This window comes from Bacillus sp. YC2, assembly GCF_019891195.1.
In the GTDB taxonomy this organism is placed as follows: domain Bacteria; phylum Bacillota; class Bacilli; order Bacillales; family Bacillaceae; genus Bacillus.
This window is the reverse complement of record NZ_JAHXDO010000001.1, coordinates 229,681-287,351: the sequence shown is the minus strand read 5'-3', so window position 1 is coordinate 287,351 and position 57,671 is coordinate 229,681. Positions and strand designations below refer to the sequence as shown.

Genomic DNA, 57,671 nt, shown 5'->3' with positions numbered 1-57,671 from the left:
CAGATTAATGGAAAGTCCATCCATAAAGACCCATTCAAATCGGTCACATACGGGCCGCTTTTGACTGACGGTTCGATGACCGCCGTTGTGGAAGCGGATTTTCCTTGGGGGAAAACAAAAACAGCCGATGTTCCGATCAACAGCACTGATATGGAATTAACGCTTATTCCGGATCAAGATACACAAAAAACAATCATGGACACGATTGTCAAAACAACGAAACAGTATACGAAAGCTATGGCAGACGGCAATACTGACCAGATGACCGAGGCTGGCTCAGCGTGGAAAGAGCAGACGAAAGAAGTGGTTTCCGGCATGAAGAGCTCCGGCACTTTTCTGAAGGATCAGTATAAAGAGACAGACTTTGATCTTGATTCATTTGCGATTTCTCAAGAGAATGGCAATTGGCAAGTAACGGTTACGGGTAAAGAGCTTCATCAGTCGGCTTATTTCGACGAGAATACGAAACCTGATATGGGAGAGTCGGAGCCGAGCTTTCATTATGTGCTCTCATATGATACAAAACATAAAAAATGGGTTTTTGAAAAAGCTGATCCGGCCTCAGATTCTTCAGGGACTAATGTGAAAAAGATAAAAAATGACCAGCCGGAAACCTGCACATCCGCATGGGCATCATCCAAAGGAAACACAGCTTCCGGCAGCGTCACAAGAGATCAAGTCACATCCTTTATGTCTGATTACCTGACAAATCAATCAAGCGCCGTCGATCTTAACGAATTCGCCATTATGGCGGGCAATTTGGAAGAAGGAAGCCCTTTGTATGCCGATCAGCAAAAACTGGTCAAAAAATTACATAGCGAGGGAACAACAGAAGTGTTTAACGATGTTACTGTGAAAAGCTTCAGTCAAGACGGCTCGCATATCACGATTAAAACATACGAAGAGTTTTATATTACAAAAGCCGGCGGCAGCCCGAAGCTGAGAACCTATTACTGGACGTATAGCGGCGTTGTCAAAAATGGAAGAATTTATTTAACATCCATTCAATAAAAAGAATCCCCGGCACCGATTTAGGCGGCGGGGATTTCTTTTTCAGAATAGGAAATAGCTGATGAGTTCTTTTACATAATGCTTGACGCTATACTGGAACGTAACGCAAATGATCAAATAAATAACGATGACAGAATAGACAATATCCGCTTTTGACGTAAGCAAATGCTGATAACTCGCCAGCATGAGAGGGGGAACGGCGAACGCCGCACCGATCAGGCCGACAGCGAGAATGGTAAAACAAACGGTCGTGTGCAGTAATAACAAAATGAGTGCGAGAAGCAAAATGGCTGTAAACGGGATCAAAAACGCGCCGAACCTTGAGATCGAATCTTTAAATGAGACCTGTGCTCCGCCGGCTTTCAAAGCGATAAAAATCAGGAGATGCAGACAGAAAATAAACAAAGCAAAGGTAAGCGCCGGTTTCAGCACAGTGCCTGCAAAACTGATGTCGCGAAAGCCGTCTGATAAAAGGATATACAGCATAACCGGTGTCACAAGGCAGAAAAGTACCATTGTGATGATGCTGCTGACAAGCTGTTCGCCGCCTGTCATTTTGCAAGTCTGATAAGGTCTTTTTAAAACATCCAAGCCGAATAAAGCAAATTGCTTTGAGGCTTTCTTTGCGGCAGCCCCGGCTTGTGCTGCCTGGCCTTGCACATGGCCTGCGCCTGCTTGGCCGGGCTGAGGCGCTCCGCATTTTTCACAAAACTTTCCGCCATCTGTTTGATGGCCGCATTGAGGACAATACATGCTAAAACTCCTTTTACATGAAATATAGGGATTTTGTTCTAATATTTACATTATAAAAGAAAATAGAATAGATGTAACTGATATATCCAAAAATACAAGAGTTCTCTTTTTCTGATGCTTCACTACTAAAAATTCATATTTGAAAATGAGGCATATGGCATTTTGATATTAGTGAAAAAGTACACATTATGGTAAAATCTTAATGATGACGTGAGGAAAATAGTTTCCTCCCGCTTAGACTGATTCAGGGTGACAAGGAATTTAGAGATGCTTAAAAAGTTAAAAATGCTTTATCGGCTGTTGAAATTCGGCAAAAGATTATGGAAATAGCAATTGGAAAAAACCGCTCAATACTCGGGCGGTTTTTTTCTGTTTCATCATGTGCCGAGTCTGCCGGCTGATGTTACAAAAAGGCGCCGCCGGGGTAAAACCATGCATAAGAAACAGCCGGTAACAAAAAATAAATCAATAACGGTACGACACGACATAAGGAGGTACTCATGTTTTCACTTATCATCCATGTCTTTATTTCTCTATTTGCGGTGTCCAACCCGATTGGCAACGTGCCGATTTTTATTACATTGACAGAAGGGTGCACGCGGGAAGAAAGAACAGCGATCGCGCGCAAGGCTGCCGTGCTGTCGTTTATCATTTTGGCGGCCTTTTTAATCTTCGGCCATCTCATATTTAAGCTGTTTGATATTAATATTCACGCGCTCCGTGTGGCCGGCGGTATTTTCATTTTCGGCATCGCTTATAATCTTTTGAACGCGAAGGAATCTCATGTGCAGTCCCTTCATCATGATGAGCATAAAGAAAGCAAGGAAAAGGCGGATATCTCTGTAACGCCTTTATCCATTCCGATCATTGCCGGGCCGGGTACGATTGCCACGGTAATGAGCCTGTCAGCGGGCCACGGGGGAATCACTCATTATATCAGTGTGCTTATCGGCATTGCCGCCGTCATTTTGATGACATTTGTTTTCTTTCACTATTCCTCCTTTATCAGCAATAAGCTCGGCAAAACCGAAATGAACGTTATTACACGGCTGATGGGGCTGATATTGGCGGTGGTGGCGATCGGCATGATCGGCGCCGGCTTGAAAGGCATGTTTCCTGTATTGGTCTCCTGACAGAAAAAAGCAGGTCCCGGTTACTTCTGGGAGCTGCTTTTTATTGTTTTCGGCACATATTGAAACACTTCTTCACTCTCAAAAAATTCAATCAAGCGGCTCAGCCAATCATAATAATTGAGCCATTCCTTCAATTCATCCAAAAGCTGACAGACCTTGTCTTCGATTTCGGGACTGAGGTTTTCTGACTCGAGAAGATCCGTCAGCTCACGGTTCAGCTTTTTATAAAGCGTTTTATTTCTGCTGACCGCCTTTGTCCAATTTGCCGTAAACAGGGAGATGAACGTCTGGTAGTAATCCTGCTCCACGTCGTAAAGGTCTTTTCGAACGCCTTTTTCAAATACCTTTTCAGCCAGGTTGGCATCCGTCATCTCGCGGACGACCTGGCTCATTCTCGTTTTGCTCATCCCGGTCGCTTCCGACAGCTCATTTAACGTCATCGGCTTTCGATTCATATAAATAATACCGAGCACGCGCCCGAGTGTAGACGGCATTCCGAATGTATGCATGTTTTCAGCGATTCTCTCAATGAGATGCTCTTCAGCATGTTCGATAATATCAAGAGCGTTTTTTTCCAAGCTGATCATCCCTTCACTGGCTTTTAATGCTGTCAATATATCATATTTTTTACAGTTGTTGAAAAAGGTGATGTTGCAGGATGTGCGAGCTATTGCGAGCGATTGTAAGAACTTCGGCATTGTCAGCGGGATAACATGAAATAATACGTATATTTTATATAATTTCGACACATTGTAAACTTTTTATTTTACAAATTTTATCTTATAATAAAGATTATACTTTTCAGAAAAATAACGGAAACCTTACGGAGGTGCACGGATTGCTGAGATTAGAAAATGTATCAAAAACGTATAAAGGCGGAAAAAAAGCTGTTAACAGCATCAATTTAGATATCGCCAAAGGCGAGTTTATTTGTTTTATCGGGCCGAGCGGCTGCGGAAAAACGACGACGATGAAAATGATTAACAGATTAATAGAGCCGTCATCGGGAAAGATCTTTATCGACGGCGACAATATTATGGAGCAGGACCCGGTCGAGCTGAGAAGAAAAATCGGCTATGTTATCCAGCAGATCGGACTTTTCCCCCATATGACCATTCAGCAGAATATTTCCCTCGTGCCGAAGCTGCTGAAATGGCCGGAAGAAAAGCGGAAAGAACGGGCGCGTGAGCTGTTAAAGCTTGTCGATATGGGCCCTGAATATTTAGACCGCTATCCTCACGAGCTGAGCGGCGGACAGCAGCAGAGAATCGGCGTGTTGCGCGCGCTGGCGGCGGAACCCCCGCTTATTCTCATGGATGAACCCTTCGGAGCGCTTGACCCCATTACGCGTGATTCGCTTCAGGAAGAATTCAAAAAATTGCAAAGAACGTTAAACAAAACGATAGTGTTTGTCACACACGATATGGATGAAGCGATTAAGCTTGCCGATCGGATCGTGATTTTAAAAGCGGGAGAGATCGTCCAAGCCGGCACTCCTGATGACATTCTCCGAAATCCGGCCAATGAATTTGTCGAAGAGTTTATCGGCAAAGAACGATTATTGCAATCAAGACCAGACATTGAGCGCGTCGAGCAAATGATGAACAAAAAGCCTGTAACCGTCACACCGGACAAAACGCTTTCACATGCAATTCAGCTGATGAGAGAGCACCGTGTCGATTCCTTGCTTGTCGTGGATGACCTGAATGTGCTGCAAGGTTATGTCGATGTGGAAATCATTGATCAGAATCGTAAAAAAGCGAGCCTTGTCGGCGATGTGCTCTGTCCTGACCTGTATACGGTCGAGCGCGGAACACTGCTTCGCGATACGGTCCGCAAAATTTTAAAGCGCGGAATTAAATATGTTCCGGTCGTAGATGAACAGCATCATTTAGTCGGGATTGTCACAAGAGCCAGTCTTGTCGACATCGTTTACGATTCAATCTGGGGCGAGGAAGACCAGCAGGTGACGGGCTGACAAGAGGAGGAACTCTTACAATGAATGAGATAATGAAGTTTTTGCAGACGAACGGCGGAGAGCTGTTATATAAAACATGGGAGCATTTATATATTTCCATTATCGCCGTAATTTTAGGCATTATCGTCGCCGTTCCGCTGGGAGTCGCGCTGACAAGAATGAAAAAAGGCGCAGGTGCGGTGATCGGTGTCGTCAACATCGTGCAAACCCTGCCGAGCCTTGCGATTCTGGCTTTCTTTATCCCGCTTTTAGGTGTGGGAAAAGTGCCTGCGATCGTCGCGCTGTTTTTCTATTCGGTGCTGCCGATTCTCAGAAACACTTATACCGGCATTCAAGGCGTCAACAAAAATCTGTTGGAATCAGGAAAGGGCATCGGCATGACAGTCTGGGAGCAAATCCGGCTTGTCGAGCTGCCGCTTGCGATTCCGATCATCATGGCCGGAATCCGCACGTCAACCATCTATCTGATCGGCTGGGCGACGCTCGCTTCTTTTATCGGCGGCGGAGGGCTGGGCGACTATATTTTCATCGGCTTGAATCTGTATCAGCCTGAATACATTATCGGCGGCGCCGTGCCTGTCACCATTTTGGCCATTATGATTGATTATTTGCTTGCGTTTACAGAGCGGAAGGTGACGCCGAAAGGGCTGAAGGGATTGAAGGAAGTATCATAAGGAGTTGGCTGTTTTGAAAACTAAACAAAAAAGATGGGTGTGCGCGCTTGCGCTGTCATTTGCTTTGCTCTTAGGCGGCTGTTCTCTGCCGGGGCTTAGCGGAGCCTCCGATGATACGATCAAAATCGGGGCGCAAAGCATAACAGAATCAGAAATTTTAGCCAATATGCTCGCACAGCTGATCGAACACAATACAGACTTGAATACGGCATTAATTAAAAATCTCGGATCAAATTATGTGCAGCAGCAGGCGATGCTCGGCGGAGAAATCGATATTGCCGCCACACGATACTCCGGTACTGATTTAACGAGCACGCTCGGCATGGAAGCGGAAAAAGATCCGAAAAAGGCGTTATCCATCGTCCAAAAAGAGTTTGAGAAACGGTTTCATTATAAATGGTTTGATTCTTACGGATTTGAAAACACATACGCTTTTACCGTAACAAAAGAGCTTGCGGAAAAAGACCATTTAGATAAAGTGTCTGATATTAAGAAGCATGCGGATCAATTTAAGCTCGGTGTAGACAATGCATGGCTGAAAAGAAAAGGTGACGGCTATAAGGGCTTTACCGACACGTACGGTTTTGAATTCGGCACAACCTATCCGATGCAGATCGGGCTTGTATACGATGCCGTGAAAAACGGGAAAATGGACGCCGTCCTCGCCTATTCAACAGACGGACGGATTAAAGCGTACGATCTGAAGATTTTAAAAGACGACAAGCAGTTTTTCCCGCCGTATGACTGTTCGCCGGTCATTCCCGATAGTGTGTTGAAACAGCATCCGGAGCTTAAGGGCATTGTCAATAAACTGATCGGGCAAATTGATACGGAAACGATGCAGGAATTGAATTATGAAGTGGACGGCAAGCTGAAAGAACCGTCTGTCGTGGCGAAAGAATTTTTGGAGAAACATCATTATTTTGAATAAGGAATGAGGTGGGGCAAATGGAAGTGCTGCAGCAGCTTGGCACTTATTATTCTCAAAACGGCGGCTATGTGCTCCAGGAGTTTTACCGGCATTTTCTCATGTCGGTGTACGGAGTTTTATTCGCGGCGCTTGCCGGCATTCCGCTCGGCATCTTCATTGCGAGATACAGAAAATTAAGCGGCTGGATTTTTGCCGTCACAAACGTCATTCAGACCGTGCCTGCGCTGGCGATGCTGGCGGTGCTGATGCTTGTGATGGGGCTTGGCGCAAATACGGTCATTTTATCATTGTTTTTATATTCGCTTCTTCCGATCATCCGGAATACGTACACGGGTATCGTCAGTATTGAACACGCTTATCTTGAATCGGGAAAAGCGATGGGCATGACCAAATTTCAAGTGCTTCGCATGGTAGAGCTGCCGCTTGCGCTCTCCGTCATTATGGCCGGTCTGCGGACGGCCCTTGTCATCGCGATCGGCATTACGGCAATCGGAACGTTTGTCGGCGCGGGCGGACTCGGTGACATCATTGTCAGGGGATCAAACGCAACGAACGGAACCGCGATTATTTTAGCCGGCGCGATTCCGACTGCGCTGATGGCAGTCATCGCCGACCTTGTCATGGGCTGGCTGGAGCGGTCGTTAAGTCCGGTGAAAAAGAAAAAAAGAAACAAACTGCCGAATGCGGCATAAGAAAAACGCCTTGGATTCCAGGGCGTTTTCTTTATGGCTTCGGGACATGCTTGAAAATTTCTTCACTTTCGAAAAACTCAATCAGGCGGCTGATCCAGTTGTAGTAGTCAAGCCAGTCCTTTAATTCCTTCAGCAGTTCATTAATTTTTTCCTCCGCCTCTTCCGGCACGCCGTTTTCCAGCGCGTTTGTCAATTCACGGTTCAGCTTTTTGTGCATCATTTTATTTTTGCTGACGACCTTGCTCCACGTGGCCGTAAATAACGTAATGAAGGTTTGGTAATAATCCTGCTCAACGTCATATAAATCCTTGCGTACTCCTTTTTCAAACACCTTTTCCGCTAAATTGACGTCAAGCATTTCCCTGACGGCCTGGCTCATTCTCGTTTTGCTCATACCGGTTGCTTCTGATAATTCAGTTAAGGTCATCGGCTTGCGGTTCATATAAATAATGCCTAGAATGCGCCCTACCGTAGCGGGCATTCCGAATGTATGCATGTTTTCAGCGATTCGTTCTATCAAATGGTCTTCAGCTTGTTTGATTACGTGCAACGGATCTTTCTCCAACAGTTTCAATCCTTTCAGTCAGCAATTCCGATGTCAATATACCATATTTTTAAACCGGCGAAAATGCTATTACCAGAGAATTCGGCAGGAATTCAGAGCAATAAGAAGAACATCGCCGGTCAATACGGGTAAATCAGCGCTTACACATACTTTATATATAATATGGACAAATTGTAAACTTTTTATTTTATAAAGTTTAATTTATAATGGAAAACGTTCAATTGTCTGAAAAGTTAAATATGATTTTAACAAATTGAATAAATTTAATGATGGAGGTGTGAATGTTTGCTGACATTAGAAAATGTCTCGAAAACGTACAAAGGCGGAAAAAAAGCCGTCAACAGCATCAATTTGAACATCGCTAAAGGCGAATTTATTTGTTTTATCGGGCCGAGCGGCTGCGGGAAAACGACGACAATGAAGATGATCAACCGATTGATTGAGCCGTCAGAAGGCAAGATTTGCATAGAAGGCAAAAACATTATGGAACAGGACCCGGTGGCGCTCCGAAGAAGCATCGGCTATGTCATCCAGCAGATCGGGCTGTTTCCGCATATGACCATTCAGCAAAACATTTCTCTCGTGCCGAAGCTTTTAAAGCAGCCTGATGAAAAACGGAAAGAACGGGCGCGGGAGCTTTTAAAGCTGGTGGATATGGGGCCTGAATATTTAGACCGTTACCCTCATGAATTAAGCGGAGGACAGCAGCAGCGAATAGGTGTATTACGGGCACTTGCCGCGGAGCCGCCGCTTATCTTAATGGATGAACCGTTCGGGGCGCTTGACCCGATTACGAGAGATTCCCTTCAGGAAGAATTTAAAAAACTGCAGAAAACCTTACATAAAACCATCGTATTTGTTACCCATGATATGGACGAAGCGATCAAGCTGGCGGATCGGATCGTCATTTTAAAAGCGGGAGAAATCGTCCAAGTCGGAACGCCCGAAGAGATCCTCAGGTATCCGGCGAACGAGTTTGTCGAGGAATTTATCGGGAAGGAACGGCTGATCCAGTCATCCAGCCCTGATGTAGAGCGGGTGGATCAGATCATGAACACCCAGCCTGTCACGATAACGGCTGAGAAAACGCTGTCCGAAGCCATCCAGGTGATGCGCGCCGAGCGTGTGGATTCGCTGCTCGTCGTTGATCAGCAGAACGTCCTGCAAGGTTACGTCGATGTGGAAATGATCGACCGTGAACGTAAAAAAGCGACGCTCGTTGCCGAAGTGCTTGAGCGGGACATTTATACAGTATTAAGCAGCACCCTGCTGCGCGATGCCGTTCATAAAATTTTAAAACGGGGCATGAAATATGTGCCTGTCATCGATGAAGCCGGCTGTTTAACGGGAATTGTGACAAGGGCGAGCCTTGTTGACATCGTTTACGATTCCATCTGGGGAGAAGAAAACCAGCTTGCGGTGATGTCATGAGGAGGCGGAATTGACATATGAATCAGACCTTTCAATTTTTACAGGCAAACGGCGGAGAACTGCTTTATAAAACATGGGAGCATCTGTACATCTCATTAATCGCCGTGGTGCTGGGCATAATGGTCGCCGTACCGCTCGGCGTCGTGCTGACAAGGATGAAAAAAGGCGCCGGCACCGTCATTGGCGTCGTCAATGTCATTCAAACCTTGCCGAGCCTCGCCATTCTCGCGTTTTTCATTCCGCTTTTAGGCGTAGGAAAGGTTCCGGCGATTGCTGCGCTGTTTTTCTATTCGGTGCTGCCAATTCTGAGAAATACATATACAGGCATTCTCGGCGTGAATCAAAATCTGCTGGAGTCGGGAAAAGGGATCGGCATGACAGCGGGGGAGCAAATCAGGCTTGTGGAGCTTCCGCTTGCCGCCCCCGTCATCATGGCGGGCATCAGAACGTCCTCCATATATTTAATCGGCTGGGCGACGCTCGCTTCCTTTATCGGCGGCGGAGGGCTTGGCGATTATATTTTCATCGGGCTGAACCTTTATCAGCCGGAGTATATAATCGGCGGAGCCGTCCCGGTGACGATAATGGCGATCGCCGTCGATTATTTGCTGGGGATGACGGAGCGGAAGGTTACGCCTGACGGACTGAAGGACTTGAAGGATGCTTCATAAGGAGGGGGTCTCACATGAGTAAAAGATACAAAAAGCGGCTGCTCGGGTTTGCCTGTATCGGCATGCTGCTCCTTGGAGGCTGCTCGCTCCCGGGTCTGAGCGCGGCTTCAGAGGATACGATTAAAATCGGCGCGCAAAGCATGACCGAATCAGAAATCATCGCGAGCATGCTCGGCCAGCTCATTGAACACAATACCGATTTAAAAACGACGACGATTAAAAATCTCGGCTCCAACGCTGTCCAGCAGCAGTCGCTGATAAACGGAGAAATTGATATCGCCGCAACGCGTTATACCGGAGACGCGCTGACGGGCACGCTTCGCATGGAGCCTGAAAAAGACCCGGACAAAGCGCTGCGGCTCGTTCAGCGTGAATTTCAAAACAGATACCATATGAAATGGTTCGACTCCTATGGATTTGACAATACATACGTATTTACCGTTTCCAAACAGCTTGCCGACAAATATCATTTAGAAACGGTATCCGATGTAAAAAAAGAAGCGCCCCATCTGAAATTCGGTGTTGATAACTATTGGATGAAGCTGAGGGGCAACGGATATGAGGATTTCATGAAAACATATGGAATGACGTTTGAAGGCACGTATCCGATGCAGATCGGCCTCGTGTATGATGCGCTGAAAAGCAATAAGATGGATATCGTGCTCGCCTATTCCACTGACGGAAGAATCGTCTCCTACGGACTAAAAATGCTAAAGGATGATAAGCGGTTCTTTCCTCCGTACGATTGTTCACCCGTCGTCCCGGAACATGTCTTAAAGGAGCACCCTGAGCTGGAAGGCGTGATTAATAAAATGATCGGCTCAATCGGCACGAAAACGATGCAGAAGATGAACTATGAAGTCGACGGTCATTTAAAAGAACCGTCCGTCGTCGCAAAGGAATATCTAGAGAAGCACCATTACTTTGAATAACGGAAAGGGGGATGCCGGATGGACACGCTGAAAGAACTTTTCACGTATTATTCTCAAAACGGCAGCTATGTCCTGTATGAGTGCTGGCGCCATTTTCTTATGTCGGCGTACGGTGTTATATTTGCCGCAGCTGCCGCCATTCCGGCCGGAATTGTCATCGCCCGGTATCGGCGTCTTTCCGGCTGGGTGTTTGCGGTGACGAATGTCATTCAAACCGTGCCGGCGCTTGCGATGCTCGCCGTCCTGATGCTTGTGATGGGACTCGGCGCCAATACAGTCATTACGGCCTTGTTTTTATACTCACTCCTGCCGATTCTCCGGAACACGTACACGGGGATCGTCAGCATCGAACACGCCTATTTGGAGTCGGGAAAAGCAATGGGGATGACGAAATATCAAGTGCTGCGCATGGTGGAGCTGCCGCTCGCACTTTCTGTCATCATGGCGGGCCTCCGAACGGCGCTCGTTATTGCCATCGGCATCACGGCGATCGGCACATTCGTCGGCGCCGGCGGGCTTGGCGACATGATTGTCAGAGGCTCAAACGCCACAAACGGAACCGCTATCATTTTAGCGGGCGCCATCCCGACCGCGCTGATGGCAGTGGCGGCAGATCTGTTCATGGCTTGGCTTGAACGGACTCTCAGTCCGGTGAAGAAAAAGAAAAGAAAACCGTTCAGACTTGTACGGTCTGCATCTTAAGCAATCAGCATTCTTCCTGCGGAAGAATGCTTTTTTCATTTCTTGATTAAATTTTGATAACTCTGCCGTAAAGTCATTTATATCAAAAACAAAGCAGAGGGGTAATCATATGAGCAACATCATAGAAACCAGACAGTTACAAAAAACATTCGGAAAACACCAAGCTGTGGCTGATGTATCGCTGCAGGTCAAACGAAACAGCATATACGGGCTTCTCGGTCCGAACGGCGCAGGAAAATCAACGACGCTTAAAATTTTGACGGGCATGCTGAAGCAAACATCCGGCGATATCTTATTCGACGGCCATAAATGGAAGCGGGAAGATTTGAAAAACATCGGTTCACTGATTGAATCCCCGCCGCTTTACAACAACTTAACGGCAGTCGAGAATTTGAAAGTCCGCTGTACAATGCTGGGGCTTCCTGATTCAAGGATGACTGAAGTGTTGGAAATTACGGATTTAACGGGAACCGGAAAGAAGCGCGCCGGGCAATTTTCCATGGGGATGAAACAGCGGCTCGGCATCGCTTTGGCTTTATTAAACCGCCCGTCGCTGTTAATTCTTGACGAGCCGACCAACGGATTAGACCCGATGGGCATCCAGGATTTGCGGGAGTTTATCCGGTCCCTTCCGAAGCAGGGAATGACAGTTATTTTATCAAGCCACCTTTTATCAGAGGTCGAGCAGATCGCCGACCATATCGGAATCATCAGTGACGGCATTTTAGGTTATCAAGGAGAAATCAGCCGGGAAGACGATTTGGAGCAGCTGTTTTTGGATGTTGTGAAGTCAGGCAGGGAGAAAGCGGGGGCAGTGAAATGATTCAGTACATGCAGGCGGAGCACCTCACATCAAAAAGAACGTTTATCAGAAAGCTGGTTGTACTTATCCCGCTTCTGAACACAGCTTTTTCGTTCCTTCCGGATGCGGCTTATTTTATGACAGGCACATTCAACTGGTGGTCGGTTATTTTCATGCCGTTGATGATCGCTTTACTATGCGGGTTATCTATTAAAAAAGAGAAAAAATCCGCGAACGACCGAGCGGTGTATTCATTGCCTGCGAGCCTCAGAAACATATGGCTGGCGAAAATAGGCGTCATCGCGCTGTATTCACTTGCGTCGCAAATTGTTTTTTTAGCCCTCATGTTTCTGTTGGGGCTTGTCATGCCGGGTTTTGCGGCAGTTCAGCTAAAGGGTGTTGAAGCGAGCGCTTTGCTTTGGCTGACGACGCTTTGGGAAATCCCGCTCTGCTTATTAATTGCCAGACAGTTTGGCTTTACTGCTGCTATTCTTGTAAATATGTTAGCAACCTTTATTTTCGGCATTGCGCCGGCATCCGGTTCGCTGTGGTGGCTGAGTCCTTGGAGCTGGTCAATCCGGGTGATGTCTCCTGTTCTCGGAATTCATCCGAACGGCTTGCCGCTTCCGGAAAACAGCGCCTTATTAAGCGGGGATGTAATGATCCCGGCAATCCTTCTGTCTATCATTCTATTTCTGGCTGTCAGCATCTTATCTGCTTTGCCTTTTTCAAAAGGAGGGAGCCGATAATGGCCGTGCTGCTCCGATATATACGGGCTGATGTATTAAAAACAAAACGCACGCCGCTCATATGGATGCATGCTGCGGCGCCGCTTTTGGGCTCAGTATTTTTCCTTCTTTATATGTATGGAAGGGTGCATGAACCTTTTGCGCTCTATCACGTTTTTATCAGTACGATTGCTGTGATATACCCGCTCTTGATCGGGATTGTCTGCGGGATGGCTGCCTCTGTTGAGGAACAGGCGGGCCATTTTCAAATGATGCTGGCGGCGCCGCATTCTAAAATCGTCAGTTTCGCCAGTAAGCTTGTAATGCTGCTTTTGATGAATGTCTTATCAGTATGTCTCGCAGTCGGTCTTTATCTGATCGGATTGAAATTTGTTCTTCATGTACATGACCTTCCTTATCTGGTCTTTTTAAAGGGAGGAGCCTGGCTCATCGCCGGGAGCGTTCCTCTATATATGCTTTCCTTTTTTGTCAGTATCAAGTACGGAATAGGGCCGTCCAGCCTCTTGGGAGGAGCGGGCTTGTTAATGGCCGCGCTGATGAACACGGGATTGGGCGATCTCATGTGGCGGTATGTCCCCTGGGCGTGGAGTGTGCGATTGGCCGGGCTTGAAGGGCTGCTGCATTTTGAAAAGGTAAAAAAAGAGTTTCTCCCTTATGTAAGGCATGATATGAGAATCGGCGAAATGATGTTATATTTTGCTATAATCATATTATTCCTTGCCGGCCTCTTTTGGTGTAAAAGATGGGAAGGCAGGCGTTCTTATGAATAAAGACAAAGGGTGATCGACCGGTGGCAAACATTTTGGCAGTAGATGATGAAAGAGATATTCTCGTCCTCATCAAAAACATTTTACAGCGGGATAAGCACAAGGTAACAGTGCTGGAAAAGGCAGACAATGAGCCTTTAGCATTTTTTCAGGGATATGATTTAATTTTGCTTGATGTCATGATGCCCGGTACAGACGGCATCGAGCTCTGCCGGCGGATTCGGCCGCTGGTAGACAGCCCGATCCTGTTTTTAACAGCCAAGTCGGATGAAGAATCAATCGTAAAAGGACTCATGACAGGCGCTGACGACTATATCACAAAGCCGTTCGGCGTTCACGAACTAATGGCAAGGGTGAACGCGCACGTCAGAAGGGAGCAGCGTGAGAAACATCAGACAAAACGGCTGATATCAGGGTTTATGTTTGATTTCGATAATAAAGAAGTATTTATCGGCGAGCATCAGCTGTCTCTTACGAAAAATGAATATAAAATCGTTGAATTTTTGGCCCAGCATAAAAACAGAACGTTTTCACGTGAACAGATTTACGATGAAGTGTATGGATTGGACGGCGATGCGCTCTACTCAACCATCACGGAGTTTATCAGAACGATACGGAAAAAATGCAAAGAGCATGGGGCTGATCCCATAAAAACGGTTTGGGGTGTAGGATACAAGTGGGAATAACGAAGGGAAAATCAAGCATCCGAAAAGAGCTTGTCAAGTTCACAATCACTCTGTGTCTGAGCACGATGGGAGTGGCCGCTTTATGTGTCACGCTCAATGCCATTGCATTGAATGCCGGCGCAATACTGCCGGCAAACTACAGCGAGCATGCAGCGGAAAACGTCAAGCCCCGCCTTCAATCAGCAAAAAGCATCAAAAAAGACATGATTCCGGAAGGCATTTCGTATGCTGTTTTTGATAAAAAGAGCAGACGCATGACAGAGGGAACGATGACTGAAAAAGACGCGTCCAATGCCAGAAAAAAAATTCAGCATCAGCCGTACTTTCATTATTCTCAAAAAGGATACATGGTGATTGAACGGAAAAACGAGTATTGCGTCCTGCAATATTCGCTCAGGTCGGAATTCCATTCACCGCTTTTAAGGCACTATCTGCCGAATTATGAACTGACGGGGCTTTCCATTCTGATTATTATGCTGCTTCTGACTGTTTTTATCGTGACGACACGTTTTGCCAATCAGCTGAGACGGCATTTCCATACGCTCAGTTCCATAACGGGAAGCATTCAAAAGCAAAATTTAAATGTAAATCCGCAGCGCTCCCGTATTAAGGAATTTGACGATGTCATTGACTCGCTGATGAGAATGAAAGATGCGCTCCAAGCTTCTCTCGCGGCGCAATGGGAATCAGAAAGAACAAAAAAAGAACAAATCGGCGCGCTTGCGCATGATATTAAAATTCCGGTAACCATTATTAAAGGCAATGCGGAACTGCTGAGTTTAACAGAGCCTGATGAGGAACAATCGGAATATACACGCTATATTCTGGATGCCGGAATGAAGATTGAGCAGTATGTCGGGCAATTAATCCAACTGTCAAAAACGGAGGAAGCCGTCTCTGTTCATTTGGAATATACAGACGTTAAAGAGTGGATCAAACATGTTCATCGTGATGCAGCGGCGCTGATGGGGCCGAAACGGATTAATCTCGTTTTCAGCGAACGGGACACTGACGGAATAGCAGCGGCAATGGACAAGCATCTGCTTCACAGGGCAATCATGAACATCGTTTCAAATGCTGTTGACTATACGCCCGAAGGCGGAGAAATCTGTGTGGAAACAGTGTGCGCCGATACGTTTCTCAGCATTGCTGTATCAGACAGCGGCAGGGGTTTTTCACCCGAAGCGCTGAAAAAAGCAACACAGCTTTTTTACACAGAGGACAAAAGCAGACATTCAGCGGGGCATCACGGCATGGGGCTTACTTTTGCCCATAATGTCGTCAACCTTCATCACGGTGAATTGAAACTTGAAAATAAAGAGACGGGAGGCGCCCGGGCAGAAATCTGTATTCCGCTGGAAACCGTCAAACAAAAACAAGCCCTTCAAATATGAGGGCTTGTTTTTTAGCTTAAATCGTAAATTGCGCCAACCGTTCGTTCAGCTGGTTTGCCAAGTCTTCCAGCTCCTCGGCTTTTGATAATACTTGATCCATGGAATGGGCTGACTGTTCTGTGATCGAGAATGTTTCTTCAATGCCTGCCGCTGATTCTTCGGACACAGAGGCGATATTTTCGATCGATTGGCTGATTGTGGCCGATTGTTCAGTTAACCTCTTCAAACCGCCCGTGACCTCTTCGATGCTTGCAGCCATGTCCGTCATTGACCGTTTAATATGCTGCATCGTGCTGCCGGTGTCTGTGAGGTTCGCTTTTCCTTTTTCTACTTCTGTAAAGCTGCTTTCTAAATAGTAAATGACGGCGCTGATTTCCTGCTGGGTGCCGCCGACAATTCTCGTAATATCCTGGACGGAGCCTCTGACGCCGTCGGCGAGCTTTCTGACTTCTTCAGCTACGACTGCGAAGCCTTTGCCGCTTTCTCCGGCACGCGCAGCTTCAATTGCGGCATTTAAAGACAGCAGATTCGTCTGTTCGGCAATGCCGTTAATCACGAGGACGAGTTTGTTAATGTCTTTGGAGTGCTGTTCAAGCGTCCGTACTTTTTGAACGGATTGCTCCACGATGCTGTGGATGGATTCCATCTGCTTTAACGAAGAATCCATATTTTCATTTCCGCTTACGGCCAGATCCAGCACGTTCTGTGATGTGCCGCTGATGGCCATGCCATGGGAATACGTTTTATCTATCCGGTCTGTGAAATCGTTCATCGTTTCGGAAATCGTGACGGCGTCTTGCGCCTGCTGTTCTGATCCTTCCGCCATTTCGTTCATCGTTTCGGTAATGGCCTGGCTGCCGGACCTTGTTTCGTTCGTCGCTGACGTTAACATTTGTGAAGAAGAAAGAACATGCTGAGAAATCCCTTTCGAATAGCCGACAATGTCTCTTAAATTTCTGACCATCTGCTGAAGCGCGCCGTTCAGATCGCCGAGTTCATCTTTCGCATTGAGCGCTTCAAGATCATTTGAGAGATTTCCTCCCGCAATCTCGTCGGCAGATTCCTTCATGCGGATGATCGGTTTGACGATTTTCCGATTGATATAGATCCAGATGAAGGCGCTGATAAGGACAGCGGCGATGAGCAGCAGAATCGTAAACGTGATGCCTTTGCGGTAAATCTGTTCGGATTCATCAACCGCTTTATTGCTGCCTTCTTTGTTTAAATCGACCAGCTCGTTAATATGATCTTTCATGGCGTCAAACTTTGTTTCGGATTGGATGAGCAGCCCTCTTGCCAGATCTGTATTATCGCTTTTTCCGCTTTCCACAATTTGCGAGTGGACGTTTTTATAATCCGCGATCTCGCTTGAGAGCATCTCATAAATTTTTTGTTCTTTCGCGCTTGAGATTGTTTTTTTATAATCGGTGAGTCTTTTGTCAATCTCATTCAAGCTCTGATCCATTGCCTCGCGGATCGTCTCCAATTTCGTTTTATCTTTGTTAATTAAATACTCTTTTTCTTGAGAGGAGAGGTGCTCCGTAAAATAATCTACCGTTGTAATCTGTTTAATGCCATCAATCCATTTTGTGTTCATGTCATTTGTCTGCCGGATCAAAAACTGCATATTAAGCGCCCCGAGTCCTGCGGTAAGCATCATAATAACAATCAGTGTGGCAAAGACAAGGGTGAATTTTCGTGAAATCGTCAGCCGCATATCAAATCTCCTTTAAAGTGGTGTCAATATTGTTTATATCGGCTTTTGATTTGAATTTTCTTTAAAAAAAGCAAAATAAAAAACGGCTGCCCGTTTTGAGATCAGCCGTTTTATGGGGGAGAGTTTATTAGGAAGGATCTATCCATTCTGAAGACCATTTGGAAATCTCCTCTAAAATGGGAGCTAACGCACAGCCTTTATCCGTTAAAGAGTACTCAATGCGGACAGGCGTTTCCGGAATGACTTCCCGTTTGATCACACCTTCTGTTTCAAGTTCTTTCAGCCGTTCTGACAGAACTCTGCCGCTTAAATTCGGAAGCGCCGCTTCAATTTCGCTGAATCGCTGCTGCCCGTTCAATAGCTGAAAGACGATAAGAGCGACCCAGCGTTTACTCAAGATGTCGACTGCCTTTTCAAATCTGGGACACATTTCTGATTGCTTCATGCTTTTTCACCTCGTCTTTTGCTATTATACCGCAAAATCAGAGGGAACGTACGTCTGCCGCTTGTTATGTTGGGGAGTGGATCAGGAAGATGATGAGGAAATGGAGGAACGTTTTTTCGCTTCAGCTGCGATAAAATCAAAGTATTTACTGACGCTTTCAATATCTTCTTTTGTGAAGTGCTGCCATTTTTTGCTGTCAAACAGCGGAAGATGCTCCGCGCCTTTGGCAACGGCTGTCTGGTAGATGGTGTAAATGGATTGATAGCTTTCAGAGGCTTCACGGATTTCCTCCTGAAATGCCTTAATGTGTCCGGCTCTTGCCATCAAATCCTCATACGGGATTTTCAATGTGTCCGCCAATTTTTTGATGGTGGCGGGCTTGGGAATGCCGCGTTGCCCATTTTCAATTCTGGAAATGGTAGCCGAGCTGACGCCGGAATAAACGGCAAGCTGATTGACCGTTAGTTTTCGGGCGCGGCGCAGCTCTCTTAATTGCTTTCCGAATGTGCTCAATATGATCGCCTCGCAAGTGCAGATTCATTATTCTTCATTCGTTCTTTTTTTGGCTTCAGCCGATAAGAACGAGAAATATTTATCAAGCAGGACTAAATCTTCCTTCGACAGATACTGCCAGTTCTCGTGCTCCAAAAGGGATAAATCATTCAGCTGATATGTTTCCGCTTTTTCAATTAATTTGCAGTTCGTGCCGTATGAAGCTCTCGTTTCCTGAACGGTCTCAATGTACCCGGCTTTTTTCATCAGTTCCTCGTAAGGGATTTTTAACGCTTCTGCAAGCTTTTTGATGGTTGCAGGTTTCGGCACCCCGCGTTTGCCGTTTTCAATCCGTGAGATTCCGGCTGCACTGACGCCTGAATACGTTGCCAGCTGGTTCACTGTCATTTTTCGTTTTTCCCGCAGTGTCCGTAATTGTTTACCGAAGCTTTCCACAGTCTCTCCCCCTCCCGAACGCTACCTCTATTCTAGTATGTTCGTTGACTAAAGGGAATAGCTAGACTGGAAAAGTATTGACAAAAGTTAACAAAACCCGTATCTTATGTAGTAAGACAGAAAGTACTTTACAGAACGGAAGGTGAAGAAAGTGGTCGAAAAGATACAGATCAGAAGAGATTATGTGCTGCAATATATGGTCAATAACGACTACTCGTTAAACCAGCTCGCCCTGGAGATCGGAATATCCCCCGCCACACTGAGCCGCGTACTGAATGGAGAGAGAAGGCCGGGCCAGCTGGTCATCGGAAAGATGCTGTATTATTTTGATATGAAATTTGAGGACCTTTTTTACTACGACTTTGTTGACAAAAGTCAATAACAACAAAAGAATCCATTTTCAGTTCTGTTTTTCTGATGTGCTCTGTATTGATACGGCGTGACATGCCAATGCTTTTCATGTAAAATAGAAGTAATGTAGGCCAGTCAGTCTGGAGGTGTATGGGATGCACACATTTTTGATTACCTTATTGGTTATCGTCAGTATTGCACTTATTATTGTCGTATTGCTTCAGTCCAGCAAAAGCGCCGGTTTATCGGGTGCGATTTCAGGCGGGGCGGAGCAGCTTTTCGGAAAACAAAAAGCAAGAGGCCTTGACCTGATTCTTCACCGCACAACCGTTGTGCTGGCAGTCTTGTTTTTCGTTTTAACGATTTCGCTAGCGTATGTCGTATAAGGCAATGTTTGTATAAGGTCTGATTTAATATCAGGCCTTTTTCTTGTTGAGGGATGGTGTTTGTTTCTCGGCAAACTGTGGAAAACTAAATTGAATGTGCAAAAAAAGGGGTTATAAGCATGAAAATCGTAACACCAAAACCATTTACATTTAAAGGCGGAGACAAAGCGGTTCTTCTGCTGCACGGATTTACCGGAAATACGGCCGATGTCAGAATGCTCGGACGTTACTTAAATGAGCGCGGTTATACTTGCCACGCGCCTCAATATAAAGGGCACGGCGTTCCGCCGGAAGAGCTGGTCCATACAGGGCCTCACGATTGGTGGAAAGACGTTATGGACGGTTATGAGTATTTAAAATCTGAAGGCTATGAAAACATCGCGGCCTGCGGACTGTCACTCGGCGGGGTTTTTTCATTGAAATTGGGTTACACTGTACCCATAAAGGGAATTGTTCCTATGTGTGCGCCGATGCACATAAAAAGCGAAGAGGTTATGTACGAGGGAGTTCTTTCCTACGCGCGCAATTATAAAAAATTCGAAGGAAAACAGCCGGAGCAGATTGAAAAGGAAATGAAGGAGTTTGAAAAAACGCCGATGAATACCCTGAAATCACTGCAAAAGCTGATTGCCGATGTGCGCCAAAACGTCGACATGATCTATTCCCCGACATTTGTGGTTCAGGCCCGGCATGACCATATGATTAATACAGAAAGTGCAAACATCATTTATAACGAGGTAGAAACGGACGATAAACAGCTGAAATGGTACGAAGAATCCGGACATGTCATTACGCTGGATAAAGAACGTGATCTCGTTCATCAGGATGTGTACGAATTTTTAGAGAAACTCGATTGGTAACAAACAGGAGGTCGGATAATGGAAAAAGAAGCGTTTATGGACCGCCTTCTCTCGTTCATGAAGGAAGAGGCGTACAAGCCACTTACCGTTCAAGAGCTTGAGGAGATGATGAATATTACGGAAGCGGAGGAATTTAAAGAGCTGGTGAAAGCTTTAGTGGCGCTCGAGGAGACAGGCCAAATCGTGCGCACGCGGAGCAACCGCTACGGGCTTCCGGAAAAAATGAATTTAATAAAAGGAAAAATTTCGGCGCATGCGAAGGGCTTTGCTTTTCTGCTGCCGGAGGATACCGCGTTAAGCGACGTATTTATTCCGCCGACTGAGCTGAATACGGCCATGAACGGCGATATTGTCATGGTGCGGCTGAATTCTCAGTCAAGCGGTTCGAGACAGGAAGGAACGGTCATCCGCATTTTAGAAAGAAGCATTGACCGTGTCGTCGGCACATACACAGAAACAAAAAGCTTCGGCTTTGTCATCCCGGATGATAAGAAAATCACGAGTGATATTTTTATTCCGAAACACGCCAAAAACGGCGCGGCAGAAGGCCATAAAGTCGTGGTGAAGCTGACAAGCTATCCGGAAGGCCGCATGAACGCCGAGGGAGAAATCATTGAGATTCTCGGACATAAAAATGATCCGGGCATTGATATTTTATCAATTATCCATAAGCACGGCCTGCCGGGAGATTTTCCGGCTGAAGCGATGGAGCAGGCAACAAATACGCCGGATACCATTGATGAAAAGGACATAAAAGACCGCCGTGATTTGCGTGATCAAGTGATCGTCACCATCGACGGCGCGGATGCGAAGGACTTGGATGACGCCGTCACCGTGACAAAACTTGATAACGGCAGCTACAAACTCGGTGTCCATATTGCCGACGTCAGCCATTACGTCACAGAGAATTCGCCGATTGATCAAGAAGCGCTGGAAAGAGGCACAAGCGTATATTTAGTCGACAGGGTTATTCCGATGATTCCGCACAGACTGTCAAACGGCATCTGCTCTTTAAACCCTAAAGTCGACCGCCTGACGCTTTCCTGCGAAATGACCATCAATCAGCAGGGGCAAGTGACAGAGCATGAGATTTTCCAAAGCGTGATCAAAACGACGGAAAGAATGACATATTCAGATGTCAATCAGATTCTCACGGAAGACGATGCCGAGCTGAAAGAAAGATACGAGCCGCTCGTTCCGATGTTTAAAGACATGGAGCGTCTGGCTGAAATTCTCCGGGCTAAGCGGATGAACCGCGGAGCCGTTGACTTCGATTTTAAAGAAGCGAAAGTGCTCGTCGATGATGAAGGCGCCGTAAAAGACGTTGTGATCAGAGAGCGTTCCGTTGCTGAAAAGCTGATTGAAGAATTTATGCTTGTCGCAAACGAAACGGTGGCCGAGCATTTCCATTGGATGAACGTGCCGTTTATTTACCGGATTCACGAAGAGCCGAATGCCGAAAAGCTCCAAAAGTTTTTGGAATTTGTGACGACATTCGGTTACATCGTAAAGGGAAAAGCCGGAGATATTCATCCGCGGGCGCTGCAAAGCATTCTTGACGAGGTGCGGGACCGCCCGGAAGAAACCGTCATTTCAACGGTTATGCTCCGTTCGATGAAGCAGGCGAAATATGATCCGCAAAGTCTGGGGCATTTCGGGCTGGCAACGGAATTCTACACTCACTTCACATCGCCGATCCGCCGCTACCCTGACTTAATCGTTCACAGACTGATCAGAACGTATTTAATCAACGGGAAGACGGATGAGGCAACGCGGGAAAAGTGGGCTGAGCGCCTTCCGGAAATCGCTGGCCATACATCAACGATGGAACGCCGCGCCGTAGATGCCGAACGGGAAACGGACGATCTGAAAAAAGCGGAATATATGCTTGATAAGATCGGAGAAGAGTTTGACGGCATGATCAGCTCCGTCACCAACTTCGGGATGTTCGTCGAGCTGCCGAATACAATTGAAGGTCTTGTGCATGTCAGCTTCATGACGGATGATTATTACCGTTTTGACGAGCAGCACTTCGCCATGATCGGCGAGCGCACGGGCAATGTTTACCGCATCGGAGACGAAATTACGGTTAAGGTCGTTGACGTCAATAAAGACGAGCGAAACATTGACTTTGAAATCGTCGGCATGAAAGGCACCCCGCGCCGTCCGAGAGAAACAGGAGATCGCAGAAAACGCGGCAGACCGGCGCGAAAACGAGTATTAAACAGCAATACACCTGCTTCCCCGCCGCAATCAGAGGAAAAAGGGGAATGGTTTACAAAGCCGAAAAAGAAAAAGAAGAAACGCGGCTTTCAAAACGCGCCGAAGCAAAAGCGTAAAAAGAAGAAGTAACAGAGAAAGCAAATAGGGCATAGTGCTCTGTTTGCTTTCTTTCGCAAGCCGCATATTCATTGTCGTTACGCGCTCCTTTTGCTAAAATAGAGCGTATCGCATACACGAACGGTTTTTTGGAGAGAGGAGGGCAGGGCATGCCAAAAGGATCAGGCAAAGTATTATCGCAAAACAAAAAAGCGAATCACGATTATTTTATAGAAGAAACCTATGAAACAGGCATCGTGCTGCAAGGAACGGAGATTAAATCTATCCGCGCCGGCCGCGTAAACATGAAGGATTCCTTCGCGAAAATCGAACACGGCGAAGTGTTTCTGCACAACATGCACATCAGCCCGTACGAGCAGGGAAACCGCTACAACCATGACCCGCTGCGGACGAGAAAGCTTTTGATGCACCGGAAAGAAATCAATAAGCTGATCGGGCTGACAAAAGAAAAGGGCTATTCCCTCGTGCCGTTAAAGCTGTACTTAAAAAACGGCTTTGCCAAAGTATTAATCGGCCTCGGAAAAGGGAAGAAAACATACGATAAACGCGAAGACTTAAAACGCAAAGACGCCAAAAGGGAAATTGAAAGAGCGTTCAGAGACAGTCAAAAAGGCTTCTGATCCATACGGCTTGATGTGACGATCAGCCTTATGCTATACTGTTCACACATCAAGTTCACAGAAGATTTTTTTGAAGTAATTCCCAATTGAATTTGTCTGTGACCATGATATAATAAGAGTACAGCCAGTTGAGCAAGAGCTTGATATATCTCCCGTATACCCTTTACAAGGGGACGTTACGGATTCGACAGGGATGGATCGAGCTTGAGCTGCGAGCCGAGAGGCGATCTCGTTAACACGCACCTAAATATAACTGGCAAAACTAAAAGTTTTAACCAAAACTTAGCACTAGCTGCCTAATAAGCGCAGCGAGCTCTTCCTGACATTGCCTATGTGTCCGTGAAGAGCACATCCAAGTAGGCTACGCTTGCGTTCCCGTCTGAGAACGTAAGAAGAGACTGACAGACTAGCTCTCGGAAGGCCCGCCCGCAGGCACGAAGACGAGTGAAACACAAAATATGCAGGCTACGCTCGTAGACGCTTAAGTAATCGATGTTTCTGGACGTGGGTTCGACTCCCACCGTCTCCATACATAAGACGAAACCGCAGTGTTGTCACGCGGTTAAAATAAAGCATAAATTGTCCGAAAGGACAGTTTATGCTTTATTTTTTACAACGATTTATATGCAATAAATGCAAATCAAACAATTCCTCGAACTGGATTATTTTTTATGCATGAATGTGGTTTACATCTATTTTAGGTAATGATATTCAATTGAAGTTATGAGAGCCAGACGCATATTCCCTTAAAAATACGTTTTGTAGATCCATTCTATCGGGACCGCTCCTTTAATGAACAGGTTCTTACGTATTGGTTCGTTAAACAAATATTGTTGATTTTCTTTAACTGACGGGCAGATTAGAGACGAAAACGTTCCAAGCCAGATCTGCTTGACACGACACCGTTTAGCGTCTTAGCATAAAGAGCTGGAGAAAGTGAGAATGAATATTCTTGACTGTCAGCTGATTGAAAACTTGAAGAGAGGTGTTCCTTGGTGACAAATAGCAGTATGAATCCTAAGGTTGATGAATATATGAGTAAAGCTAAAACGTGGAAGGAAGAATATGAGAAGTTGAGAAATATCGTTCTTGACTGTGAGCTGACCGAAGAATTTAAGTGGATGCATCCTTGTTACACGTTCGAGAAAAAGAACATTGTGTTAATACATGGATTTAAAGAATATTGTGCGCTTCTGTTTCCCAAAGGCGCCTTGTTAAAGGATGCCCATGGAATTCTAATCCAACAAACGGAGAATGTACAGGCGGCGCGCCAGATCCGGTTCACCAATGTTCAAGAAATAGCTGAAATGGAAACCATCTTGAAAGCCTATATTGATGAAGCCATTCAAGTTGAAAAAGCCGGTTTGAAAGTGAGTTTGAATACAGAGTTCACCATTCCTGAAGAACTTCAAAATAAATTCGATGAAATCCCTGCCTTGAAAACTGCTTTTGAAGCCTTGACGCCGGGACGGCAAAGAGCATACATTCTTTATTTTTCTAAAGCCAAACAATCCAAAACGCGAGAATCAAGGGTTGAAAAATATGTGCAGCAGATTCTCAATGGAAAAGGATTACATGATTAGTCTATTCGATGAGAAATGAAATGAATCAACCTCGTTTTGCGTTCATTCAAACTCCTTTTTGGATCGCAGGCAGCACTGAAAAAAAACAAAAAAGGGAAAGGTGCGCTTTTCTTGAACTAAAGCGGCCATTCCAAATCAATTTGTTTTTCATAAAAAAGGGACCGCCCGTTGGGATGGTTCCTTTTTTGTGTTTTGAGCTTACTTTTCAAAAATATGTAACATTAACATTGAAAATAATGACAAAAAATATCTATTTTAACAAAATCCTGATGTCTTAATGTATACTAAACTAGCAGTTATCTTTTGTTGAAAGGGGTAATAGAATGAGAGTCGGTTTGAAGGCAATAGCAGTATCATGGAGGAAGGCAGCTATTTCATCACTTATTCTTGCCGCGGTTTTTACCCTGATGATGAACGAAACGGTTTTTGCAGCGGGGCTGGACAAGGATCAGAAGCGTCGAGCGGAGCAGCTGACCAGTATTTTTGAAAACGGCAAGACAGAAATTCAATATGGATATGTGGAACATTTGCCTGATGGAAGAGGTTATACTTGCGGCCGGGCCGGCTTTACAACCGCTACCGGGGATGCACTGGAAGTAGTGGAAGTGTATACAAAGGCAGTACCGAATAACAAACTGAAAAAGTACCTGCCTGAATTGCACCGCCTGGCAGAAAAAGAAAGCGGGAATATAAGCAATCTCAAGGGTTTTGATTCAGCTTGGCGTTCGCTTGGAAATGATAAAGAATTCCGCGCTGCTCAAGATGCAGTAAACGACAGCTTGTATTATCAGCCTGCCATGAAACGGTCAGATAATATCGGACTGAAAACGGCGCTGGCGAAAGCTGTGATTTACGATACAATTATCCAGCATGGCGACGGTGATGACCCAGACTCCTTGTATGCATTGATCAAACGCACAAACAAAAAAGCGGGCGGCTCTCCTAAAGATGGAGCAGATGAGAAGAAATGGTTAAATAAATTCTTGGATGTACGCTATGACGACCTGATGAATCCGTCAAATTCTGATACACGTGATGAATGGAGAGAATCAGTTGCCCGAGTGGATGTCCTTCGCACTATCGCAAAGGCGAACAACTACAATCTGAACGGACCGATTAAGGTTTCTTCAGACGAGTATGGTGACTTCGTGATCAAGTAAGCAGTGATGTGTTGTGCCGGAGGGGATTTCCCTCTCGTGTCAGCGAAATGAAACATTGGGCGGCCGTTTGGCCGCCTTCACTCTGTCATTTAGATTTTTGGTCAGGCTGTGGATTTGAACACGACCTGTTATTAACATCAAATTGATATAAGTTTTTCTGGCATATTCCCCTTTTTTAAATTCCCCTTTGAGCTAATGACCGATTTTCCTGCTCGTTTGGATTATTACATAACCACGAAGAATAAAACCACACCCAAAGCCTGCAGCTGCTAACTGCTACAGCCAAAAAAATGAATGGAAAAATTTGCTGCTGTTTTCTTCTATCTTTGACAGCACCCAATTGTTGCATCTTTTGCTTGAGCCGGCGGCAAGCTGAGATACCTAAAGTCAGAACAAAGATGGACAAGGGGGATCCTTCCTTTTCAGCAGTCAAAAACAGAGTATGGTATGAAGCGGACATAAAATATACTGCAGGATTCGAATGATGGATTGATTTATAACAACTGATTATTATAAAACATTTCATAATAATAGTGGAGGCGGCTTTAATGATAGAAGTAATGATAGACGGTAAAGGTTTTAAAAGTGTAGAAGCTTTACACCAAGTATTAAAAGATAAGTTAGATTTCCCGGACTATTATGGTGAAAATCTAAATGCATTATGGGATTGTCTGACAGGCTGGATAGAACTGCCGTTGACTTTGGTATGGGAGAATTTTGAGACCAGTCAGAAGGAATTGGGTTCGGCTGCTGATGATTTCTTGGAGCTGTTTCAAGAGGCTCAGGAAGAGTTAGAGAATCGGTTTATTATTCAAATCGAGCAGCAGTCAGCCGGGACAACGGACAGGCACTAAAAAGTGCGTACTTCCCGTCAGCCATTTTTCTATTCGATAATAGGGACAGAAGGTTTCAGGCTTTCGATTTCTGTCCATATATAAGAAGAGACAGGTGATAGGGAGGAATGGATGATGGATTTGCAGATGAAAGGGAAAACGGCGCTTGTGACCGGATCTACGTCGGGAATCGGGAAGGCGATTGCGGCTTCGCTGATTGCAGAAGGCGCGGATGTCATCATTAATGGGCGCCGGGAAGAGAAGGTGAAAGAAACGATTCGGGAATTGCAGCATCAGACACCGGGCGCCCGTCTGTATCCGGCTGCATTTGATTTAGGAACGGCGGAAGGATGCAGCAGGATTTTTCAGCAGTATCCGGAGATCGATATTCTCGTGAACAATTTGGGGATTTTCGAGCCGGCGGAATATTTTGATATTCCTGATGAAGAATGGCTTCGATTTTTCGAGGTGAACATCATGAGCGGCGTTCGGCTGACACGCCGGTATTTGAAGCAGATGATTGAACGAAAGGAAGGGCGGGTGATTTTTATCGCCAGTGAAGCGGCAGTCATGCCTTCACAGGAAATGGCCCATTACAGCGCCACGAAAACGACGCAGCTTTCACTGTCGCGAAGCTTGGCCGAGCTGACGAAGGGGACGAGTGTGACCGTCAATACGGTGATGCCCGGTTCTACCAAGACAGAAGGCGTCGAAACGATGCTGGAGTCGCTTTATCCTGATGAAAACCTGACCGTTACAGAGGCGGAAAAACGGTTTATGCAGGAAAATCGTCCGACGTCCATTATCCAGCGATTGATCCGCCCTGAGGAAATCGCTCACTTTGTCACCTTTTTAAGCAGTCCTTTGTCGTCTGCGATTAACGGATCGGCTCTGCGGATCGACGGCGGATTGGTGCGGAGCATTATATAATATGAAAACACAGAAACCCCCGCGGGTATAGAAGCGGGGGTTTTTAATTCGTGCCGCGCTGATGAAACCGCTCGATTATCCGGCTGATCAAATCCTTTGTGGGGCTGTCAAAATGCTCTTCTTTTTGATTTGTCAAAAGCCCGACCGGCGTTTTGTGGCGGCGTTTTTCTTCAAAACGGCTGCCGGAACTGTTAAGCGGCGTGATTCGCCGGGAAGGTCAATTTTTACAGATTTTGTTAACGTCTGATACCTGAAAGGAACAGCTTGATGTGCACCATTTGAGGACCAGCCTGATTCAGCTGAGAGATGAGTATGATAAGGCGCTCGGCGAGTATCCGAAAAGCCGTTCAGATGTGTTATGGCCAGCCATTGCCGGAGCGGAGCATTTAGGTTATTACTTACTGTCGGCTTACAAGTATAACCGCCGCCCCGTCATCGATCAGAAAGAAGTGCGGCGAGTTGCGGAATTATTTGATAGCATGGCGGAAGCCGCTTTGAAACAAACACAGCCGACTGACACGGAAGTGCCGACATTACAGGCGTATCCAAGGATCAGCGAGGAATTATCGGTGCTTTACAACGGATTACGGACGGCCTATGAACGGTAAGCCGTCCGTCTTTTGAAAAAAATATACTAATTTCGAGATATTATTGTTGCGAAATGATTTTTTTGTAACTATAATTATTACAGAGTTGAATAGTATAAAAAAACATTCATATTTCATAATAAATGTGTGTGTAATCTGAAAACGAAAGGGCTGTTATACTATGGCAAAAGTACTTTATATCACTGCTCATCCTCATGATGAGGCAACATCTTACAGCATGGCAACCGGAAAAGCGTTTATCGATTCTTATAAAGAGTCAAACCCGAATGACGAGGTTGTACATATCGACCTGTATAAAGAAAACATTCCACACATTGATGCGGACGTATTCAGCGGCTGGGGCAAACTACGATCAGGCTCTGGTTTTGAAGAGCTTTCTGAAACGGAAAAAGCGAAAGTCGGCCGTCTTAATGAATTGAGCGATCAATTCGCGTCAGCTGATAAATACGTGTTTGTCACACCGCTTTGGAACTTCTCATTCCCGCCTGTGATGAAAGCGTATCTTGATTCTGTAGCAGTAGCAGGAAAATCATTCAAATATACAGAACAAGGTCCGATCGGCCTTCTGACTGATAAAAAAGCGCTGCACATTCAAGCGCGCGGAGGCTATTACTCTGAAGGACCGGCGGCTGATATGGAAATGGGCCACCGCTACATCGGCATCATGATGAACTTCTTCGGTGTTCCTTCTTTCGACGGATTAATCGTTGAAGGCCATAATGCTGAACCGGATAAAGCGCAGCAAATTAAAGAAGATGCGATTTCCCGTGCGAAAGAAGCAGGAAAATCATTCTAAACCCGTAAAAAAACCTCCTTGCTTATACGGCAGGGAGGTTTTTGATTTAAGATTCCAGTATAACCGTCCGTTTTTGTTCACTGCTTTTCATCGCGGCTTCAATGACGCGGATGACATGAATGCCTTCCTCAGCCGTAACGGGAAGCGGTTTTTCTTTCTGAATGCTGTCTGCCAAAAGCTTATAATACGTAAGGTACGAACCGTGCAGCGAGGGAATTGTTTCTGTATTTCTCCTATCTTCCTCGGCAATTGTCAGCTTTCCGAAATAGTCAGGATCGTCTGCGCCCCAGCTGTCATCAACCGGTTTTTTGCCCGCAAGCAGCGCGCTCTCTTGTCCGTCCGTCCCGTATTTGATAAAGCTTGAATGCTTTCCGTGAATTTGGTAGCGGGGACCGCTTGCCGCATTCATAGACCCGGAATGAAGAACGGCCTGAAGCTTGCCGTAATGCAATGTGACATGAAAGTAGTCGGCTGTTTCGCTGTTCTCACGCTGTTCCATCACATGTGCGGTGACAGCCTCCGGCATGCCGAAGAGGCAGAGGGCCTGGTCGATGATATGCGAACCGAGATCGTACAGCGTGCCTGTGGCCGATCCGCTTTTTTCACGCCATTTTTTCTGTACTTCCGGTTTGTACTGATCGTAAGAGACGTGATATGTATGAATGTCCTTAAGAGATCCGTCTTGAACAAGCTTTTGAATCGTTAAAAAATCGTTGTCCCAGCGGCGGTTGTGATACACACTCAATAAGACCCCTTTGTCCTCAGCCGTTTTCTTCAGCTCTTCAGCTTCGGCGGCTGTCGCCGTCATCGGTTTTTCCACAACGACGTGTTTTCCCGCGAGGAGACATTTCATCGCTGATTCATAATGCATCCCGCTCGGTGTAGTGACAATGACGAGGTCAATGTCAGGGTCGCCGGTAATCTCTTCTATCGTACGTACGGCTTCGGCCCCGGGCAGATCGCGTTTCACCTCATTCGTTCTGGATGTCATGACTTTTTTAATATGGTAGTCATCAAGAACGTCTAGAAGCGGTGCATGAAAGACGGAACCGGACAAACCGTATCCTAATAGGCCAACCTGTATTGTATTCAATGATTCTCCCCCTTTTCATAATAGCTAAACGTTATATACCCTGCGTTTCGGCTGGTAAAACCTGTGAGGTGAATTTTTTTACATCAGTTTTCTGAACTTGTATAATGAGAATGATTAAGAGAAATAGAGGTGGACGAATGGACAAGCATACGGAGCATCAATCGTTAAATCATAAAAGTTCGAAGGAAAAAGAACAGATTAAAAACCGGCTGAAACGGATTGAAGGCCAGGTGAGAGGCATTCAGAACATGGTAGAGAATGAGCGGTACTGCGTAGATATTCTCGTTCAGATTTCGGCTGTACAGGCAGCTATGCAAAAGGTTGCTCTTCATTTGTTAGAAGACCACGCCCATCACTGCGTATCAGACGCGATTAAGAGCGGGAACGGGGAGCATGCCATTACCGAGCTGCTGGATGTGATGAAAAAATTCGCGAAATCTTAAACAAAACAGTTTTAATACCCTACAGGGGTATGGTAAACTGAATGTGAAAATAAAATGTGGAGGGAAGCAGCATGGAACAAAAAACGCTACAAGTAGAAGGCATGTCCTGCCAGCACTGTGTAAAAGCCGTGGAAACGAGCGTCGGAGAGCTGAACGGAGTCACCGCGGTTCAGGTGCATCTTGAAGCCGGACAGGTGGACGTTACGTTTGATGAAAAGCAAGTCTCCGTATCAGATATAAAAGACGCCATTGAAGATCAGGGCTATGATGTCGTTTAATGCTTTATCGCGCTTGGGGAACGGGCGCGGTTTTCTTTTACTATTTTACATACCCCAGGGGGGTTTAATGAGAGGTGAGTGTATTGAGTGAACAAAAAGAGATGACGATTCAAGTGGCAGGGATGACCTGCGCCGCCTGCGCATCAAGAATTGAAAAAGGGCTGAAACGTATGGACGGGGTCACTGACGCCTCCGTCAATCTGGTGCTTGAGACGTCAAACATTTCCTATCAGCCTGACAAAATCGAAACTGAAGCGATTAAAGAAAAAATTGAAAAACTCGGATATCACGTCGTCACGGAAAAAACGGATTTTCAGATTGAAGGGATGACATGCGCCGCCTGCGCCAATCGAATTGAAAAGCGGCTGAATAAAATAGAGGGAGTCGACAGCGCGCCGGTTAACTTCGCTTTGGAAACAGTAACCGTTGAGTACAATCCAAAAACCGTTACGGCCGCGGACTTGAAAGACACAGTCGCGAAGCTCGGCTACCGTTTAGAGGAAAAGAGAGAGGGCGAGGAAGGTTCAGCCGAAACTCACAAGCAAAAGGAACAGCGAAAACAGCTGACCAGGCTGATTTTTTCTGCCATTCTCTCATTTCCGCTCTTATGGTCGATGGTCAGCCACTTTTCATTTACGTCCTTTATCTGGATGCCTGACATCCTGATGAACCCATGGATGCAATTCGCGCTTGCCACTCCGGTACAGCTTATCATCGGATGGCCTTTTTACACAGGAGCGTACAAAGCCCTCAGAAATAAAAGCGCCGATATGGACGTCCTTGTTGCGCTCGGAACGACGGCGGCATATGCTTACAGTCTTTATCTTACTATCGCCAGCCTCGGTCGAAACGGTCATGCTGAGGGGCTTTATTATGAAACGAGCGCGATTCTGCTGACTTTGATTTTGTTAGGAAAGCTTTTGGAAACGAAGGCGAAGGGACGCTCATCAGAAGCGATTAAAAAACTAATGAAGCTTCAGGCGAAGACGGCCGCGGTCGTGCGGGACGGCCGGGAACAGGTGATTCCGATCGAAGAGGTCCGGACCGGCGACATCGTTTATGTGAAACCTGGAGAGCGCGTGCCTGTAGACGGTGAGGTCATCGAAGGACATTCAGCGATTGATGAATCTATGATCACGGGAGAAAGCCTTCCCGTTGATAAATCTCCGGGCAGCACCGTAACCGGTGCGACGATAAACGCAAACGGCTTTCTCAAGATCAGAGCAGTCAATGTCGGAAAGGATACCGCTCTCGCTCACATTATTAAGATTGTGGAGAAAGCACAAGGATCAAAAGCGCCGATTCAGCGCCTCGCCGATCACATATCCGGCATCTTTGTCCCAATCGTGTTAGGCCTTGCCGTGCTGACTTTTTTCATTTGGTATATATGGGCGGCGCCAGGACAGTTTTCTGAAGCGATCGGCAAGTTCATCGCGGTTCTCGTTATCGCCTGTCCGTGCGCCCTCGGACTCGCCACCCCGACGAGCATTATGGCGGGATCAGGCCGGGCGGCTGAATTCGGCATTCTGTTTAAAGGCGGAGAGCATTTAGAAAAAACACAGCGGCTGACAACGATCGTGCTTGATAAAACAGGAACCGTTACAAACGGCAAGCCTGTATTGACAGACGCCATTCCCGCAGCGGGCGTGGAAGAGGATGATCTGCTGAGGTTTGCGGCGGCTGCTGAAACAGGCTCGGAGCATCCGCTTGGCGAAGCGATCGTATCCGGGGTCAGAAAGCGGGGCATCACCCTGCCGAAGCTGACCCGTTTCGAAGCCCGCGTCGGTTCCGGCATATACGCTGAAGCGGAAGGCAAAACGATTCTCGTCGGAACTAGAAGGCTGATGGAAAGTGAAAATATCGAGCATGAGGCGCTTCTTTCTCAAATGTCTATGCTTGAAGCAGAGGGGAAAACGGTCATGCTTGCAGCCGCTGACGGAAAAGCAGCAGGGCTTATCGCGGTCGCCGATACAATAAAAGATACGTCAAAAGCTGCGGTGAAGCGTCTGACGGACATGGGGCTGGACGTCATCATGATGACCGGAGACAACAAGAAAACGGCGGAAGCTATCGCAAAAGAAGCCGGCATCACCGCTGTGATTGCTGAAGTGCTTCCTGAACAAAAAGCTGAAGAAATTTCCCGGCTGCAGCAAGAAGGCAGACTTGTGGCCATGGTCGGCGACGGTATAAACGATGCTCCGGCACTGGCGACGGCTGATATCGGCATGGCCATCGGCACGGGGGCTGACATTGCAATGGAGACTGCGGATATCACGCTGATCCGCGGAGATCTGAACGGTATTGCCGGCGCCATCGGCATGAGCCGACTGACCATGAGAAACATTAAACAGAATTTAGGCTGGGCTTTGGGGTACAACACCATCGGCATCCCGATCGCCGCAGCCGGCTTTTTAGCTCCGTGGGTAGCGGGCGCGGCAATGGCATTCAGCTCAGTATCGGTGGTCCTGAATGCATTGCGTTTACAAAAGGTAAGAAAAGACAAAATCGGCTGAGGCCGGTTTTGTTTTTTTTATTGACACTTTATCCAAAAGCGGCATATAATAAAAGAAACTAATATATGAATATATGCTCATATATATAATTTGTTTACTTGCGTTCATGTTTTGGGAATCCTATTACGGAAGGTAAGGTGAGTCAAAATGAAAGCAGCCAAGCGGGAATTTGTGTTGGACGGACTGGATTGCAGCAACTGTGCCAAAAAAATTGAAAATGGCGTCAAGTCCATTGACGGCGTTGACGGGTGTGATGTCAATTTTGCGGCAAGCATCATTACGGTTACAGCCGGCGGCAAAGACGAACAATGGATGAAAGACGAAGTTGCGAAAAAAGTAAAAACCATTGATCCGCACGTAACCGTCCGTTCGAAACAAGACAAAAAAACAGACGGCGATGTATACCGTAAAAAACTGCAGATGATGATGGTGAGACTGGCCGCAGGCGCCATTTTGGCGGCAATTGCTTATTTCGTTCATGCAGGGGCCGTCCTTGAATTTCTGCTCTTTTTCGCCGCTTATTTAATCATCGGCGGGGATATCGCAGCCAGAGCAGCCAAAAACATTGTGCGGGGCCAGGTGTTTGATGAGCATTTTCTGATGGCGCTTGCTACAATCGGCGCTTTTATCATTCATCAATATCCGGAAGGCGTCGCGGTCATGCTGTTTTATCAAATCGGCGAACTGTTTCAGGGAGCGGCAGTCAACCGATCCAGAAAATCAATCAGCGCGCTGTTGGACATTCGTCCTGAGTACGCGAATTTGAAAACAGAAGAAGGCATTACGGCGGTTTCTCCGCAGGAAGTAAAGGCAGGACAGGTCATCGTCGTCAATCCGGGAGAACGGATCCCGTTAGACGGAAAGGTGCTGAGCGGATCATCAATGGTTGATACATCTGCCTTGACCGGGGAATCCGTACCGAAAAAAGCGGCGCCCGGACAAGATGTGATGGCCGGGTTCATGAACCAAAACGGCGTTCTGCACATTGAGACGTCAAAAGGATATGAAGACTCTGCCGTATCGAAAATACTGGATCTTGTTGAAAATGCGGGCAGCCGGAAAGCAAAAACGGAAAACTTCATCACGAAATTCGCAAAATATTATACACCGGCAGTCGTCATTGTTGCAGTGCTTCTCGCCTTTTTGCCGCCGCTTCTCGTCCCGTCCGCCGCTCTTTCTGACTGGGTGTACCGGGCGCTGATTTTTCTCGTGATTTCTTGTCCGTGCGCGCTCGTCGTCTCCATCCCGCTCGGGTTTTTCGGCGGTATCGGAGCCGCATCAAAAGCGGGGGTGCTTGTAAAAGGAAGCAACTATTTAGAGGCGCTCAATCAAGTAACTTACGCGGTTTTTGATAAAACGGGAACCTTAACAAAAGGCAATTTTGCCGTTACTGATATCAAACCGGCAGAGGGTTTTACAAAAGACCGGCTGCTTTATACGGCGGCACTTGCAGAAATCCATTCCAACCACCCGATCGCAGCGTCCATTCGCGAAGCTTACGGGAAACCGCTGGCCGCTGAGAAAATAGACGATTATGAAGAAATTCCCGGACACGGCATTCGGGCAAATGCCGGCGGATTAACGATTTTGGCCGGAAATAAAAAGCTCATGGAAAAAGAACAGATCGCCTCCGGCAAAAGTGAAGACGCCGGAACGGTTGTGTATATAGCCGTTGATCAGCAGTATGCCGGAGCCATCGTCATCGCTGATGAAATCAAAGAGGATGCCAAACAGGCCATCGCTTCCTTAAAAGCGCTCGGCGTTAAGCGCACGATGATGCTGACAGGTGATTCAAAACAGACCGGAGAGGCCGTCGGCAGAGCGTTAGGCATTGATGACGTTTATGCCGAGCTGCTGCCGGGGGATAAGGTGCAGCGTGTTGAAGAACTGGAAGCTAAGCTTTCACCGAATGAAAAACTGATGTTTGTCGGTGACGGTATTAATGATACGCCTGTGCTTGCCAGAGCTGATATCGGAGTTGCTATGGGCGCTCTCGGCTCGGATGCTGCTGTGGAAGCAGCTGATGTCGTCCTGATGACAGATCAGCCGTCAAAAACAGCCGAAGCCATCCGGATTGCACGCCGCACCCGCCGCATCGTCTGGCAGAACATCGGCTTTGCGTTAGGCGTGAAAATCATTTTTCTTCTGCTCGGCGCGCTTGGATTCGCCACAATGTGGGAAGCGGTCTTTTCTGATGTCGGCGTCACGCTTATTGCCGTTGCCAACGCCATGCGCGTCATGAGAGTGAAAATCTGATAAATGTCAAAGATAATTCTTTTTTCAGGGTTTGCTCCCGAAGGTTGTCTTGGTAAAATAGAGAAGCGGGCCGTCCGGCATCCGCTTCTTTTTTTATTTTAAAAACAATGAGGTGTCTGAGTGAAAAAGAAACAATCGTCTGCGAAATTTGCGGTGATCCTGACGTTAATCGTTGTCGTTTTATTTGGAGCCATCGTGCTTATTAATAATCAAACCGAAAAAACGGGTGAAACAGTCGCCAGCCAGCCATCCGTTAAAGGCCAGCCGGTGCTCGGCAAGGAAAGCGCTCCGGTGACGGTAGTAGAATTCGGAGATTACAAGTGTCCTTCCTGTAAAGTATTTAACAGCGATATTTTTCCGAAAATCAAAAAGGACTTTATTGACAAAGGCGACGTCAAATTTTCATTTGTGAACGTGATGTTCCACGGAACGGGCTCACGTCTGGCGGCTCTTGCTTCTGAAGAGGTCTGGAAAGAAGATCCGAAATCATTCTGGGCATTTCATGAGAAACTGTTTGAGGAACAGCCGTCAAGCGAACAGGAATGGGTCACGCCTGCGCTTCTTGAAAAAACGGTGAAAAGCACCGCGAAAAAGGTTGATCCTGGGAAGCTTAAAGAAAACCTCGATAAAGAGACCTTCGCAAAGGAGCTTAAAGCTGACACTGATCTGAATGATAAATTAAACATTACGGCTACACCGACGATTTACGTGAATGATAAGGTGATTAAAGATTTCTCCAATTATGATGAAATCTCAAAAACGATTAAGAAAGAGCTGAAAAATGAAAAATAGAATCGTATTTTTATATGTTTCTTGGGTTATCGCTCTTCTTGCCATGCTCGGCAGCCTTTATTTCAGCGAGATCAGAAAATTTATTCCGTGCGAGCTGTGCTGGTACCAGAGAATCTTGATGTACCCGCTTGTCCTGATTTTGGGAATCGCCACCTTCCAAGGTGACACGCGTGTGAAAAAATATGTGCTCCCGATGGCCGTCATCGGTGCGTTTATTTCAATCATGCATTACCTGGAACAGAAGGTGCCCGGTTTTAGCGGCATTAAGCCTTGCGTATACGGCGTGCCTTGCTCATCTGAATATATTAACTGGTTCGGTTTTATTACGATACCTTTCTTAGCCCTTACGGCATTTATTCTCATTATCATCTGTATGTGTTTTGTGAAAACGGAACGCACCTCAAAATAAAGAGCCTGCTCAATTTGAGCGGCTCTTTTTCTATTACTTATACCAAGTTTTATTTGTCTCAATCTGTCTGTTATGGGAACTGTCCCAAATATCCACTGAGTACGCATAATCATAATTCATGACACAGCGGATGCCGCTTCCTTGGGCATCATGCTGAAGTCCGAAATTATGGGAAAACTCATGCTGAGCCGCTTTTGCGGTATTGGCCGATCCTTGGTCAAGGTTGACGCTGAAAGCGGGGCCGTTCGGCTTTCCGTTATATACATACGCAATACCGCCGGCGTCAAAGCTTGATTTTGCGGTAAAACCGACGACAAAATGATAATTTTGCCTGCTGAAGCTGTTTTGAAGATTAGATAAAATTTGCGAACTGTTAGAACCGGAAGAATTCCAGGCTTGTACAGCCTGTACGACGAAATCAATATTGTGATCACGGTTGAACGCGACATCGGCCTGTTCCACAATCTGGACGATTCTGGTTTGCCAGTCGCTGTATTTGGCCCGGTATTCTGCGTCCGCCACAGCAAGCACTCTTACCTTTTGGCTGCCTGTGTTTGCTTTTGTTGACGCTTTATTTTGGCTGACATTGGCGTTAAACCGTTTTGTGCCGACCTGTTTTCCGTGTTCATCCAAAATTTTTGTGTCAACCGTCTGTTCAATCTGGACGGGTCCGCTTATATCCTTAAAATGATCGGCTTTCGGAAGCGGGTCCGTATATACCGTCTTTGCAGGCTCCGCGTGGCTGTGCGAATGTGTATGGCTTTCTGCAGATGGCAGGCCGGGAATCAATCCGGCAGTCAATAAAACAGGAAAAACAAGTGAACTGATTTTCATCTCATATACCCCCTTTATGTTAGAAAAGGAATTCAATGAAACTCTTAAAACACCTTCCATTAAAGTATAAAATAGGAAAATATTCTGTGATATTCTCCGTTCGAGATACAGTTGTCCCGGTTTTGGAAGGGAATGAGACTTGACTGGAATCAGAATCTTTCAAAAATAAGGTTGATTTTAAGGGAAAGCGATTATAAAATCTAAAGGTCGTCAGAAAATTTAACAAACAAAAAGGAGCATATGGAATGGCCTGGGAGCTGCTTAGTGTAATCGGCATCATTGCGTTTGCGGTCAGCGGAGCGATTGTTGCGATGGAAGAGGAGTATGATATGTTAGGCGTTTATATTTTGGGGATTGTAACGGCGTTTGGCGGAGGCGCCATCCGAAACCTGCTCATCGGTGTTCCGGTCTCGGCCTTGTGGGAACAGGGCGCGTTTTTTCAAATCGCCCTTGCATCAGTTACGATTGTCTTTTTGTTTCCGAAGCTTTTGTTAAGGCACTGGAATAAGTGGGGGAGCCTGTCTGATGCGATCGGGCTTTCCGCATTTGCCATCCAAGGCGCTTTATATGCTGTCAAAATGGGGCATCCGCTCAGTGCGGTGATTGCGGCGGCCGTGCTGACCGGAAGCGGAGGCGGTATCATCCGTGATTTGCTTGCTGGAAGGAAACCGCTAGTCCTCAAGGCGGAAATTTATGCAGTCTGGGCCGCACTCGGAGGATTAATCGTAGGTCTCGGCTGGGCCGGAAATGCCCTCGGCTTATATGTGCTGTTCCTTGTGCTTGTGGCATGCCGCGTCTGCTCCTATGTATTCAGATGGAGGCTGCCGATTCGTTCCTATCATATAGATCAATAAAAAACCGATTTCCCAAAAGGAAATCGGTTTTTTGTATACACAGGCCCTCCTTGAAAAAAGATGGGCTGTTATGATAAGATGAATTGTATTTAGTCAAATTATTGAATAATATATATTAATATCCAATTTTAATTTTACAGTATGTCAGCTTGTTTGTCAACTTTTATGTCGGAGGTGCTGCTGATGGCAAAGCATGATCAAGAATGGAAAGAAGAGCAGGCAAGGATAGATGCCGTACTGAACGAACTTGATAAAAAACAAAAGCGGCTTGAATCGTCATCCGGCGGACTGAAGCAAGATATTATCGGTCTGAGAAAAACGTTTTGGGAAGACGTCACCATTAATTTGGAGGATGACCATGAAAAAGCGGAGACGTTTTCAAGCATCAAACAGCAGGCCGATATGCTCTCAGAACGTGAACGAAGCCATCGGCATCAATACCAGCAGCTTCAGAGAATCAAAAAGCTGAAAGCATCTCCTTATTTCGGCCGTGTTGATTTTACGGAAAAAGGAGAGTCTGCTTCCGAGCAGATATATATTGGACTGACCTCTCTGATGGATGAAAACGATGAGCGATTTCTCATTTACGATTGGCGTGCCCCCATTTCCTCTCTCTACTATCAATATTCCCCGGGAAAAGCCCGTTATGAAGTGCCGGAAGAAACAATAGAAGGAGAGATTACGCTGAAGCGGCAGTTTATGATTAAAAACGGGGCGCTTAAAGCGATGTTTAATACGGATATGACGATTGGCGATGAAATGCTTCAAGAGGTGCTGAGCGACCATTCCGGCTCACAAATGAAAAGCATCGTCTCAACCATTCAAAAAGAACAAAATGAAATTATCCGGGATGAAAAAAGTAAATATTTGATTGTGCAGGGAGCCGCGGGAAGCGGAAAAACATCCGCAGCTCTTCAGCGTGCCGCCTATTTGCTGTATCGGGGGCGCGGTGTGCTTGATGCCCGTCAGATTGTTTTATTTTCACCTAATATTCTTTTTAACAGCTACGTATCCGCTGTATTGCCCGAACTGGGAGAAGAAAATATGGAACAGGCAACCTTTCAGGAATACATCGTCCGCCGGCTTGGACGCAAGTTTCATTGTGAAAGCCCGTATGAGCAGCTTGAATATTGTCTGACAGAGCAAGATGATGGCGTGCTCTCTGTTAGGCTTTCTGCAATTGCCTATAAAGCATCATCGGCGTTTCAAAGTCTCATTGACCGCTATGTCAGCTCACTGTCTGCTTCCGGCCTCATTTGTAAGCATATCAGCTTTCGCGGAGAAACCTTGATTTCAAAGGAGCAGATAGAAGCTTATTTTTATTCGCTTGACCACCAACTGCCGATCCCGACCAGAGCGGAGCTGACGGCTGAATGGCTTCTTGCTGAAATCAGCGCGCTGGAAAAAAAGGAACGGCGGAAGGAATGGGTGATACAGGAAAGCGAGCTGCTCGATAAGGAAGACTATGCAGATGTCTATCAAAAACTCCAAAAAAAAGAGGCGTTTGGCGAGCATACCTTTGATGACCATCAGCGGGAACAGCGGCTGCTTTGCGCCATCATTGTCAGCAAAGCCTTTAAGCCGATCAAGCAGGCGGTCAGACAGCTCGCCTTTCTCGATATCAAACGGATGTATCTTCAGCTTTTCTCAGATTGGGGGCCCTTTGAAAAACCCGATCAATGGCATGTTATCGGATCACTGAGCCGCGAAGCTTTTGCAGAGCTGACGCTTCCGTATGAAGATGCAGCCCCGTATCTTTACTTGCAGGACTTAATAGAAGGAAAAAGAAAAAATACACAAATGAAGCACATATTCATTGATGAAGCGCAAGATTATTCTCCGTTTCAGCTCACTTATATCCGGAGCCTATTTCCGGCGGCCAGAATGACAATACTTGGTGACGTAAACCAGTCTATCTATGCTCATACGATGAGAGACCCTTCTTCACTCGCCGGATGTTTTCAGAAAAGCGAAGCAAAGCGTGTCAGTCTGACGCGCACCTACAGATCGACAAGGCAGATCGTCGAGTTTACGAAAGCGCTGCTGGCTGACGGCGCTGACATTGAGCCATTTAACCGGAACGGCGAAACACCGCGTGTCTGCCGGACGGATACAGCAGAAGCGCAGCAAGAAAAACTGGCGGATACGATACGTGAGCTGCAGCAAAAAGGATTGGAAACGATCGCCGTGATTTGCAAAACAGCCGATGAAGCGAAACGGGTTTACGGCGCCGCCAGCGAAAAAAACGGCATCCGGTTGATCAGCAAAGAAAACCATACCTTTCAACAAGGCGTATGTGTGATACCGGTTTATTTGGCGAAAGGCATTGAGTTTGACGCCGTCATTGTGCATGATGCCTCCTTTCGCCAATACAGCAGCGATCATGACCGCAAGCTGTTATATACAGCCTGTACCCGGGCGATGCACCATCTGACCGTGCTGTCTCTCGGAGAAGTGACACCCTTCATTACAGAAGTATCCGCTGATTTATATGTGTAAAGCCCTTTGCCTGCCGCAAAGGGCTTTTTATCATTAGGAATCTTAATCATTGTCATCATGATTATATATTTTACTTACATACAAACTTTCGGTAAAGTTCAATTAGAACTTATTTTGACAATTCCTATACGTTTAATTCCTTGTGAGGTGGATATCGTTGCAACTTCAGGTCATGAACAGTCCGTTTAATCAGGAGCAGGCAGAGCTCCTTAACCGCCTTCTGCCGACCTTGACCGAATCACAAAAAATCTGGCTGAGCGGTTACCTGGCTGCCGCCCGAACCGAATCCGTTGAAAACGCCGCACCTGCGGCAGGGCTCCCGGCTGAAAGCCCCGTGATCTCCAAAGAAGTGACCGTATTATACGGATCACAAACCGGAAATGCGGAAGGCCTTGCGAAACAGACGGTAAAAACGCTTGAGGAACGGGGATTCCAAGTAACCGTCGCATCGATGAATGATTTTAAGCCGAATAGTCTGAAAAAAATAAACAATTTACTGATCGTCGTGAGTACGCACGGAGAAGGCGATCCGCCGGATAACGCGCTGTCATTTCATGAATTTCTCCACGGGAGACGAGCACCGAAGCTTGATGCGCTCCGTTATTCCGTATTGGCGCTCGGCGACAGCTCTTATGAATTTTTCTGCCAAACCGGTAAAGAATTTGATCAGCGCCTTGAAGAACTCGGCGGCACACAGCTTGCGCCGAGGGTTGATTGTGATCTTGACTATGATGAGCCATTTTCGGAATGGCTTGATGCCGTTCTTGGCGGTTTGAGCGAAGGAGAGGCAAACAGAGCAGCCGAAGCCCCGGCTCAAACGCCGCAGACCGGTGAATCTGTCTATTCCAGAACGAATCCGTTTCGGGCGGAGGTTCTTGAAAACATCAATCTGAACGGACGCGGATCAAATAAAGAGACACGCCATCTCGAGCTGTCTCTTGAAGGCTCGGGTCTTTCGTATCAGCCGGGAGACAGCCTCGGCATTTATCCCGAAAATGATCCGGCTCTCGTTGACGAGCTTCTCAAAGAGCTGAAATGGGACCCTGAACAAGAGGTGGCGGTGAATAAACAAGGAGATGTCCGCTCGCTGAAGGACGCGCTCACGGCTCACTTTGAAATCACCGTGTTAACAAAACCGCTGCTTCAAAAGTTTGCCCAGTTTACGTCTGATAATAAGTTGAGTGAGCTGCTGGCCGAAGGAAATGAAGAGCGGGCAAAAGCATACCTTGAAGGCCGTGATCTGCTCGATCTCATCCGTGATTTCGGGCCGTGGGAAGCATCCGCGGAAGAATTTATTTCCATCCTGCGTAAAATGCCGGCCCGCCTTTATTCGATTGCAAGCAGTTTAGAAGCGAATCCGGAAGAAGTGCATCTGACGATCGGAGCAGTTCGGTACGATGCGCACGGACGGGAACGAAAAGGCGTGTGCAGCATCCTTTGTGCGGAAAGGCTCCAGCCCGGAGACACGCTGCCGATTTACATTCAGCACAACCAAAACTTCAAGCTTCCGGAGAATCCTGATACACCGATAATTATGGTGGGGCCGGGGACAGGCATCGCCCCGTTCCGTTCATTTATACAGGAGCGTGAAGAGTCCGGTGCGCAAGGGAAGACATGGCTGTTTTTCGGAGACCAGCACTTTGTCACAGATTTTCTGTATCAGACGGAATGGCAGAAGTGGCTGAAAGACGGTGTGCTGACAAAAATGGACGTCGCATTTTCCCGTGATTCAGAAGAAAAAGTATATGTGCAGCACCGCATGAAGGAACAAAGCAAAGAGTTATTCGAATGGCTGCAGCAAGGAGCCGCCGTTTACATCTGCGGCGATGAACAGCATATGGCGCATGACGTGCATCAGGCACTGCTGGACATCATTCAGGAAGAGGGCGGCATGAGCCGTGAAAAAGCGGAAAGCTTCCTGGCTGACATGCAGCAGAAAAAACGCTACCAGCGTGATGTATACTGATTTTGGTTTGAAAGGAGTTTTTCAGCATGGTGAAAAACATTTTAAAAGCGCCGGAAGGCCCTCCAAGTGATGTTGAGGAAATTAAAGAAAAAAGCGATTATTTACGCGGCACACTGAAGGAAGTAATGCTGGACCGGATTTCTGCCGGCATCCCGGATGACGACAACCGCCTGATGAAGCACCACGGCAGCTACTTGCAGGATGACCGCGATCTCCGTAATGAACGCCAAAAGCAAAAGCTTGAGCCGGCTTATCAATTCATGCTGCGCGTCCGTATGCCCGGGGGCGTTTCAACGCCGGCGCAGTGGCTTGTGATGGATGAACTGGCGCAAAAATACGGCAATCACACTTTAAAGCTCACGACGCGCGAGACGTTCCAAATGCACGGGATTTTAAAATGGAACATGAAAAAAACGATTCAGGAAATTAACGCTGCGCTATTAGATACAATTGCGGCATGCGGAGACGTCAACCGAAACGTCATGTGCGCTTCAAACCCGTATCAGTCTGAGATCCATACGGAAGTATATGAATGGTCAAAGAAACTGAGTGACGACCTTCTCCCGCGCACAAGAGCCTATCATGAAATCTGGCTTGATGAAGAGCGTGTGGCGGGTACGGCGGAAACGGAAGAAACAGAACCGATGTACGGGCCGCTTTATCTGCCGCGGAAATTCAAAATCGGAATTGCGGTGCCTCCGTCCAATGATATCGATGTTTTTTCTCAAGACCTTGGCTTTATCGCCATCGTGGAAGAGGGGAAGCTTATCGGCTTCAATGTGGCGATCGGGGGCGGCATGGGAATGACGCACGGTGATACGGCCACTTATCCGCAGCTTGCCAAAGTGATCGGATTCTGCAAACCGGAGCAGCTGTACGATGTAGCGGAAAAAGTCATCACGATTCAGCGAGATTACGGAAACCGTTCTGTCCGAAAAAACGCCAGATTTAAGTATACGGTTGACCGCCTCGGGCTGGAAAACGTAAAAGCTGAGCTGGAAAACCGCCTCGGCTGGCGTTTAGCTGAAGCGAAAGCCTATCACTTTGACCATAACGGCGACCGTTACGGCTGGGTAAAGGGCGTTAAAGGAAAATGGCATTTTACGATGTTTATCGAAGGCGGCCGGGTTACAGACTATGAAGATTACAAGCTCATGACGGGTTTGCGGGAAATCGCCAAAGTCCATACCGGTGATTTCCGTCTCACATCGAATCAAAACCTGATTATCGGCAATGTCACAAGCCAGAAAAAGAAACAAATCAGCGAGCTAATTGAACAATACAGCTTGTCCGACGGCAGACAGCATTCAGCCCTCCGCCGCGGTTCAATGGCCTGCGTCGCTCTTCCGACTTGCGGACTCGCAATGGCCGAAGCGGAGCGTTATCTGCCGAAGCTGATTGATAAAATTGAAGAAATCGTGGACGAAAACGGGCTCCGTGATGAAGAAATCACCATCCGTATGACGGGATGCCCGAACGGCTGCGCCCGCCACGCCCTTGGTGAAATCGGATTTATCGGCAAGGCGCCCGGAAAATATAACATGTATTTAGGCGCGGCATTTGACGGCAGCCGCTTAAGCAAAATGTACCGTGAAAATATCGGTGAAGAAGAGATTCTGAGCGAGCTTCGGACGATTCTTCCGCGCTACGCCAAAGAACGCGGGGAAGGCGAACACTTTGGAGATTTCGTCATCCGCGCCGGCATTATTAAAGCGACGACAGACGGCACGAATTTTCACGAATAAAAAAAGAGGCACAGTGTCAAAAATAAAAAAGGATAGAGAAGCGCTGACTAAAGAGCAGCTTTCTCTATCTTTTTTTTAGGGAAAATTAAAAGCGCCATATCCTAAGAGGAGGAGTCACATTATGCCAGCAGCAGTAGAGAAGACTGAGGACGGCTATACAGCCGCGTTTCATTGTCCGCTGCATCATTCAGCAGAAACGGTTTGGGCGGCGTTAACTGAAAATGATACATTACAAAAATGGATGCCTAATCTCCAAGTGAAAGACCTTCGAAAAAACGGGGCGATCACATTTCATATGAACGACGGGACAGGTGATTCTTTTGATATGAAAATAACAGACTTCAAAGAACAATCCTTTCTCCAGTACGAATGGGGGGAGGGCTGGGTGCGCTTTGAGCTGTGTCCTGAGAATGACGGATGTTTATTGGTATTAAAAGAATATATTCCGGCTCTCAGTGATCATACCTCAAAAGATTTGGCCGGGTGGCACGTATGTCTTGATGTATACCGCGCATTACTGGACGGCCGATATATGGACTTTCCAAAAGACGAATGGGAAAAGCAGCGCGAGAAATACGCCGCAATTATCAATCAGTTAACATGAGCAAGAACGATTTTAGATGAAAAGCGTGTTTTAACATCCTTTGTTCAAAACACGCTTTTTCTCTTGTTTCTTTAAAAAGAAAAAGTTTAGCCTGCGGCAAAAAAGTTCGCCGTGAGCGCATTGTGAGAAATTTTAAATAAAAAAGGGTAAAATAAAAGAAGACACATGGGGCGAAAATGATATTGGATTGTCAGATAAATGGCGCTGACCCTTGGCAAAGTGAAGAAGACAGGCAATGATCATCATAAATCGATGCAGCAGATGAAGGAGGTCATGCGTTTGGACATATTTTTAGTTGTACTCGTACTTTTAACCATCATTGCGATCTCAAATATCATAAATCGGTTTGTCCCCTTTATCCCTGTGCCGCTGATTCAGGTGGCGCTCGGTATTATTGCGGCATCTTTTCCGCAGGGGCTTCATTTTGAACTCAATACGGAATTGTTTTTTGTTCTGTTTATCGCGCCTCTTCTTTTTAACGACGGGAAGAGAACGCCTCGTGCAGAGCTTTGGAATTTAAGAGCGCCGATATTGCTGCTGGCGCTGGGTCTTGTGTTTGCCACGGTGATTGTCGGCGGTTATACGATTCACTGGATGATCCCGGGCATTCCGCTTGCCGCCGCATTTGGGCTGGCGGCGATCCTGTCACCGACTGACGTTGTGGCGGTCAGCGCGCTGTCAGGGCGTGTGAAGATGCCTAAAGGGATTCTTCGTTTGCTTGAAGGGGAAGGCCTGATGAATGATGCGTCAGGTCTTGTCGCTTTCAAGTTTGCGATTGCGGCGGCTGTGACGGGCGCGTTTTCGTTAACACAGGCCGCGTTCAGCTTCGTTCTGATCTCAGTCGGAGGCTTACTCAGCGGTGTCGTCATTTCCTTTCTGATCATCCGTTTCCGGTTATTTTTGCGCCGTCTCGGTATGCAGGATGTCACGATGCACATGCTCATTCAAATCCTGACGCCGTTTGTCATTTATCTGGCTGCGGAAGAAATCGGTGTGTCCGGCATTTTAGCAGTTGTGGCTGGAGGAATCACCCATGCGGTCGAGCAGGATCGTCTTGAATCCGCAATGGTCAAATTGCAAATCGTGTCTTCAAGTACGTGGAATATCATTCTGTTCATTCTCAACGGTCTCGTCTTCGTCATCCTGGGAACGCAAATACCGGATGTCGTGTCTGTCATTTTTAATGATACCGCGTTTAACAATATGATGGTCATCGGATACATTCTCGTCATTACAATGACGGTAATGATTCTCAGATTTTTATGGGTGCTGTTTTTTTGGAACGGCAAATGGTTCTTTAACAAGGATCAAAGCATTTATAAACCGGGACTGCGCACCACCTTGCTGATTTCTGTTTCAGGGGTCAGGGGAGCGGTCACGCTTGCAGGGTCGTTTTCCATTCCTTACGTGCTGGCTGACGGCACGCCGTTTCCTGAACGGAATTTGATTCTCTTTTTGGCAGCCGGCGTGATTTTGTGCACATTGGTTTTGGCCACGATCGTGCTGCCGATATTGACTGACAAACAGGAGGATAATGTAAAAGAAAAGAAAGTCAAATTGCTGACAGCGAGACGGAAGCTGATTAAGGCTGCTTTAACGACCATTAAAGAAAACATGAATGATACAAACAAAGCAGCGTCTCTTGCGGTCATTGCCGAATACAATGAAAAAATGAAAAATCTCAGGTTTCAGCAATTCACTGTTAAAAAGCGCACGAAAAAAGATGAGCGGAAAGTCCGCGCGCAGGGCATTCAGGCTGAACAAGAAGAGCTGCTGCGGCTGATAGACCGGGGGGAGATACCGGAAGAAACGGCTGAAAGCCTTCAAGAGAGGTTTGATGAGCTGGAAGTGCTGTACACCAACCCATTTAAAGTCGGCTTATCAAAGACGAAGCTGAAACGGCTTATGTATTGGATATTTTTCGGCGAGCATAAAAAGCCGGAAATGTCGATTTTAAATGAAGAAGGTTTAATTCGCGCAACCCGGGTCAAAACGGCTAAGGCGGCCATTGAAAGCCTGAAAAAACATATGACAGATGAAAATAAAGACGTCACGCTCGCCGTCCTATCATTTTACAATCATTTGATCTTCAGGCTGGAAAATATGTATCAAGAGTATAGCCCGAGCCGCCGTTTTGAAAATCAGAAGCTTGAGATTAAGCTGAAGGCCGTACAGGCTATCCGCAACGAAATTCAAACATTATTCGAAGAACGGGAAATTTCCCGGGACATGTCACATGAGCTTCGCCAGTACATTAATGATGTGGAAGCGGCAATGCTTGACGGAGGAGAATAAAAAAAGTCCGGCGCACAAGGCGCCGGCTTTTTTTGCATTACGGGCGATGGAATTCAACTGAATTGCCGTCGCGGTCGAACCAGCCTCTGAAGGCCCAGTTGATCCAGCCGCCGTCGCCTTTATTGGTAAAGCTTCCGTCTTCAAACACCCAAATGCCGTACGTAATCCCGTCATAAACCGCAGAACCGTAAAACTTCACGCCGTTTAAATGATCTTCATACTCCTGGCTCAAATTAAACACCATGACATTATATTTTTGTCCGGATGAGTAAAAGGAAGACTCCATTAAATTTTTCACAAATCCATCTCGGTTTTGAGCGGATTTAATCGCGTCGGCAATTTTGCCGCCGATTCCTAATACGTCAACGTCGATGTTTAAACCTACATCTTTTGCTGAGACGTCTGAGGATTTCTGTGAGATGTTCTGAGGAGCTGGATTTTCTTTTGCAGATACAAAGGACATGGGAGCGAGTGACAAGGCGGCACCGAGGGCAACGGTCATAGGGATACGCATACGTTTCATTATATTTCCTCCTTTAAGGTTTGGTTGGTACAGTTGGTTTTACCCGGCCAGTCACCCAGTTAACCAGATTTTTTATAAAATGGGAAAATAATAACGTTTATGGTTCTCGGGAACTAAAGGCGGCTCCCTATAATGGTTTGCGAGCGTATTGTTGGTTTCTGACGGCAAAAATGTGAGATAATAATAAACGTTTACATAATGAATAGAAAGGATGGTTCAAAGTGGCGAAAAGCTTAAAAGATACTGTGAAGCTGCATAATGGCGTTGATATGCCGTGGTTCGGCCTTGGGGTGTTCAAGGTGGAAAACGGTAGCGTAGCGGCAAACTCTGTCGAAGCGGCAATCAGAAACGGTTACCGCAGCATTGACACGGCGGCTATTTATAAAAATGAAGAAGGCGTCGGCGAAGGCATCAAAGCCTCAGGCGTTGCCAGAGACGAGCTGTTCATCACGTCAAAAGTGTGGAATGAAGACCAAGGGTATGAAACGACACTTGACGCGTTTGAGAAAAGCCTTGAGCGCCTCGGCCTTGATTACCTGGATCTGTATTTGATCCACTGGCCTGGGAAGGACAAATACAAAGACACATGGCGCGCCCTTGAAAAGCTGTACAAAGACGGCAAAATCCGCGCGATCGGTGTCAGCAACTTCCAGGTGCATCATTTGGAAGAGCTGCTGAAGGACGCTGAAATCAAGCCGATGGTCAACCAAATTGAATTCCATCCTCGTTTGACTCAGAAAGAAGTAAGAGATTTCTGCAAGGCGCAGGGCATTCAAGTGGAAGCGTGGTCTCCGCTTATGCAGGGGCAGCTGCTGGATAATGAGGTACTGTCACAAATTGCAGAAAAACATAACAAATCGGTTGCCCAAGTGATTTTGCGCTGGGACCTTCAAAACGAAGTCGTAACGATTCCGAAATCCATTAAAGAGCACCGCATTATAGAAAATGCCGATATTTTTGATTTCGAACTATCACAGGAAGAAATCGAAAAAATCAATGCATTGAATAAGGACGAGCGTGTGGGTCCGAATCCGGACGAGCTTCTGTTCTAATCAAAAAAACAGCCTGAAAAGGCTGTTTTTTTGGTTACATAAATGTCTGTGTCTGCCGGTTGGAGCTGAATCTGTATGCGGCGATCAGCAGAAGGGCGGCGGCAAAGGCAGCAAGAATGGTGATGTTCAGCATAAGGCTGCCAGGTGAGCAGCCGTGCTGTAATTTGTCGACTGTATCAAGCACCCAGTGCTGCGGCAGAAATTCCGCAATTGTCTGCACCGTTTTCGGCATGATATTGACCGGAAAGAAGCATCCGGCCAATAAGCTTGTCGGCACGACGATCAGGTTCAAAAGCGCCGCTGTCGACGCGCTGCTGTTGGAAAAGCCGACGGTAATAAAGGCGATACCGATTGCGCTTAATGAGAACAGCATCAACAGCAGGAAGAGCTGCCAGAGCGGGAACGACGGCAGAATATGAAAAGCGGCGCTCATAAAGGCAACTGCGATGATAATTTGAACAGCCATCACAATCATATTTACCGCGGCATTTGCCAGGACATACTGCTTTGATGTGATCGGCGTTGACAGAAGCCTGTAATACGTTCTGTTTTCTCGTTCTTTAATCATAAGCTCTGACAGGTTGCCCGCGGAATACAGCATAATCATAATGAGATAACCGATAACGGAATACGTCACCTCTTTATAGTTCGAGGTATCCTGTAAGACAGAGGCCTCCGTCTTTATTTGGGAGTGCTTATAATCATCATACATGGCCTGAAAGGCTTTGGCGTCTCCGCTGGATGACTTGCCCATGGAGGCAATGCTGTTGATATAATTGTACAAATAAGAGCTGACATAGCCCGTTACTTGGGCGCCTTTCAGTGATGTCATGCTGATGTGCGCCGGCTTCCCGCTTTTTACGCTTTCGGAGAAGCCTTTTTCAAAGGTAATCATCGCCTCCATTTTTCCGGAAGCAATCTTTGACGAGGCGGACGCAGCGGTTTCTTTAGAAATGCTGACATGATCCAAGCCTTTTAAAAATGAAACCGTATCTTGGGACACCTCCCCGCCGTCTTTGTTCATGATGCCGATATGCAGTGTCTCGCTTCCTCCGTTGGCATTGGTCATAAAGGAGAGGAGGACGCCGATGAGCGGCGCGCCGATATAAAGGAGAAGCTGTCTTTTGCTTTTTGTGATTCCCCGGAGTGAGTTTGTAAACAGCCACCAGAAGTTTTTCATTTTATATTCCCTCCCGTCTTTGAAACGTTATAACAGCGATAAGCAGAAACAGTGCAGCTAGTGTAAGATTTAATCCTAAAGCCGGCCAGGCCGCTGATAGGTCATTCGTATAAATAATTTTGTTGATCGCCCGATTGATCCATGTCAAAGGCGACAGGGCAGAGATTCCTCCGCCATCATATTTATAATAGGCCCCGCCGATGATCGCCATGACCTGAACAATAATGACGGTAATCACCCTTGCGCTTTCGGGCTTTTTTGTCATATAGCTTAAGCTGAGCCCGAAGCTGACGGCCAGAAGGACTTCAGTGGCGAGGATCAGCAGCACAATACCTATATGGCTGCCCCAATTTGCTTTCAATATAAATTTGCTGAAAGCGACTACGACAAGGATCGTGAGGAAATTAGAAACCAAAATGCCGAGTGTTTTTCCGAGAAAAATGTCGCTTCTCCGGACAGGAGCCGCAAATAAACGGTCCGCTGTATGCCGGATTCTTTCGCCCCGGAATAAAGTGCTCGCAAAAATGGCCGCATAAAGCGCGATCATCGTCGTCATGGAAATCGCGTAAAAATCCTTCGCTTTCGGCTCCTTCGCCTTGTTTAACGAGGTTTGCTGAATATAATCGTTTTTTACTTGGCCGTCGGCAGGCGCTGCATGTGCTTTTACGGCTGCCGCTCCTGCTTTGTATTGGTTTGTAACAGCCGTCAGCATGCCCTCGACGATTGTTCCGTTAATCCCGCTGCGATCGTTTGTATACACTGTAAAGCCGTTGTTTTCCACAGATACATAGGCATCGGCGTGATTTTCTTTTACGTCTGTCTTGCCTGCTGCTTCCGTATCGGCTTTCTTAAAATATACATTTTCCTTTCGTGCTTCTTTTATGAATGCAGTAAAATATTGAGATATAGGGGTGTTTGCCTGATCGGTATACAGTACTTCGATTTTGCCGACTGTGACCTCAGAGTCAAAGGCGTTCGATAATGCCGCTGTGAAAATCAGCATGAACACAATCGGAAAAGCAAGCATGAAAATAAACGTCCGTTTGTCACGGAAACTCACTTTGATTTCTTTACTGGCAATGTGCAGAATATTCATTGCAATCCTCCTTTCATTTGAGTCAGTCGCGCAGGCTTCTGCCTGTCAGAGTAAGAAAGACCGTTTCTAAATTCGGCGCTTGTTCCTGTAAGGAGCGGATTTCAATGTCTTTGTCTATGAAGAAACGGATCAGCCGGTTTAAATTATTGACGCCGGTGTCAGAGCTGATTTTGATGCTGTTTTCTTCCATCTGTGCGGCTCTGACGCCAGGGAGTTCTTTGATGTCATCGAGACTGATGCCGCTTACGGACGACACTTCAATAACAACGTCTTTTGTATCCGTAATAATGGAGGTGAGCTGTTCCTTTGAGCCTTCGGCAATCACTTTTCCGTGGTCAATGATGGCGATCCGCGAGCATATTTCCTCCACCTCTTCCATGTAGTGGCTCGTGTAAATGATCGTGCATCCCATTTCATTCAGCTTTTTCACCGACTGCAAAATATAATTTCTTGATTGGGGGTCAATGCCCACTGTCGGTTCATCCATAATGATCAGCTTCGGCCGGTGGGCAAGGGCGCAGGCGATATTCAGCCGGCGTTTCATCCCGCCGGAAAAATGCTTCGGCAGGTTTTTATGCTTATCACTCAAGCCGACGAATGACAGTGCTTCTTCGACCCGTTCCTGAAGCGCCGCTCCCCTCAAACCGTATAATCCGGCAAAGAATTTCACGTTTTCATAGGCGGTTAATTCCTCGTAAATGGCAAGGTCCTGCGGTACGATTCCGATATTCATTTTCGTAAACTTGCTGTGTTTGAAAATATGTTTTCCGAGAATGAGGATGTCTCCGCCGGTCGGTTTCACCAGTCCCGCGATCATGTTGATGGCGGTGCTTTTTCCGGCTCCGTTCGCACCGAGAAAGCCGAAAATTTCGCCTTCTTTTATTGCAAGCGACATTTGGTCAACGGCGGCATAGTCGCCGAATTTCTTCGTCAGCTGTTTAAGCTCCAAAATGTTCATATTTCCACCTCTATGTCTTATGATGCTTTTATTATAAAAAAAAGAATGAACGGCCGTTAGTGCAGCAGTTCATTCCTTTGACATGAGAATCTTCATATTTTTCACATGAAAACCTTCATTTATTCAATCGGCAGCAGGGTCGTCACGGAAAACCCGTTCGTTCCGTTAAAAATGACGGTGCCGTTTAAGGCGGCGGCGCGCTCCTCCATCCCGAGCATGCCGAGGCCTTTTTTAAATTGGACGGCGCCGCTCCCGTTATCCTTAACCTCAGCTTTTACCGCTTTGTTCAGCACATGAATATCAATGAAAATCTGCGAAGCTCCGGCATATTTCAACGTATTGGTCAGCGCTTCGGTCACGTTTTCTTGAATCACTTTCCATTGAATTTGCGACAGTCTGTCTAAATCGCCCGTATGCGTAAACGGAATGGACATCCCATGCTTGGCAGAAAATTCGTCTATAAATGTTCTCAGCCTGTGAATGCCCATTTGTTCAGCGGGCGGCTTCATATTTTTCAGCGTAATGCGGATATCTTCAATGCCTTCCTTGGAAATGTGAATGGCGTTTTGCAGCAATTCGGCCGCCTTTTCCGGATGGGTGTCCAGCATTCGTTTCGCCGCTTCCATTTGAATGAGCGCACCTGTCATGGAATGGCCGATCTGGTCATGGATGGCTTGTGATAATCTGTTTCTTTCCTCAAGTTTGCCGGTGTATTCCGATTGCTTGATGTATTCCGTGCTGTTATTCAGCCGTTTCGTCAGCTTTTCTATGCTCGACCGCATGTTGTCTGACTGCTCTTCGTATTTTTTCAGGCGTGTGCCTGATTGCTGAGCCAGTACATATATCGCCAGGCAAAACAGCGTAATGGCGGCATAGGAGGGAAGATCGCTGAACGGCACAAATAAAACCGGAACGAATACGAATAAGCAAAAAAAATAGCGGCGGAAAGAATATTCGGACAGGACATCGAAAATGACGGGCGGGAGCAGAAACAAAAACGCAGGATGGGCCCGCATCGAAAGCCCGGCGGTAAATACCAATGCCAAAAGGACAATGCCGCGCCTCCAAGCACGGGGTTTTATCAAGCAAATGGCGATGGCCATGCAAAGGTAAAGCAGCAGAAACAAAACGGCGTACGGCGTGTAAAGGCGGTCTCCCGATACGAACAAAAAGGCCGTATAGAAGATGACGATCAGCTTTGTCATCAGCATCCAGAAATCAGTACTGTTCAAAGCCCGTTATCCACCTTCCCGGTAATATAATAAATCGCGATTTGAGTTCTGTGCTCAAGCCCCGTTTTTCCTAAAATAGAAGAAATGTAGTTGGCCGTCGTTCCTTCTGAAATGAAAAGCTGCTTTGAAATTTCCCGGTTTGACATTCCTTTTGCGATAAGCGACATGATGCTGAGCTCTCTTTCGGTAAATAAGCTCTCATCAATTTGATGCGCCGTTTCCGCAGGCCGGAGCAGGCTGTCTTTAATTTTATTCAATACGGTATCCTGAAGAATGCTGTGCCCGTTGTAGACGCTTTTCATCGCGTCGCGAATCCGTTCCGGCTCGGTATTTTTTAATAAGTATCCTTTTGCGCCGCTTTTGATTGCTTCTAAAATATATTCATCGTCATCAAATGTCGTCAGGATAAGCGGTTTTGTATTCGTTTCCTCCGCAATCCGTTTTGCGGCTTCGACGCCGTTCATCACCGGCATGCGGACGTCCAATAAGGCGATATCGACGGGATTGTTTTTGCAATAGTCAGCAGCCTCCAGCCCGTTTTCCAGTGTTGCTGATACTGTAAATTCTTCATATGTGTGTAAAATGATTTTCATTCCTTCTCTGATGAAAGAATTATCATCCGCGATAATGACGTTAATCTTCATGGCCGCATCCTTTATCTGTTTTTGTTTCATTATATACCAACCCGATTTTAAAATAAAAAGCCTCCCGTAAAACTTTACGGAGAGGCGATGCTGGTTACACTGGTTTTTTCAACTGAATGAAAAACAGCATGAAAAAAGAAATGATGATAATGCAAATCACCCAAATCCAAGCGAGCGTTTCGTTGCCGGAATCCATCGCGACATAAATGGCGGTCGGCAGAGTTTGGGTGACGCCCGGAATGTTCCCGGCAAACATTAACGTTGCCCCGAATTCGCCGAGCGCCCTTGCGAGACTGAGAATGCTTCCTGTCAGTAACGACGGAAAGGCAAGCGGAACAGAAATATGGGTAAAAACCCTCCAGCTTCCGGCTCCGTCTACTCTCGCCGCCCCTTCGATGTCGGGGTCTATCGCGGCGAAACCCGTTTTGGCTGATTGATACATGAGCGGAAAGGCAACGATGGCCGACGCGATCACGGCGGCCCACCATGTGAAGATGACGGGCTGGTGAAAGATCCATTCAATCGCCCGGCCGAAAAAGCTGTGCTTTCCGAAAATAATAATCAGTATAAAACCGACAACGGTCGGAGGAAGAACGAGCGGAAGCATAAAAAGGGTTTCCACAGCCGTTTTTCCGAAAAAACGGGCTTTGGCCATCCAGGCGCCGGCAAGCGTCCCGAGAATGATGACGGCGATGCCCGCAGCCGCAGCCACCTCAAAAGAAAGGACGACAGGGGTGAAAAACTCCGAAGCCGTCATGTTACTTAGCGGTAAATCCATATTTCTTAAACACTTTCATTGCTTCCTTTGATTGCAGATATTTATAAAATGCCTCTGCATCTTTCCGGTGCTTCGTATCCTTTACGATTCCAAGCGGATAAACAATCGGATCGTGTGTTTTCGCAGGCGCTTCATCGGTAATCTTCACTTTCTTTGAAATGAGCGCGTCTGTTTTATACACAAGCCCGGCATCGACATTTCCGGTCTCGACATAGGAAAGCACTTGGCGGACGTCTTTTGCATAGACGACTTTGCTTTTTACTTTATCCCATAATGACAGTTTCGTTAGTGACTGCTTCGCGTATTGGCCGGCAGGCACCGATTCAGGTGTGCCGAGCGCGATTTTTTCTGTGCTGTCTTTTTTCAGGTCATTTAAATGGTTAATGTGTGCGCTGTTTTTCTCAGGCACAACGAGTACAAGTTCATTTTTCAAAAGATCCGTGCTGTCTTTTTTGTCTATATCTCCGTCATTGACAAGCGTATCAAATTTATCTTCGGCGGCTGAGAAAAATAAATCCGCTCCGGCGCCCTGTGAAATTTGTTTTTGTAATGTCCCGGATGATCCGAAGTTGTCTTGGATGGTTACGTTTGAATGGGATTTTTCGTAGTTGGATTGAATTTCTTCAAGCGCATCCTGAGCGCTGGCTGCCGCAGAAACGGTAAGCGTTACTTTTTCGTTTTCTCCGCCTTTGGAGGATTGTCCGGAGGAGCACCCCGCAGTCGCTAAGAAAACAGTCATGGCCGCAGTTGTTAAGATTGTTGCTTTCTTTTTCAAGATGATTGCACCCCTTATAGTTAAATATCATTAGATCAAACTAATTATAACGTAATTGTACGAAAAGGTGCTGTTTTTTTTCAACATATGAACAGTTATAATAAAAGCGGAGCGTGATAATATGAGCGAAGCCACTTCCTATACGATAGAAGAAGTTGCGGGCCTGTTGAAGGTCTCAAAGCTTACTGTATATGATCTGATAAAAAAAGGACTCATTCCGGCATACAGGGTCGGAAGGCAGATGAGAGTCGATGAAGAGGACTTAAAACAATATAAAACGAATATGAGAACGACTGCAAAGACACCGGTGAAGGAGGCATCAGACATGTCCGTCAGGCCGGAGCCGGAAGAAAGGCAGTCTGTTATCATCAGCGGACAGGATGTTTCTATGGACCTGCTCAGCAAGCAGCTGGAGCAAAAGATACAGGCGGCACCGCTCCGCAAATACAGCGGCAGCTTAAACAGCCTGATTGAAATGTACCGGGGAGCGTGCGACATCGTCAGTCTGCATTTATACGACGGCGAGACGGGGCAGTACAACATTCCGTACGTGAAGCGCATCCTGACGGGAGAGCCGTTTGTGCTCTTTCACGTCGTGCTTCGGCAGGCCGGATTATATGTAAAAAAAGGAAATCCTCTGAACATTCAAAGCTTCAAAGATTTGAACAGAAAGGATATCCGCATCGTCAATCGTGAAAAAGGGTCAGGCGCAAGAGTGCTGCTAGATGAACAGCTCAGCTTACTCGGCATGAAGCGGTCTGAAATCGCCGGCTACAACGATATTGTGACGGATCATTTATCCGCGGCGTCTCAAGTTTCAAGCGGGAAGGCGGATGCGGGCGTCGGCGCGCAGCATGCAGCGCATATGGCCGGAACGGATTTTATCCCGATCATCAGGGAGCAGTACGATATAGTCGTATTGAAGCAAAACCGGGAGCTCGTTCAAAGCGTAAAGGACATTCTTCATTCAGCGGAATTCCGGTCTCAGCTGTCCCAATTAGCCGGGTATGATACGAAAATGACAGGACGTCTCTTATACGAAACTTAAAAAATCCCCCCTTTGGAAACGGAGGGATTTTTTTATTGTTTGTAAAACCGAAGCAAGTCGCCGTTCAATACTTTATCTGAAAGCATAAGCTCCTGCTCCGCTTTCTCTTTATCATGCCTGCACGCACGGTCTTCAGGGAGGGGTTCGCCTGTTTTGCGGCGGTAACACGTGTTTTTCGTATAAACATGATCCTTCGTGATAAAGCTGCCGTTTCTCAAAACGGCGAACGGCGCTCTTTCTTTAGAAAACAGATCATTGCCGAACTGAATGCTGCCTTTCGTTTCAATACCGAGAAGGTGCAATAAGGTCGGCTTCACATCAACCTGACCTCCCGCCGAAGAAATCGTTTCGGGCGC

Annotated in this window: 58 protein-coding genes, 1 other RNA gene and 1 pseudogene (2 of these 60 only partly in view); 41 read left to right on the top strand and 19 right to left on the bottom strand. The window is 46.7% G+C overall.

What is annotated here, in order from left to right; translation table 11 throughout:
- Positions 1-1,011, top strand: the 3' portion of a protein-coding gene (locus tag KY305_RS01465; RefSeq protein WP_223061041.1) for a zinc ribbon domain-containing protein. The gene continues 780 nt to the left of window position 1, outside the view; 1,011 of the gene's 1,791 nt are visible here — the last part of the coding sequence; the start codon falls outside the window, past its left edge; its stop codon occupies positions 1,009-1,011.
- Between the two features lie 42 nt (positions 1,012-1,053).
- On the opposite strand, the gene KY305_RS01460 is transcribed toward KY305_RS01465, so the two are convergent.
- The gene (locus tag KY305_RS01460) at positions 1,054-1,764 is read right to left on the bottom strand and encodes a zinc ribbon domain-containing protein (protein ID WP_223061040.1); all 711 of its coding nucleotides are present in this window, start codon (positions 1,762-1,764) and stop codon (positions 1,054-1,056) included.
- Positions 1,765-2,264: 500 nt separating this feature from the next.
- Between KY305_RS01460 and KY305_RS01455 the strand changes: the two genes are divergently transcribed.
- Entirely contained in the window at positions 2,265-2,897 is a 633-nt protein-coding gene (locus tag KY305_RS01455; protein ID WP_223061039.1) for an NAAT family transporter, read from the top strand.
- A 20-nt stretch (positions 2,898-2,917) separates the two neighbouring features.
- Here the strand turns inward: KY305_RS01455 and KY305_RS01450 are convergent, their stop codons facing one another.
- Positions 2,918-3,475 (bottom strand): GbsR/MarR family transcriptional regulator, encoded by a 558-nt coding sequence (locus tag KY305_RS01450; RefSeq protein WP_223061038.1) that lies wholly within the window; start codon positions 3,473-3,475, stop codon positions 2,918-2,920.
- 260 nt (positions 3,476-3,735) lie between these two features.
- Between KY305_RS01450 and opuCA the strand changes: the two genes are divergently transcribed.
- The 4 genes from opuCA to opuCD are packed head-to-tail and all read left to right on the top strand — an operon-like array spanning position 3,736 to position 7,172.
- Positions 3,736-4,875, top strand: coding sequence for an osmoprotectant ABC transporter ATP-binding protein OpuCA (gene opuCA, locus KY305_RS01445; RefSeq protein WP_223061037.1), 1,140 nt, complete (start codon positions 3,736-3,738; stop codon positions 4,873-4,875).
- A 20-nt stretch (positions 4,876-4,895) separates the two neighbouring features.
- A complete protein-coding gene (locus tag KY305_RS01440; RefSeq protein ID WP_223061036.1) occupies positions 4,896-5,549 on the top strand; it encodes an ABC transporter permease in 654 nt (217 codons plus the stop codon).
- 13 nt (positions 5,550-5,562) lie between these two features.
- A complete protein-coding gene (gene opuCC / locus KY305_RS01435; RefSeq protein ID WP_223061035.1) occupies positions 5,563-6,480 on the top strand; it encodes an osmoprotectant ABC transporter substrate-binding lipoprotein OpuCC in 918 nt (305 codons plus the stop codon).
- Between the two features lie 17 nt (positions 6,481-6,497).
- The gene (gene opuCD / locus KY305_RS01430) at positions 6,498-7,172 is read left to right on the top strand and encodes an ABC transporter permease (protein ID WP_214802949.1); all 675 of its coding nucleotides are present in this window, start codon (positions 6,498-6,500) and stop codon (positions 7,170-7,172) included.
- 31 nt (positions 7,173-7,203) lie between these two features.
- Here the strand turns inward: opuCD and KY305_RS01425 are convergent, their stop codons facing one another.
- Entirely contained in the window at positions 7,204-7,737 is a 534-nt protein-coding gene (locus tag KY305_RS01425) for a GbsR/MarR family transcriptional regulator (protein ID WP_223061034.1), read from the bottom strand.
- A 285-nt stretch (positions 7,738-8,022) separates the two neighbouring features.
- On the opposite strand from KY305_RS01425, the gene KY305_RS01420 reads away from it, so the two are divergent.
- The 9 genes from KY305_RS01420 to KY305_RS01380 all read left to right on the top strand — a co-directional run bounded on the left by KY305_RS01420 (position 8,023) and on the right by KY305_RS01380 (position 15,871).
- Positions 8,023-9,168: a betaine/proline/choline family ABC transporter ATP-binding protein gene (locus KY305_RS01420; RefSeq protein ID WP_223061033.1), complete on the top strand. Its 1,146-nt coding sequence runs from the start codon at positions 8,023-8,025 to the stop codon at positions 9,166-9,168.
- A 17-nt stretch (positions 9,169-9,185) separates the two neighbouring features.
- Positions 9,186-9,839: an ABC transporter permease gene (locus KY305_RS01415; protein ID WP_223061032.1), complete on the top strand. Its 654-nt coding sequence runs from the start codon at positions 9,186-9,188 to the stop codon at positions 9,837-9,839.
- A gap of 14 nt (positions 9,840-9,853) precedes the next feature.
- Complete coding sequence (opuBC, locus tag KY305_RS01410; RefSeq protein WP_223061031.1) at positions 9,854-10,771, top strand: choline ABC transporter substrate-binding lipoprotein OpuBC; 918 nt, start codon at positions 9,854-9,856, stop codon at positions 10,769-10,771.
- Between the two features lie 18 nt (positions 10,772-10,789).
- Positions 10,790-11,473, top strand: coding sequence for an ABC transporter permease (locus KY305_RS01405; RefSeq protein ID WP_223061030.1), 684 nt, complete (start codon positions 10,790-10,792; stop codon positions 11,471-11,473).
- 109 nt (positions 11,474-11,582) lie between these two features.
- Positions 11,583-12,296, top strand: a complete 714-nt coding sequence (locus KY305_RS01400; RefSeq protein ID WP_223061029.1) for a lantibiotic protection ABC transporter ATP-binding protein — start codon at positions 11,583-11,585, stop codon at positions 12,294-12,296.
- Positions 12,293-13,024 (top strand): lantibiotic immunity ABC transporter MutE/EpiE family permease subunit, encoded by a 732-nt coding sequence (locus KY305_RS01395; RefSeq protein ID WP_223061028.1) that lies wholly within the window; start codon positions 12,293-12,295, stop codon positions 13,022-13,024. Before KY305_RS01400 ends, KY305_RS01395 begins: the two co-directional genes overlap by 4 nt.
- On the top strand, positions 13,024-13,794 hold the full coding sequence (locus KY305_RS01390) for a lantibiotic immunity ABC transporter MutG family permease subunit (protein ID WP_223061027.1): 771 nt from the start codon (positions 13,024-13,026) through the stop codon (positions 13,792-13,794). Before KY305_RS01395 ends, KY305_RS01390 begins: the two co-directional genes overlap by 1 nt.
- 20 nt (positions 13,795-13,814) lie before the next feature.
- A complete protein-coding gene (locus KY305_RS01385) occupies positions 13,815-14,477 on the top strand; it encodes a response regulator transcription factor (RefSeq protein WP_223061026.1) in 663 nt (220 codons plus the stop codon).
- Positions 14,468-15,871, top strand: a complete 1,404-nt coding sequence (locus KY305_RS01380; RefSeq protein WP_223061025.1) for a sensor histidine kinase — start codon at positions 14,468-14,470, stop codon at positions 15,869-15,871. The genes KY305_RS01385 and KY305_RS01380 overlap by 10 nt, the downstream gene beginning before the upstream one ends.
- Before the next feature lie 16 nt (positions 15,872-15,887).
- On the opposite strand, the gene KY305_RS01375 is transcribed toward KY305_RS01380, so the two are convergent.
- The 4 genes from KY305_RS01375 to rghR form a co-directional block, all read right to left on the bottom strand.
- Positions 15,888-17,588, bottom strand: a complete 1,701-nt coding sequence (locus tag KY305_RS01375) for a methyl-accepting chemotaxis protein (protein WP_223061024.1) — start codon at positions 17,586-17,588, stop codon at positions 15,888-15,890.
- 127 nt (positions 17,589-17,715) lie between these two features.
- On the bottom strand, positions 17,716-18,033 hold the full coding sequence (gene catR, locus KY305_RS01370) for a catDE operon transcriptional regulator CatR (RefSeq protein WP_214802972.1): 318 nt from the start codon (positions 18,031-18,033) through the stop codon (positions 17,716-17,718).
- An 81-nt stretch (positions 18,034-18,114) separates the two neighbouring features.
- Positions 18,115-18,546 (bottom strand): helix-turn-helix domain-containing protein, encoded by a 432-nt coding sequence (locus tag KY305_RS01365; protein ID WP_223061023.1) that lies wholly within the window; start codon positions 18,544-18,546, stop codon positions 18,115-18,117.
- A gap of 27 nt (positions 18,547-18,573) precedes the next feature.
- On the bottom strand, positions 18,574-18,981 hold the full coding sequence (gene rghR / locus KY305_RS01360) for a transcriptional repressor RghR (RefSeq protein WP_214802978.1): 408 nt from the start codon (positions 18,979-18,981) through the stop codon (positions 18,574-18,576).
- 196 nt (positions 18,982-19,177) lie between these two features.
- Here rghR and KY305_RS01355 point away from each other — a divergent pair, with 196 nt between their 5' ends.
- The 10 genes from KY305_RS01355 (at position 19,178) to KY305_RS01310 (ending at position 28,044) form a co-directional block, all read left to right on the top strand.
- The gene (locus tag KY305_RS01355; RefSeq protein ID WP_087920807.1) at positions 19,178-19,363 is read left to right on the top strand and encodes a helix-turn-helix domain-containing protein; all 186 of its coding nucleotides are present in this window, start codon (positions 19,178-19,180) and stop codon (positions 19,361-19,363) included.
- Positions 19,364-19,487: 124 nt separating this feature from the next.
- Positions 19,488-19,718 carry a preprotein translocase subunit SecG gene (gene secG / locus KY305_RS01350; RefSeq protein ID WP_214802981.1) on the top strand — a complete coding sequence of 77 codons (231 nt, stop codon included), beginning with the start codon at positions 19,488-19,490 and terminating at the stop codon, positions 19,716-19,718.
- A gap of 119 nt (positions 19,719-19,837) precedes the next feature.
- Positions 19,838-20,578, top strand: coding sequence for an alpha/beta hydrolase (locus KY305_RS01345; RefSeq protein WP_214802983.1), 741 nt, complete (start codon positions 19,838-19,840; stop codon positions 20,576-20,578).
- An 18-nt stretch (positions 20,579-20,596) separates the two neighbouring features.
- Entirely contained in the window at positions 20,597-22,930 is a 2,334-nt protein-coding gene (gene rnr, locus KY305_RS01340) for a ribonuclease R (RefSeq protein WP_223061022.1), read from the top strand.
- A gap of 137 nt (positions 22,931-23,067) precedes the next feature.
- Positions 23,068-23,538 carry an SsrA-binding protein gene (gene smpB / locus KY305_RS01335; protein ID WP_223061021.1) on the top strand — a complete coding sequence of 157 codons (471 nt, stop codon included), beginning with the start codon at positions 23,068-23,070 and terminating at the stop codon, positions 23,536-23,538.
- 169 nt (positions 23,539-23,707) lie between these two features.
- Positions 23,708-24,070, top strand: a transfer-messenger RNA (tmRNA) gene (gene ssrA, locus KY305_RS01330).
- A gap of 463 nt (positions 24,071-24,533) precedes the next feature.
- Positions 24,534-25,121: a YdeI/OmpD-associated family protein gene (locus KY305_RS01325; protein WP_223061605.1), complete on the top strand. Its 588-nt coding sequence runs from the start codon at positions 24,534-24,536 to the stop codon at positions 25,119-25,121.
- A gap of 323 nt (positions 25,122-25,444) precedes the next feature.
- On the top strand, positions 25,445-26,281 hold the full coding sequence (gene csn, locus KY305_RS01320) for a chitosanase (protein ID WP_223061020.1): 837 nt from the start codon (positions 25,445-25,447) through the stop codon (positions 26,279-26,281).
- A gap of 548 nt (positions 26,282-26,829) precedes the next feature.
- The gene (locus KY305_RS01315; protein WP_223061019.1) at positions 26,830-27,135 is read left to right on the top strand and encodes a barstar family protein; all 306 of its coding nucleotides are present in this window, start codon (positions 26,830-26,832) and stop codon (positions 27,133-27,135) included.
- 114 nt (positions 27,136-27,249) lie between these two features.
- Positions 27,250-28,044, top strand: coding sequence for an SDR family NAD(P)-dependent oxidoreductase (locus tag KY305_RS01310; protein WP_223061604.1), 795 nt, complete (start codon positions 27,250-27,252; stop codon positions 28,042-28,044).
- 43 nt (positions 28,045-28,087) lie between these two features.
- Here the strand turns inward: KY305_RS01310 and KY305_RS01305 are convergent.
- Positions 28,088-28,192 (bottom strand): annotated as a pseudogene (locus tag KY305_RS01305) (LysR family transcriptional regulator); the annotation flags it as partial.
- 121 nt (positions 28,193-28,313) lie between these two features.
- Between KY305_RS01305 and KY305_RS01300 the strand changes: the two are divergent.
- Both KY305_RS01300 and KY305_RS01295 read left to right on the top strand, forming a co-directional pair.
- Positions 28,314-28,652, top strand: coding sequence for a hypothetical protein (locus KY305_RS01300; protein WP_223061018.1), 339 nt, complete (start codon positions 28,314-28,316; stop codon positions 28,650-28,652).
- A 160-nt stretch (positions 28,653-28,812) separates the two neighbouring features.
- Positions 28,813-29,448: an FMN-dependent NADH-azoreductase gene (locus tag KY305_RS01295; protein WP_223061017.1), complete on the top strand. Its 636-nt coding sequence runs from the start codon at positions 28,813-28,815 to the stop codon at positions 29,446-29,448.
- Between the two features lie 46 nt (positions 29,449-29,494).
- On the opposite strand, the gene KY305_RS01290 is transcribed toward KY305_RS01295, so the two are convergent.
- The gene (locus KY305_RS01290; RefSeq protein WP_223061016.1) at positions 29,495-30,541 is read right to left on the bottom strand and encodes an oxidoreductase; all 1,047 of its coding nucleotides are present in this window, start codon (positions 30,539-30,541) and stop codon (positions 29,495-29,497) included.
- A 137-nt stretch (positions 30,542-30,678) separates the two neighbouring features.
- Here KY305_RS01290 and csoR point away from each other — a divergent pair, with 137 nt between their 5' ends.
- The 6 genes from csoR to KY305_RS01260 all read left to right on the top strand — a co-directional run bounded on the left by csoR (position 30,679) and on the right by KY305_RS01260 (position 37,232).
- A complete protein-coding gene (gene csoR / locus KY305_RS01285) occupies positions 30,679-30,984 on the top strand; it encodes a copper-sensing transcriptional repressor CsoR (protein ID WP_223061015.1) in 306 nt (101 codons plus the stop codon).
- Positions 30,985-31,055: 71 nt separating this feature from the next.
- Positions 31,056-31,262: a copper chaperone CopZ gene (gene copZ, locus KY305_RS01280; RefSeq protein ID WP_061521587.1), complete on the top strand. Its 207-nt coding sequence runs from the start codon at positions 31,056-31,058 to the stop codon at positions 31,260-31,262.
- Between the two features lie 83 nt (positions 31,263-31,345).
- On the top strand, positions 31,346-33,775 hold the full coding sequence (copA, locus tag KY305_RS01275) for a copper-exporting P-type ATPase CopA (protein ID WP_223061014.1): 2,430 nt from the start codon (positions 31,346-31,348) through the stop codon (positions 33,773-33,775).
- A 147-nt stretch (positions 33,776-33,922) separates the two neighbouring features.
- Complete coding sequence (locus tag KY305_RS01270; RefSeq protein WP_223061013.1) at positions 33,923-36,031, top strand: heavy metal translocating P-type ATPase; 2,109 nt, start codon at positions 33,923-33,925, stop codon at positions 36,029-36,031.
- 120 nt (positions 36,032-36,151) lie between these two features.
- Positions 36,152-36,823, top strand: coding sequence for a disulfide bond formation protein BdbD (gene bdbD / locus KY305_RS01265; protein ID WP_223061012.1), 672 nt, complete (start codon positions 36,152-36,154; stop codon positions 36,821-36,823).
- Positions 36,813-37,232, top strand: coding sequence for a disulfide oxidoreductase (locus KY305_RS01260; RefSeq protein WP_214803014.1), 420 nt, complete (start codon positions 36,813-36,815; stop codon positions 37,230-37,232). Before bdbD ends, KY305_RS01260 begins: the two co-directional genes overlap by 11 nt.
- Positions 37,233-37,265: 33 nt before the next feature.
- Here the strand turns inward: KY305_RS01260 and KY305_RS01255 are convergent, their stop codons facing one another.
- A complete protein-coding gene (locus tag KY305_RS01255; protein WP_223061011.1) occupies positions 37,266-38,066 on the bottom strand; it encodes a zinc-dependent metalloprotease in 801 nt (266 codons plus the stop codon).
- Between the two features lie 245 nt (positions 38,067-38,311).
- Between KY305_RS01255 and KY305_RS01250 the strand changes: the two genes are divergently transcribed.
- The 6 genes from KY305_RS01250 (at position 38,312) to KY305_RS01225 (ending at position 48,029) form a co-directional block, all read left to right on the top strand.
- Positions 38,312-38,920 carry a trimeric intracellular cation channel family protein gene (locus KY305_RS01250; RefSeq protein WP_223061010.1) on the top strand — a complete coding sequence of 203 codons (609 nt, stop codon included), beginning with the start codon at positions 38,312-38,314 and terminating at the stop codon, positions 38,918-38,920.
- 183 nt (positions 38,921-39,103) lie between these two features.
- The gene (gene helD, locus KY305_RS01245) at positions 39,104-41,419 is read left to right on the top strand and encodes an RNA polymerase recycling motor HelD (RefSeq protein WP_223061009.1); all 2,316 of its coding nucleotides are present in this window, start codon (positions 39,104-39,106) and stop codon (positions 41,417-41,419) included.
- Positions 41,420-41,576: 157 nt separating this feature from the next.
- A complete protein-coding gene (locus tag KY305_RS01240) occupies positions 41,577-43,385 on the top strand; it encodes an assimilatory sulfite reductase (NADPH) flavoprotein subunit (RefSeq protein WP_223061008.1) in 1,809 nt (602 codons plus the stop codon).
- A 26-nt stretch (positions 43,386-43,411) separates the two neighbouring features.
- Positions 43,412-45,130: an assimilatory sulfite reductase (NADPH) hemoprotein subunit gene (cysI, locus tag KY305_RS01235; RefSeq protein ID WP_223061007.1), complete on the top strand. Its 1,719-nt coding sequence runs from the start codon at positions 43,412-43,414 to the stop codon at positions 45,128-45,130.
- 121 nt (positions 45,131-45,251) lie between these two features.
- On the top strand, positions 45,252-45,734 hold the full coding sequence (locus KY305_RS01230) for an SRPBCC family protein (protein ID WP_223061006.1): 483 nt from the start codon (positions 45,252-45,254) through the stop codon (positions 45,732-45,734).
- A gap of 279 nt (positions 45,735-46,013) precedes the next feature.
- Positions 46,014-48,029, top strand: coding sequence for a Na+/H+ antiporter (locus KY305_RS01225; RefSeq protein WP_223061005.1), 2,016 nt, complete (start codon positions 46,014-46,016; stop codon positions 48,027-48,029).
- A gap of 37 nt (positions 48,030-48,066) precedes the next feature.
- Here the strand turns inward: KY305_RS01225 and KY305_RS01220 are convergent, their stop codons facing one another.
- Complete coding sequence (locus KY305_RS01220; RefSeq protein WP_223061004.1) at positions 48,067-48,552, bottom strand: stress protein; 486 nt, start codon at positions 48,550-48,552, stop codon at positions 48,067-48,069.
- 221 nt (positions 48,553-48,773) lie between these two features.
- Here KY305_RS01220 and KY305_RS01215 point away from each other — a divergent pair, with 221 nt between their 5' ends.
- Complete coding sequence (locus KY305_RS01215; protein WP_223061003.1) at positions 48,774-49,604, top strand: aldo/keto reductase; 831 nt, start codon at positions 48,774-48,776, stop codon at positions 49,602-49,604.
- Positions 49,605-49,638: 34 nt separating this feature from the next.
- On the opposite strand, the gene KY305_RS01210 is transcribed toward KY305_RS01215, so the two are convergent.
- The 7 genes from KY305_RS01210 to modA all read right to left on the bottom strand — a co-directional run bounded on the left by KY305_RS01210 (position 49,639) and on the right by modA (position 56,267).
- Positions 49,639-50,784 (bottom strand): ABC transporter permease, encoded by a 1,146-nt coding sequence (locus tag KY305_RS01210; RefSeq protein ID WP_223061002.1) that lies wholly within the window; start codon positions 50,782-50,784, stop codon positions 49,639-49,641.
- Between the two features lies 1 nt (position 50,785).
- Entirely contained in the window at positions 50,786-51,880 is a 1,095-nt protein-coding gene (locus tag KY305_RS01205) for an ABC transporter permease (RefSeq protein WP_223061001.1), read from the bottom strand.
- 22 nt (positions 51,881-51,902) lie between these two features.
- Positions 51,903-52,838: an ABC transporter ATP-binding protein gene (locus KY305_RS01200; protein WP_223061000.1), complete on the bottom strand. Its 936-nt coding sequence runs from the start codon at positions 52,836-52,838 to the stop codon at positions 51,903-51,905.
- Positions 52,839-52,957: 119 nt separating this feature from the next.
- Positions 52,958-54,070, bottom strand: coding sequence for a sensor histidine kinase (locus KY305_RS01195; RefSeq protein WP_223060999.1), 1,113 nt, complete (start codon positions 54,068-54,070; stop codon positions 52,958-52,960).
- The gene (locus KY305_RS01190) at positions 54,067-54,714 is read right to left on the bottom strand and encodes a response regulator transcription factor (protein WP_223061603.1); all 648 of its coding nucleotides are present in this window, start codon (positions 54,712-54,714) and stop codon (positions 54,067-54,069) included. Before KY305_RS01190 ends, KY305_RS01195 begins: the two co-directional genes overlap by 4 nt.
- A 94-nt stretch (positions 54,715-54,808) precedes the next feature.
- On the bottom strand, positions 54,809-55,492 hold the full coding sequence (gene modB / locus KY305_RS01185; RefSeq protein WP_223060998.1) for a molybdate ABC transporter permease subunit: 684 nt from the start codon (positions 55,490-55,492) through the stop codon (positions 54,809-54,811).
- A complete protein-coding gene (gene modA / locus KY305_RS01180) occupies positions 55,473-56,267 on the bottom strand; it encodes a molybdate ABC transporter substrate-binding protein (RefSeq protein ID WP_223060997.1) in 795 nt (264 codons plus the stop codon). The genes modB and modA overlap by 20 nt, the downstream gene beginning before the upstream one ends.
- A 121-nt stretch (positions 56,268-56,388) precedes the next feature.
- Between modA and KY305_RS01175 the strand changes: the two genes are divergently transcribed.
- Positions 56,389-57,315, top strand: a complete 927-nt coding sequence (locus KY305_RS01175) for a substrate-binding domain-containing protein (RefSeq protein WP_223060996.1) — start codon at positions 56,389-56,391, stop codon at positions 57,313-57,315.
- Positions 57,316-57,347: 32 nt separating this feature from the next.
- Here KY305_RS01175 and KY305_RS01170 read toward each other — a convergent pair whose 3' ends face one another.
- Positions 57,348-57,671 carry the 3' end of an LTA synthase family protein gene (locus KY305_RS01170; protein ID WP_223060995.1) on the bottom strand. It continues 1,533 nt past the right edge of the window, so the window shows 324 of its 1,857 coding nt (coding positions 1,534-1,857); its start codon lies off the right edge, out of view; its stop codon occupies positions 57,348-57,350.

Bases quoted from the DNA above. Each gene is read 5' to 3' on its own strand.
- KY305_RS01395 (WP_223061028.1), top strand. From the start codon at position 12,293: ATGATTCAGTACATGCAGGCGGAGCACCTCACATCAAAAAGAACGTTT.
- opuCD (WP_214802949.1), top strand. From the start codon at position 6,498: ATGGAAGTGCTGCAGCAGCTTGGCACTTATTATTCTCAAAACGGCGGC.
- rnr (WP_223061022.1), top strand. From the start codon at position 20,597: ATGGAAAAAGAAGCGTTTATGGACCGCCTTCTCTCGTTCATGAAGGAA.
- KY305_RS01460 (WP_223061040.1), bottom strand. From the start codon at position 1,764: ATGTATTGTCCTCAATGCGGCCATCAAACAGATGGCGGAAAGTTTTGT.
- smpB (WP_223061021.1), top strand. From the start codon at position 23,068: ATGCCAAAAGGATCAGGCAAAGTATTATCGCAAAACAAAAAAGCGAAT.
- KY305_RS01255 (WP_223061011.1), bottom strand. From the start codon at position 38,066: ATGAAAATCAGTTCACTTGTTTTTCCTGTTTTATTGACTGCCGGATTG.
- KY305_RS01355 (WP_087920807.1), top strand. From the start codon at position 19,178: ATGGTCAATAACGACTACTCGTTAAACCAGCTCGCCCTGGAGATCGGA.
- helD (WP_223061009.1), top strand. From the start codon at position 39,104: ATGGCAAAGCATGATCAAGAATGGAAAGAAGAGCAGGCAAGGATAGAT.
- catR (WP_214802972.1), bottom strand. From the start codon at position 18,033: ATGAAGCAATCAGAAATGTGTCCCAGATTTGAAAAGGCAGTCGACATC.
- KY305_RS01200 (WP_223061000.1), bottom strand. From the start codon at position 52,838: ATGAACATTTTGGAGCTTAAACAGCTGACGAAGAAATTCGGCGACTAT.
- KY305_RS01295 (WP_223061017.1), top strand. From the start codon at position 28,813: ATGGCAAAAGTACTTTATATCACTGCTCATCCTCATGATGAGGCAACA.
- modB (WP_223060998.1), bottom strand. From the start codon at position 55,492: ATGGATTTACCGCTAAGTAACATGACGGCTTCGGAGTTTTTCACCCCT.
- KY305_RS01175 (WP_223060996.1), top strand. From the start codon at position 56,389: ATGAGCGAAGCCACTTCCTATACGATAGAAGAAGTTGCGGGCCTGTTG.
- KY305_RS01415 (WP_223061032.1), top strand. From the start codon at position 9,186: ATGAATCAGACCTTTCAATTTTTACAGGCAAACGGCGGAGAACTGCTT.
- KY305_RS01345 (WP_214802983.1), top strand. From the start codon at position 19,838: ATGAAAATCGTAACACCAAAACCATTTACATTTAAAGGCGGAGACAAA.
- KY305_RS01390 (WP_223061027.1), top strand. From the start codon at position 13,024: ATGGCCGTGCTGCTCCGATATATACGGGCTGATGTATTAAAAACAAAA.
- KY305_RS01405 (WP_223061030.1), top strand. From the start codon at position 10,790: ATGGACACGCTGAAAGAACTTTTCACGTATTATTCTCAAAACGGCAGC.
- copZ (WP_061521587.1), top strand. From the start codon at position 31,056: ATGGAACAAAAAACGCTACAAGTAGAAGGCATGTCCTGCCAGCACTGT.
- KY305_RS01260 (WP_214803014.1), top strand. From the start codon at position 36,813: ATGAAAAATAGAATCGTATTTTTATATGTTTCTTGGGTTATCGCTCTT.
- KY305_RS01375 (WP_223061024.1), bottom strand. From the start codon at position 17,588: ATGCGGCTGACGATTTCACGAAAATTCACCCTTGTCTTTGCCACACTG.
- csn (WP_223061020.1), top strand. From the start codon at position 25,445: ATGAGAGTCGGTTTGAAGGCAATAGCAGTATCATGGAGGAAGGCAGCT.
- KY305_RS01310 (WP_223061604.1), top strand. From the start codon at position 27,250: ATGGATTTGCAGATGAAAGGGAAAACGGCGCTTGTGACCGGATCTACG.
- cysI (WP_223061007.1), top strand. From the start codon at position 43,412: ATGGTGAAAAACATTTTAAAAGCGCCGGAAGGCCCTCCAAGTGATGTT.
- csoR (WP_223061015.1), top strand. From the start codon at position 30,679: ATGGACAAGCATACGGAGCATCAATCGTTAAATCATAAAAGTTCGAAG.
- KY305_RS01455 (WP_223061039.1), top strand. From the start codon at position 2,265: ATGTTTTCACTTATCATCCATGTCTTTATTTCTCTATTTGCGGTGTCC.
- KY305_RS01250 (WP_223061010.1), top strand. From the start codon at position 38,312: ATGGCCTGGGAGCTGCTTAGTGTAATCGGCATCATTGCGTTTGCGGTC.
- KY305_RS01230 (WP_223061006.1), top strand. From the start codon at position 45,252: ATGCCAGCAGCAGTAGAGAAGACTGAGGACGGCTATACAGCCGCGTTT.
- KY305_RS01205 (WP_223061001.1), bottom strand. From the start codon at position 51,880: ATGAATATTCTGCACATTGCCAGTAAAGAAATCAAAGTGAGTTTCCGT.
- opuBC (WP_223061031.1), top strand. From the start codon at position 9,854: ATGAGTAAAAGATACAAAAAGCGGCTGCTCGGGTTTGCCTGTATCGGC.
- KY305_RS01190 (WP_223061603.1), bottom strand. From the start codon at position 54,714: ATGAAGATTAACGTCATTATCGCGGATGATAATTCTTTCATCAGAGAA.
- KY305_RS01440 (WP_223061036.1), top strand. From the start codon at position 4,896: ATGAATGAGATAATGAAGTTTTTGCAGACGAACGGCGGAGAGCTGTTA.
- KY305_RS01315 (WP_223061019.1), top strand. From the start codon at position 26,830: ATGATAGAAGTAATGATAGACGGTAAAGGTTTTAAAAGTGTAGAAGCT.
- KY305_RS01400 (WP_223061029.1), top strand. From the start codon at position 11,583: ATGAGCAACATCATAGAAACCAGACAGTTACAAAAAACATTCGGAAAA.
- KY305_RS01220 (WP_223061004.1), bottom strand. From the start codon at position 48,552: ATGAAACGTATGCGTATCCCTATGACCGTTGCCCTCGGTGCCGCCTTG.
- KY305_RS01270 (WP_223061013.1), top strand. From the start codon at position 33,923: ATGAAAGCAGCCAAGCGGGAATTTGTGTTGGACGGACTGGATTGCAGC.
- secG (WP_214802981.1), top strand. From the start codon at position 19,488: ATGCACACATTTTTGATTACCTTATTGGTTATCGTCAGTATTGCACTT.
- KY305_RS01210 (WP_223061002.1), bottom strand. From the start codon at position 50,784: ATGAAAAACTTCTGGTGGCTGTTTACAAACTCACTCCGGGGAATCACA.